At 64.4% G+C, this 57236-nt stretch carries 50 protein-coding genes and 1 pseudogene; 22 read left to right on the plus strand and 29 right to left on the minus strand.

Going from position 1 to position 57236, the window contains the following annotated elements; all coding sequences use genetic code 11:
* Window positions 1-6: 6 nt before the first annotated feature.
* Window positions 7-417, minus strand: coding sequence for a YkvA family protein (locus AC1DSZ_RS17305; RefSeq protein ID WP_476839592.1), 411 nt, complete (start codon window positions 415-417; stop codon window positions 7-9).
* A 184-nt stretch (window positions 418-601) separates the two neighbouring features.
* On the opposite strand from AC1DSZ_RS17305, the gene AC1DSZ_RS17310 reads away from it, so the two are divergent.
* Window positions 602-2218: a SulP family inorganic anion transporter gene (locus tag AC1DSZ_RS17310; RefSeq protein WP_476839649.1), complete on the plus strand. Its 1617-nt coding sequence runs from the start codon at window positions 602-604 to the stop codon at window positions 2216-2218.
* A 182-nt stretch (window positions 2219-2400) separates the two neighbouring features.
* On the opposite strand, the gene AC1DSZ_RS17315 is transcribed toward AC1DSZ_RS17310, so the two are convergent.
* Together AC1DSZ_RS17315 and AC1DSZ_RS17320 are read right to left on the minus strand one after the other, a co-directional pair.
* Window positions 2401-3348, minus strand: coding sequence for a hypothetical protein (locus tag AC1DSZ_RS17315; RefSeq protein ID WP_476839593.1), 948 nt, complete (start codon window positions 3346-3348; stop codon window positions 2401-2403).
* Between the two features lie 150 nt (window positions 3349-3498).
* The gene (locus AC1DSZ_RS17320; protein WP_476839594.1) at window positions 3499-4515 is read right to left on the minus strand and encodes an alpha/beta fold hydrolase; all 1017 of its coding nucleotides are present in this window, start codon (window positions 4513-4515) and stop codon (window positions 3499-3501) included.
* Between the two features lie 375 nt (window positions 4516-4890).
* Between AC1DSZ_RS17320 and AC1DSZ_RS17325 the strand changes: the two genes are divergently transcribed.
* Together AC1DSZ_RS17325 and AC1DSZ_RS17330 are read left to right on the plus strand one after the other, a co-directional pair.
* The gene (locus AC1DSZ_RS17325) at window positions 4891-5460 is read left to right on the plus strand and encodes a hypothetical protein (protein ID WP_476839595.1); all 570 of its coding nucleotides are present in this window, start codon (window positions 4891-4893) and stop codon (window positions 5458-5460) included.
* 46 nt (window positions 5461-5506) lie between these two features.
* Complete coding sequence (locus AC1DSZ_RS17330) at window positions 5507-6538, plus strand: CorA family divalent cation transporter (protein ID WP_476839596.1); 1032 nt, start codon at window positions 5507-5509, stop codon at window positions 6536-6538.
* A gap of 18 nt (window positions 6539-6556) precedes the next feature.
* Here the strand turns inward: AC1DSZ_RS17330 and AC1DSZ_RS17335 are convergent, their stop codons facing one another.
* On the minus strand, window positions 6557-7477 hold the full coding sequence (locus AC1DSZ_RS17335) for a lysophospholipid acyltransferase family protein (RefSeq protein WP_476839597.1): 921 nt from the start codon (window positions 7475-7477) through the stop codon (window positions 6557-6559).
* A gap of 147 nt (window positions 7478-7624) precedes the next feature.
* On the opposite strand from AC1DSZ_RS17335, the gene AC1DSZ_RS17340 reads away from it, so the two are divergent.
* Window positions 7625-8602, plus strand: coding sequence for a hypothetical protein (locus AC1DSZ_RS17340; protein WP_476839598.1), 978 nt, complete (start codon window positions 7625-7627; stop codon window positions 8600-8602).
* Window positions 8603-8621: 19 nt separating this feature from the next.
* Here AC1DSZ_RS17340 and AC1DSZ_RS17345 read toward each other — a convergent pair.
* The 3 genes and pseudogenes from AC1DSZ_RS17345 to AC1DSZ_RS17355 all read right to left on the minus strand — a co-directional run.
* Window positions 8622-8783, minus strand: a pseudogene (locus tag AC1DSZ_RS17345) (alpha/beta hydrolase); the annotation flags it as partial.
* 79 nt (window positions 8784-8862) lie between these two features.
* Window positions 8863-9642, minus strand: a complete 780-nt coding sequence (locus AC1DSZ_RS17350; protein WP_476839599.1) for an SDR family oxidoreductase — start codon at window positions 9640-9642, stop codon at window positions 8863-8865.
* The gene (locus AC1DSZ_RS17355) at window positions 9642-9959 is read right to left on the minus strand and encodes a nuclear transport factor 2 family protein (RefSeq protein WP_476839600.1); all 318 of its coding nucleotides are present in this window, start codon (window positions 9957-9959) and stop codon (window positions 9642-9644) included. The genes AC1DSZ_RS17350 and AC1DSZ_RS17355 overlap by 1 nt, the downstream gene beginning before the upstream one ends.
* A 99-nt stretch (window positions 9960-10058) precedes the next feature.
* On the opposite strand from AC1DSZ_RS17355, the gene AC1DSZ_RS17360 reads away from it, so the two are divergent.
* On the plus strand, window positions 10059-10967 hold the full coding sequence (locus tag AC1DSZ_RS17360) for a LysR family transcriptional regulator (RefSeq protein WP_476839601.1): 909 nt from the start codon (window positions 10059-10061) through the stop codon (window positions 10965-10967).
* A gap of 52 nt (window positions 10968-11019) precedes the next feature.
* Here the strand turns inward: AC1DSZ_RS17360 and AC1DSZ_RS17365 are convergent, their stop codons facing one another.
* Window positions 11020-11628 carry an FMN-dependent NADH-azoreductase gene (locus AC1DSZ_RS17365; RefSeq protein ID WP_476839602.1) on the minus strand — a complete coding sequence of 203 codons (609 nt, stop codon included), beginning with the start codon at window positions 11626-11628 and terminating at the stop codon, window positions 11020-11022.
* Between the two features lie 117 nt (window positions 11629-11745).
* Here AC1DSZ_RS17365 and AC1DSZ_RS17370 point away from each other — a divergent pair, with 117 nt between their 5' ends.
* Complete coding sequence (locus AC1DSZ_RS17370) at window positions 11746-12684, plus strand: LysR family transcriptional regulator (protein WP_476839603.1); 939 nt, start codon at window positions 11746-11748, stop codon at window positions 12682-12684.
* A 761-nt stretch (window positions 12685-13445) separates the two neighbouring features.
* Here AC1DSZ_RS17370 and AC1DSZ_RS17375 read toward each other — a convergent pair.
* The 18 genes from AC1DSZ_RS17375 to AC1DSZ_RS17460 all read right to left on the minus strand — a co-directional run bounded on the left by AC1DSZ_RS17375 (window position 13446) and on the right by AC1DSZ_RS17460 (window position 39982).
* A complete protein-coding gene (locus AC1DSZ_RS17375; protein ID WP_476839604.1) occupies window positions 13446-14204 on the minus strand; it encodes a tetratricopeptide repeat protein in 759 nt (252 codons plus the stop codon).
* Window positions 14201-15259, minus strand: a complete 1059-nt coding sequence (locus tag AC1DSZ_RS17380; RefSeq protein ID WP_476839605.1) for a polysaccharide deacetylase family protein — start codon at window positions 15257-15259, stop codon at window positions 14201-14203. Before AC1DSZ_RS17380 ends, AC1DSZ_RS17375 begins: the two co-directional genes overlap by 4 nt.
* On the minus strand, window positions 15256-17013 hold the full coding sequence (locus AC1DSZ_RS17385) for an MAP7 domain-containing protein (RefSeq protein WP_476839606.1): 1758 nt from the start codon (window positions 17011-17013) through the stop codon (window positions 15256-15258). The genes AC1DSZ_RS17380 and AC1DSZ_RS17385 overlap by 4 nt, the downstream gene beginning before the upstream one ends.
* A 2-nt stretch (window positions 17014-17015) precedes the next feature.
* On the minus strand, window positions 17016-18014 hold the full coding sequence (locus AC1DSZ_RS17390) for a hypothetical protein (RefSeq protein ID WP_476839607.1): 999 nt from the start codon (window positions 18012-18014) through the stop codon (window positions 17016-17018).
* Window positions 18015-18040: 26 nt separating this feature from the next.
* Window positions 18041-20650, minus strand: coding sequence for a virulence factor SrfC family protein (locus tag AC1DSZ_RS17395; protein WP_476839608.1), 2610 nt, complete (start codon window positions 20648-20650; stop codon window positions 18041-18043).
* A 4-nt stretch (window positions 20651-20654) separates the two neighbouring features.
* Window positions 20655-23750 carry a virulence factor SrfB gene (locus tag AC1DSZ_RS17400; protein ID WP_476839609.1) on the minus strand — a complete coding sequence of 1032 codons (3096 nt, stop codon included), beginning with the start codon at window positions 23748-23750 and terminating at the stop codon, window positions 20655-20657.
* Window positions 23751-23757: 7 nt separating this feature from the next.
* Complete coding sequence (locus AC1DSZ_RS17405; RefSeq protein ID WP_476839610.1) at window positions 23758-25170, minus strand: hypothetical protein; 1413 nt, start codon at window positions 25168-25170, stop codon at window positions 23758-23760.
* On the minus strand, window positions 25088-26695 hold the full coding sequence (locus AC1DSZ_RS17410; protein WP_476839611.1) for a trypsin-like peptidase domain-containing protein: 1608 nt from the start codon (window positions 26693-26695) through the stop codon (window positions 25088-25090). Before AC1DSZ_RS17410 ends, AC1DSZ_RS17405 begins: the two co-directional genes overlap by 83 nt.
* A gap of 565 nt (window positions 26696-27260) precedes the next feature.
* Complete coding sequence (locus tag AC1DSZ_RS17415) at window positions 27261-28103, minus strand: carbohydrate ABC transporter permease (protein WP_476839612.1); 843 nt, start codon at window positions 28101-28103, stop codon at window positions 27261-27263.
* A complete protein-coding gene (locus AC1DSZ_RS17420) occupies window positions 28100-29017 on the minus strand; it encodes a carbohydrate ABC transporter permease (RefSeq protein WP_476839613.1) in 918 nt (305 codons plus the stop codon). The genes AC1DSZ_RS17415 and AC1DSZ_RS17420 overlap by 4 nt, the downstream gene beginning before the upstream one ends.
* An 85-nt stretch (window positions 29018-29102) precedes the next feature.
* Entirely contained in the window at window positions 29103-30383 is a 1281-nt protein-coding gene (locus tag AC1DSZ_RS17425) for an ABC transporter substrate-binding protein (RefSeq protein ID WP_476839614.1), read from the minus strand.
* A gap of 96 nt (window positions 30384-30479) precedes the next feature.
* Window positions 30480-31910: an FAD-dependent oxidoreductase gene (locus AC1DSZ_RS17430; RefSeq protein WP_476839615.1), complete on the minus strand. Its 1431-nt coding sequence runs from the start codon at window positions 31908-31910 to the stop codon at window positions 30480-30482.
* A 118-nt stretch (window positions 31911-32028) separates the two neighbouring features.
* Window positions 32029-33024: a GlxA family transcriptional regulator gene (locus tag AC1DSZ_RS17435; protein WP_476839616.1), complete on the minus strand. Its 996-nt coding sequence runs from the start codon at window positions 33022-33024 to the stop codon at window positions 32029-32031.
* A 646-nt stretch (window positions 33025-33670) separates the two neighbouring features.
* Window positions 33671-34819 (minus strand): methyl-accepting chemotaxis protein, encoded by a 1149-nt coding sequence (locus AC1DSZ_RS17440; protein WP_476839617.1) that lies wholly within the window; start codon window positions 34817-34819, stop codon window positions 33671-33673.
* Between the two features lie 30 nt (window positions 34820-34849).
* On the minus strand, window positions 34850-36316 hold the full coding sequence (locus AC1DSZ_RS17445; protein ID WP_476839618.1) for a HAMP domain-containing protein: 1467 nt from the start codon (window positions 36314-36316) through the stop codon (window positions 34850-34852).
* A gap of 903 nt (window positions 36317-37219) precedes the next feature.
* Window positions 37220-38242, minus strand: a complete 1023-nt coding sequence (locus tag AC1DSZ_RS17450) for an ABC transporter substrate-binding protein (RefSeq protein WP_476839619.1) — start codon at window positions 38240-38242, stop codon at window positions 37220-37222.
* Window positions 38243-38273: 31 nt separating this feature from the next.
* The gene (locus tag AC1DSZ_RS17455) at window positions 38274-39137 is read right to left on the minus strand and encodes an ABC transporter permease (RefSeq protein ID WP_476839650.1); all 864 of its coding nucleotides are present in this window, start codon (window positions 39135-39137) and stop codon (window positions 38274-38276) included.
* Window positions 39138-39196: 59 nt separating this feature from the next.
* The gene (locus AC1DSZ_RS17460) at window positions 39197-39982 is read right to left on the minus strand and encodes an ABC transporter ATP-binding protein (protein WP_476839620.1); all 786 of its coding nucleotides are present in this window, start codon (window positions 39980-39982) and stop codon (window positions 39197-39199) included.
* Between the two features lie 99 nt (window positions 39983-40081).
* Between AC1DSZ_RS17460 and AC1DSZ_RS17465 the strand changes: the two genes are divergently transcribed.
* The 3 genes from AC1DSZ_RS17465 (at window position 40082) to AC1DSZ_RS17475 (ending at window position 44883) form a co-directional block, all read left to right on the plus strand.
* Entirely contained in the window at window positions 40082-40747 is a 666-nt protein-coding gene (locus AC1DSZ_RS17465; protein WP_476839621.1) for a response regulator transcription factor, read from the plus strand.
* Window positions 40734-42119, plus strand: coding sequence for a sensor histidine kinase (locus AC1DSZ_RS17470; protein WP_476839622.1), 1386 nt, complete (start codon window positions 40734-40736; stop codon window positions 42117-42119). The genes AC1DSZ_RS17465 and AC1DSZ_RS17470 overlap by 14 nt, the downstream gene beginning before the upstream one ends.
* Window positions 42120-42747: 628 nt before the next feature.
* A complete protein-coding gene (locus AC1DSZ_RS17475) occupies window positions 42748-44883 on the plus strand; it encodes a hypothetical protein (protein ID WP_476839623.1) in 2136 nt (711 codons plus the stop codon).
* 311 nt (window positions 44884-45194) lie between these two features.
* On the opposite strand, the gene AC1DSZ_RS17480 is transcribed toward AC1DSZ_RS17475, so the two are convergent.
* Window positions 45195-45557, minus strand: coding sequence for a DUF6538 domain-containing protein (locus AC1DSZ_RS17480; RefSeq protein ID WP_476839624.1), 363 nt, complete (start codon window positions 45555-45557; stop codon window positions 45195-45197).
* 257 nt (window positions 45558-45814) lie between these two features.
* Here AC1DSZ_RS17480 and AC1DSZ_RS17485 point away from each other — a divergent pair, with 257 nt between their 5' ends.
* The 12 genes from AC1DSZ_RS17485 to AC1DSZ_RS17540 all read left to right on the plus strand — a co-directional run bounded on the left by AC1DSZ_RS17485 (window position 45815) and on the right by AC1DSZ_RS17540 (window position 54392).
* On the plus strand, window positions 45815-47014 hold the full coding sequence (locus tag AC1DSZ_RS17485) for a tyrosine-type recombinase/integrase (RefSeq protein ID WP_476839625.1): 1200 nt from the start codon (window positions 45815-45817) through the stop codon (window positions 47012-47014).
* Window positions 47011-47679 (plus strand): hypothetical protein, encoded by a 669-nt coding sequence (locus AC1DSZ_RS17490; RefSeq protein ID WP_476839626.1) that lies wholly within the window; start codon window positions 47011-47013, stop codon window positions 47677-47679. Before AC1DSZ_RS17485 ends, AC1DSZ_RS17490 begins: the two co-directional genes overlap by 4 nt.
* Before the next feature lie 347 nt (window positions 47680-48026).
* The gene (locus AC1DSZ_RS17495; protein ID WP_476839627.1) at window positions 48027-48317 is read left to right on the plus strand and encodes a helix-turn-helix transcriptional regulator; all 291 of its coding nucleotides are present in this window, start codon (window positions 48027-48029) and stop codon (window positions 48315-48317) included.
* A 396-nt stretch (window positions 48318-48713) separates the two neighbouring features.
* On the plus strand, window positions 48714-50105 hold the full coding sequence (locus AC1DSZ_RS17500) for a replicative DNA helicase (protein WP_476839628.1): 1392 nt from the start codon (window positions 48714-48716) through the stop codon (window positions 50103-50105).
* Window positions 50102-50998 carry a helix-turn-helix domain-containing protein gene (locus AC1DSZ_RS17505; protein WP_476839629.1) on the plus strand — a complete coding sequence of 299 codons (897 nt, stop codon included), beginning with the start codon at window positions 50102-50104 and terminating at the stop codon, window positions 50996-50998. The genes AC1DSZ_RS17500 and AC1DSZ_RS17505 overlap by 4 nt, the downstream gene beginning before the upstream one ends.
* Window positions 50995-51240, plus strand: coding sequence for a hypothetical protein (locus AC1DSZ_RS17510; RefSeq protein ID WP_476839630.1), 246 nt, complete (start codon window positions 50995-50997; stop codon window positions 51238-51240). Before AC1DSZ_RS17505 ends, AC1DSZ_RS17510 begins: the two co-directional genes overlap by 4 nt.
* Before the next feature lie 102 nt (window positions 51241-51342).
* Entirely contained in the window at window positions 51343-51546 is a 204-nt protein-coding gene (locus AC1DSZ_RS17515) for a hypothetical protein (RefSeq protein WP_476839631.1), read from the plus strand.
* The gene (locus AC1DSZ_RS17520) at window positions 51543-51749 is read left to right on the plus strand and encodes a hypothetical protein (RefSeq protein WP_476839632.1); all 207 of its coding nucleotides are present in this window, start codon (window positions 51543-51545) and stop codon (window positions 51747-51749) included. The genes AC1DSZ_RS17515 and AC1DSZ_RS17520 overlap by 4 nt, the downstream gene beginning before the upstream one ends.
* 78 nt (window positions 51750-51827) lie before the next feature.
* A complete protein-coding gene (locus AC1DSZ_RS17525; RefSeq protein ID WP_476839633.1) occupies window positions 51828-52352 on the plus strand; it encodes a hypothetical protein in 525 nt (174 codons plus the stop codon).
* Window positions 52349-52771 carry a DUF5681 domain-containing protein gene (locus AC1DSZ_RS17530; protein WP_476839634.1) on the plus strand — a complete coding sequence of 141 codons (423 nt, stop codon included), beginning with the start codon at window positions 52349-52351 and terminating at the stop codon, window positions 52769-52771. The genes AC1DSZ_RS17525 and AC1DSZ_RS17530 overlap by 4 nt, the downstream gene beginning before the upstream one ends.
* A gap of 238 nt (window positions 52772-53009) precedes the next feature.
* Entirely contained in the window at window positions 53010-53282 is a 273-nt protein-coding gene (locus AC1DSZ_RS17535) for a hypothetical protein (RefSeq protein WP_476839635.1), read from the plus strand.
* A gap of 171 nt (window positions 53283-53453) precedes the next feature.
* On the plus strand, window positions 53454-54392 hold the full coding sequence (locus AC1DSZ_RS17540; protein WP_476839636.1) for a hypothetical protein: 939 nt from the start codon (window positions 53454-53456) through the stop codon (window positions 54390-54392).
* Window positions 54393-54421: 29 nt separating this feature from the next.
* Here the strand turns inward: AC1DSZ_RS17540 and AC1DSZ_RS17545 are convergent, their stop codons facing one another.
* Window positions 54422-55081, minus strand: a complete 660-nt coding sequence (locus tag AC1DSZ_RS17545) for a recombinase family protein (protein WP_476839637.1) — start codon at window positions 55079-55081, stop codon at window positions 54422-54424.
* Between the two features lie 630 nt (window positions 55082-55711).
* Here AC1DSZ_RS17545 and AC1DSZ_RS17550 point away from each other — a divergent pair.
* A complete protein-coding gene (locus AC1DSZ_RS17550) occupies window positions 55712-56080 on the plus strand; it encodes a hypothetical protein (RefSeq protein WP_476839638.1) in 369 nt (122 codons plus the stop codon).
* Between the two features lie 160 nt (window positions 56081-56240).
* Here AC1DSZ_RS17550 and AC1DSZ_RS17555 read toward each other — a convergent pair whose 3' ends face one another.
* Window positions 56241-56702 carry a cupin domain-containing protein gene (locus AC1DSZ_RS17555; RefSeq protein WP_476839639.1) on the minus strand — a complete coding sequence of 154 codons (462 nt, stop codon included), beginning with the start codon at window positions 56700-56702 and terminating at the stop codon, window positions 56241-56243.
* Window positions 56703-57236: the final 534 nt, after the last annotated feature.

Consider the following 57236-nt stretch of genomic DNA (forward strand, 5'->3'; position numbering starts at 1 on the left):
GCGGCCTCAACGGAATGGGCGTGTCGCCAGACCCCACCCCGCGAAGGGCCAGAACATCCATGCCAAGTAGGCCGCAGCGGTGATCCAGATCGCGGCGACAAGTCCGCCTCCGACCCAGCTGACCGGCCGATCATGCCTTGCCGCCGCTGCAGCCCGCAGTTCCGCGATCAACTCCAGGGGGATGAGCCGCACCATCAGGAGGATCCCGAGCGGCACGATGATGAGATCATCCAGGTAGCCGATCACGGGTATGAAATCGGGGATGAGATCGATCGGGCTCAAGGCGTAGGCGGCCACCAGGGCGGCGACCAGTTTGGCGTACCAGGGCGTCAACGGATGCCGGGCGGCGAGCCAGAGGGCGACCACGTCCCTTTTTACGGCTCTTGCCCACTCCCGAGCCTTATCGAAGAGTCCCACCCGCCGCGCCTCCGAAGCCTGATTGCTGGCTAGACCACCTTTGCTGATTGGCGACCTTGAAAGGAAACTGATCTCGCTCAGCCGAATGACAGCCGCGTTCGCCTAAACTTCGCAGGTGAAGCACTCCCTACAAGCAGAGAATAATTCCGAAAATACGGCGCCTGCCGACGCGCGGCGCGGCTTCATTCAAGACCTCACGGGGGGTCTTACCGCCGCTGCTGTCGTGCTGCCGAAGGCCATGGCCTACGCCTCGGTGGCGGGCCTACCGGTAGCGGTGGGCCTCTATACGGCGTTTGCGCCGATGGCGATCTACGCCCTCCTGGGATCGTCGCGCGTGCTGAGCGTCAGCTCGACGACCACGCTCGGCATCCTGACAGGCGCGGAGCTCGAAAGTCTGGCTGTTGATGGCGAAGACGCGGGCCGGGCCGTCGCAACCCTTGTGGCGCTTGTCGGGATCGTCCTTATCCTGGCGCGAGTTCTCAAGCTCGGCTTCGTCGCCAACTTCATCTCGGTCCCTGTACTGACCGGGTTCAAGGCCGGAATTGGCCTTGTGATCGTGCTGGACCAAACCCCCAAGCTGCTGGGGCTGCATGTTCCAAAGCAATCCTTCTTCACTGATGCGTTGAGCGTCGCACGATCTCTGCCGGAAACGTCGATGTACACCGTCGCGATCGCCGCCGTGAGCCTTGGCGCCCTCGTGGCGTTGAAGAGACTGAAGCCCGGCGCCCCGGCTCCGCTCGTGATCGTCGCCGGAGCCATTCTCGCCTCGTGGGCCTTAGGGCTTAGCGCCTCGGGAGTCAGCACGGTCGGCTTCATCCCAAAGGGACTACCGTCACTGACAATGCCGGACCTCACTCTGGTCCGAGACCTGTTGCCCGGCGCGTTCGGAATCGCCTTGATGAGCTTTACTGAGACTGTCGCGGCTGGGCGCGCTTTCGCCGATCAGGACGACCCACCGATCGACGCCAACCGCGAACTGATCGCGACCGGGGCGGCCAACCTCGGCGGTGCGCTGCTTGGCGCAATGCCGGCAGGCGGCGGCGCCTCGCAAACGGGAGTAGCCCGCGCCGCGGGCGCCCACTCGCAACGGGCCTCGCTGGTCACCGCCGCGGCCGCGCTTGCCACGATGCTGGTTCTCGCTCCGCTGCTTGGCTTCCTGCCCCAAGCAACGCTGGCCTCCATCGTCATCTTCTACTCAGTGGTCCTGATTCAGCCGGCGGAGTTCTTGTCGATTTACCGCGTGCGGCGCATGGAATTTCACTGGGCCGTGGTCGCCGCTATCGGCGTCCTGGTCTTCGGCACCCTGCAAGGCATTGTCGTGGCGATCATTCTGTCCGTGGTGGGTCTCGCAAGACAGACGGCGCAGCCCCGTATCTCCATCATCGGCCGCAAGCGGGGGGCCGACGTGCTTCGGCCAGTCTCGCCCGAGCACCCCGACGATGAGACTTTCGAAGGGCTCCTCATCCTGCGCCCCGCAGGCCGCCTGTATTTCGGAAACGCCCAGGTCGTAGCCGATCGCATTGCGACATTCGTGGCGGACGCTCGGCCACGGGTTCTCGTGCTCGATTTGAGCCGGGTTCCGGATCTGGAATACAGCGCACTGGAAATGCTGCGCGGTGGCCTGCGCCGCGCAGAAAAGGCCGGCATAGAAGCCTGGCTCGTCGGACTGAACCCCGATGTGCTGTCCGTCGTGCGCAACGCCCGACTTGACCAGGAGCTTGGACCAGGCCGCCTTCTCTTCAACGCCCGAGCCGCCATCGATCGTTACGCTGGCGAGGCAAGTCGGGCTCATCGGCCTTGAACCAAAACCGGGAACAGCCCGTCGTTGGCCAAGGTCGATGCTATCGTCGGCGCGGTCCGCCGGGCTGGGCCAATTGCGTGGGCGACCCGCTCGATCTTGTCGTCGTTTACCAGCCCATGCCGGACCTGCGGCCAACGTAATCCGCGTAGCAGAAGGCCAAACGGCATCGATGGCCTGTTCACTCAGTGAGAGAGGGCCTGCAATCCTTCCGCGATGGCTGCTTCGATGCGCAGCGCCGCCTCCTCTGTGACGTGCGAGCCGTCCCAGAATGATCTCGGATTGCGGGTCAGCGCGGTATCGCCTCGGAAATCGATGACTTTCACGTTTGCGCGGGCCGCAACCCTCGAAATGGCTGCTTTGCAAGCGATCTCGGCCGCAGCGGCCGGGCTCTCGCTGCTCGGCCGCCACGGGGCGTAAACTGGCGTAAGCACGAGGATAACGGGCGTGAGCGGAGGGATCTCGTCGAGCATCTCCCCCAGAACCCCAAGACCAAGGAATGGTCCTGGGCTCTCCGCCAGCGACATGGTCCGGACCGCCACTGCCGCCTCCGGTTCACGCCATGTCCGACCGAGTTCGTAGTTCCAGTATCCGTCTCGGCCGGCCAGCACGTTTGCGCCCCCCACACCAAGCACGAGGGAGACGGCGTCCCCGAATACGGCGGACCGGAATGCGCCTTTGGCGTAGGTCCAGAAATCAGGCGCATACAGCCAGAATGGAAAGGGGCCGCCTTGCAATTGCTCCTGGCTGGCTGCGCCGGCGCGGCAGGTGTATTCGTCGATCCCAATCACAACCGCTTTGGCGGGCTGTGGATGTCGGCGCAGGAAAAAATCCAGCAAGGCTTTTTGTTCCGGCGCTCCCGAGCCTGGAACCGCAAGCGATACGAAGTGGGCGCCCGTCGCCTGCCCGAGGCGGACCGGGCTCAGCAGTTGCACGTGCGAATTCCCGATGATTGCGGCGTCGAACGCGGGATCTCGGGCCCTGCTTGCATGCGCGGTGCGCGGGGCTTGCGCCCGCGTGTAGCCCAGCCCGAGATGCGATACCTGACCTGCATCATAAGGGTCGACTGCGACGATAAAGACGAGCGCGCCGAGGCCCATCCCGATGGCCGCCAAGGCCCAGTTGCGCAGCACGCCCCGCCATGAGTTCGCCATCCGGCGGGACGTAGGCGCATGTCGCGGCATTTTCAATACGGCAACCGATCCAAGCCGGGTTCGCTCGCAAGCCTCGGCGCGCAGGACACCCCGCCAGCGCTACCGGCGACCGCCTTCCCGGGCGCCCGCCTACCGGCCCATGAACGCGTCGAACGCGCCCCAGAAGCGGGCGCGGACAGGGTCAGTTTCGAGCAGCACCTCGTGCGCGCAGTCGGCCAGCGCCACCGTGCGGGCGTTCGGCAGCGTCCCGCAGTGCGCCAGGGCGGCGGCCGTGGAGGTGACGCGGTCGCGGTCGCCGGCCGTTATCAGCAACGGCGTAGTGACGGGCGGCGCCTCGCGCAACGCCCGCATGGCCTGCGCGGCGGCGTTGACCCAGCCGACCGTGGGACGACCGACGGTGAGGTGCTGCGCCTGGAACGCCATGGCGGCGGCGCGTCCATACCGGACCGGGCACGCGGTCAGCAGATTGTCAGGGCGGAACGGCGCCGCCACCTCGGCGCCTCGCCCCCCGCCCGGGATCGCCGCCTGGCCGAAGCCCGAGGCGGTGAGCGCCGCCGCGACCATCTTGGCCGCGTTCGGGCGAAGGTTCGCGGCCAGTTCGATCATGGGCGCGGTCAACACGGCGCTCGCGAACAGGCCGTGATTGCGCGCGAGGGCCTGGAGGAGAACATTGGCGCCCATGGAGTGCGCCAGGGCGTGAAACGGCCGGGGCAGGCCCGCGAACCACCGACGCGTCACGATCTCCTGCAAGTCCAAGACATAAGGATCGAAGCTTTCGACGTGGTTCATGCGCGGATCGGCGACGAGGCGCTGCGAACCGCCCTGCCCGCGCCAGTCGAAGGTTGCGACCGCGAAACCCCGGTTCAGCAGGTCGCGCACGGTCTCGTAATATTTCTCGATGAAGTCGGCGCGGCCCTGCAAGACCCACATCGTGCCGCGCGCCGGACCGCGCGGCCGCCAGGACGCGAAGCGCACCTGCACGCCGTCGCGCATGCGCAGCACGCCGGTCTCGGCGCCGGGCGGCGCGGGATCGCCCGCAGGCGACGCCAATCGCCCGGTGGCCCACGCCGGCTCCACGCGCCGCGGCGCGCGAATGCTCTCGCGGCGGAGCGGCTGGATGGCGATCAGAGATTGGGCGGAGAACATTCTTGCGAGCGTCCACGGACACCGGTCGACCGGAACCTTGCTTTGTGCGTGCGCCGTGCTTGTCATGCAACTGTAATGAGCGTCATTAAGCATCTGTTTTGACTGCAAATCGCCCTTCTGCCGCGAGGAGTCCCGGTTCGGAGGGCGGCCGTTTAATCGCTGGAGCAAACGAGATGAGGCGCCGATCGCGCGCTCGCACCCGCCACGGCGCGTCATGGGCGCGTCACGGCGTCGTGCGACCGAGCGGCGCGAAACGATGCGGGCGGAGATTCGGCGTGGCTTTGAGATCGGTTTGCGATCCGTCGGTTCATCCGGCCGCGCACGTGCTGGGGCCCGCACGCGGCCGCTGCACGCCGGCCACCGGGTGAACCGCCGATGTGGTTCAGCCTGCCTCCGAGATCCAGGCGCGAAGCGGAAGCTTCGCCGCTCGATTGTGACAATCGGGCTCATCATAGTGCCGACGAATGGAGGCGTGGTCGCATGACTGACAAACAAGCTCGGAAATTCGAAAAGCTGCTCGAAGCCCATAAGGACGCCAAGCAGGCCCGCAAGGTGGCGGCGTCGGCGCGTGGCGAGGTGAAAGGCATCGACGGGCGCGGCGGCCTGATGTCCGCCCTGGCGAGCTCGGCCGGTACGAAGGCTGTTGAGGCCGAACTCGACGCCCTCAAGGCTGAGCGCCGCGCGCTCAAGAAACTGCACGCGTTCGCGGTGAAGCACATCGAAAGCGCAATCGGCAAGCTCAAGGGAAAGTCGACCAAGCCGAAGAAACACAAAGGCAAGGTGAAGACCGCAAAGGCGAAGCCAGCCGAGACGGACGCTACGGTTGCGGCAGTGCCGACCGCCGCCAACGACAAGACAGGCGACCTTGCGAGCGTCCCGGCGTCGGGCCCCAAATCCTCCAGGCGCAAGGGCGAAGCCGCATCGTCGGAAGCTACGAAAGCCTGATGCGGCTCGGATCAACTGACGCCACGCGTCTTCGGCGGCCGCCGGCATGAAGGCCCGCGCCGCGGCGCTACCCCTGGCTGACGAGCATACCCGGCCGGGCATCGTGTTTGCCTACAGGTTCGACGAGAACGGCCGCGGCGCGGCGCTGGCCCAGAACGCCGCGCCCGTGTTGCCCGACCCCGACGGGCGCTTCTGGTGGGTTCACGTCAACCTCGTGGACAAGCGCGGCCGCGATTGGGTGTCGCGCCAGACCTTCATACCCGACGAGGCCCGGGAGGTGCTGCTCGCCTCAACGCAGCACGACCAGGTCGACATCGAGGGCGACGTGCTGGCGGGCGTGTTCGTGGATCTGAAGCTCGACTTCGCGCACGAAACCGAGGAACTGGCGCAACTGCGCTTTATCCTCGCCGAACGCCTGTTGATCACCGGGCGGCGCCAATCCCTGCGCTCCATCGAGGCGACGCGCACCGCCGTCGAGACGGGACGGCCGATCGAGTCCGCGCTGGACCTCCTGGAAGCCATCGTGGACCGCGAGGCGGATGTCGTGGCCGCCGCCGCCGCCGCCGAGCTCGGCCACGCAGTGGACAGCATCGAAGACAAGATCCTCGAGGGCTACGGCGCGGAGGCCGGTTCTTCCATTGGCGCCATGCGCCGGCGCGCCGTACGGCTGAACCGCCAGCTGTCGCGCCTCATGGGCCTGTTCCGCCGCGTCGAGCTCGCGCCCGCGCTGCGGCTGCCCGCCGATGTGCGCGAAGCCGCCGGCCGCATCGCGCAGCGGCTGGAGTCCATCCATCAGGAGGTGCATTCGACGCAGGAGCGCGCCCGCCTGCTGCAGGACGAGATCTCGGCGCGTCTCGCGGCCGAGACGAACCGCCAGCTCTACGCCCTGTCAATGCTGACAGCCGTCTTCCTGCCCGCCACCCTGGTGACCGGCCTGTTCGGGATGAACACCAAGGGGCTGCCTTTCGCGGAGGACGACCGCGGTTTCTGGTTGGCCTGCGTGGTCGCCGTGCTGGCGGCGTCGCTGGTCTATTTCGGACTCACGGCGGCGCTGCGTCGCGGCGGCGGGCGCCGCTGAGCCGGCAGGCAGGCTGGACTAGTTCGTCGCTTCGGCGCGGTGCAAGCGCCGGCTGATCCGGTTCTTCACCCGGGCGAGCCCTTCCACGGCCAGGCTGCGCCGTTCGGGCGACGACCTCGGCGGCAGCTCCAACGCCAGCGCTTCGGTACGGCGGCGCAGCTCCGCCATCACGGCCTTTCGGTCGCCGACGCGGGCGAGCTCGCTCCAGCCGACCGGCGCGCCAATGGCGACGGTAAGCTCCGCGCCGATCCGGCTGCGCACCTCGTGAAAGATCAGCGCCAGCCGCAGCGTCAGGCTGAGATGGCTCGCGATCTGGAAGACGCGGCTGTTCTGCCCCTCGAAATAGACCGCCGCGACCGTCGCGCCGGACTTTTCGATCAATTGGGCGGTGAAAGGCTGCCATGGCGCATCCAGCGCCGGTTTGCGGCCGAGCCGGTCCGGCGAGGTCGAGACGCCGCCCGCCGGAAACACCACAATGCAGCCGCCCTTGGCCAGATGGTCGCGGGCGGCGGCGCGGGACGCCAAATTCGTCGCCATGGCGGCGGGCGTACCGGAAAAATCGACCGGCAGAAGCTGCGGCGCCGCCTCGGGCGCGCGCAGCAGAACGGCGTGCGTCAGGATCTTGAAATCCGCCCGGACCCGCTCGGCCAGCCAGGCGATCACGAGACCGTCGAGCACGCCGTAAGGATGGTTGGCCACGATCACGAGAGGCCCGGTCTTCGGCAGCGCCGCGAGCCGCCCGGCGTCATGGCGCACGTCGAGCCGCAGGCGCCGCACGGCAGCCGACCAGAAGCTCTCCCCGTGCTGCGGGCGGCGCTGGTTGTCCACATAGATGCGCTTCAGCTCGGGCTGCCCCGTCAGGCGCTCCACCGCGCGGATCACCTTGCGCCTGAAGGGCGGCGTGGTTTCGTCCGCGTAGCTGAACAGAAGGTCGTCCATGAGCGAATCCCGTGCCGTGCAGGACAACAGCCCTAGCCCGAGGGGATGACGCGCCGGTGACTGCCCCAACGTGAACCGACGGGAGCGTCACCGAGCTGTTGCGAAACCACGGTACCAGCCAAGCCGACGCTATTTGGGGACTGTTCCATGTTTTGCAGGCTGGCATTCGCAACTCTGGCGTTCTTCGCCACGCAAGGCGCCCAGGCCCAGACGCCTGGCCCCGCCGCCTTCACGTTCGTTGCGCTGGGCGACATGCCCTACACGATCCCGGCCGACTACGAGAAATTCGATCGCCTGATCGCCCGGATCAACGCCCAAAAGCCGGCCTTCAGCATCCATGTCGGCGATATCAAATCGGGCTCCAGCCCTTGTACCGACGAGAATTTCAAGAAGGTGTCGGATCAGTTCGCAACCTTCGAGCAGCCGCTCGTCTACACGATCGGCGACAACGAGTGGACCGACTGCCACCGCGAGAAGGCCGGGCGCATCGATCCGCTGGAGCGGCTCGCCAAGGTGCGCTCCATGTTCTTCGCCACGCCGGGTCAATCGCTCGGCAAGAACCCCATGCCGGTCGAGAACCAGCCGCAGGTCATGGATCGCTTCAAGGCGACGGTCGAGAACGCTCGTTTCGAAAAGAACGGCGTCGTGTTCGCGACGGTCCATGTCGTCGGCTCCAACAACAACCTGGAAGCCGGCGATGCGAAGACCGCCATGGAGTTCTTCGAGCGTGATCCCGCGAACGTGGCCTGGATCGACGCTGCGTTCCGCAGGGCCATGGAGACGAACGCCAAGGCCGTCGTGCTCGCCTGGCAGGCCGACGTGATGGACATCGCCCAGCGTGAAAACGACGTCCCCCGCAGCTCGGGCTTCGCCAACACCATCAAGGCGGTGGAACGCGGCTCAAAGGCGTTCGGCCGTCCCGTGCTGGTGATCCACGGCGACGTTCACACTTTCGAGGTCGGCTCGTTCCTCGACACGTCCCGCAAGCCGATCCCGAACGTGACCCGGCTGGAGGTGATGGGTGAAACGAAGGTCCACGCCGTCACGGTCACGGTCGATCCGGACAGCCCCGGCGTCGTCTTCGGCTTCACGCCACTGATCGTGCCTGGAACCCCCCTCAACTGAGCCCGTTTCCGCGGGACCAGTCATAGACGCCGCGCCATCCCGAACCGTCGGCAAACGCGCCGTGGACGAGCACCACGTTCCGGATGTCCTGGTGGTCGGGGATCCGCTCTGCGGGGTGGGCGAGCGTCGCCGCCGAGATGCCGATGGCAGTGGTGGCGGCCAATAGAGGGTTCCTGGTCATGGGATGTGCTCCATCGTCGGCGCGACGTGTTTCGCCGCGCGTGGTTCGGGAGAGAGGTTGATGAGTATGAGGTGCTTGTTCAGGTCGTCGGCACGGTGCCGCCGTCGATGACGACCTCGGTTCCGGTGATCGTCGCCGCCCGGTCTGACGCCAGGAAGGCGATGAGGTTGGCGATTTCATCGGGCCGCGTGGGTCGGCCGATCGGAATGCCGCCGATCGAATCCATGATGATCTTCTTGCCGCCTTCCAGATCCGTGCCGGCCTCCTGGGCAAGGCGCTCCGCGAGGTGGTTCGACGACTCCGTGAGGATCCAGCCCGGCGCGACGCGGACGACCCGCACGCCCCTGGGCGAGACCTCCTTGGAGAGGCTCTTGCTGTAAGTTGACAGCGCCGCCTTGGCGGCCGCGTATGCCGTGGTCGCCTCGGGCAGGGGCAGCAGGCGCTGGATCGACGTGACGTGGATCACGACCCCGCTGCCCTGCCCCACCATGCCGGGCACGAGCAGCCTGTCCAGCCGCACGGCCGGGTAGAAGTTCAGGTCGAATTCCCGGCGCCACTCGGCCTCGCCCAGCGCCGCGAACCCGCCCGCGGGCGCCGCCGAGCCGCCGAGCATGTGCACGACGACGTCGACGCCGCCGAGACGTTCGCGGGCGGCCTTGGCAACGATCAGACAACCCTCCTCCGTCATGAGGTCGGCGGCCACGAAGGCCTCGGCCGGAAGGCCTTCCGGCCTGGAACGGGCGGCCGTGAGCACCTGCGCGCCGAGCTCGCGGAAGAGCGCGACGGTCGCGGCCCCTGCCCCTTTCGTTCCGCCGGAGACGAGGACGCGCTTGCCTTGCAGCTTCAGAAAATCGACCATCATCCAATCTCCAGTTCGGCGATCTTCTGGTCGCGCAGGGTGAAGGTGTAGGTGAGCGTCGCCGGGCTGCCGGGAAAACGGCCCGTCACGACGGCGCAGACGGAAACCGCATCGCCGGCGCCCGTCATCTCGATGGGCATCGCCGAGTGCTGGTATTTCTCCCTGGCGGCCGTCCACCAGTCGCGGATGGCCGCCAAGCCCTCGCGGCGCGTGCGTTCGTCCTTTACGACGGCGTCGTCCTGGAACGCGGCCGCCAAGGCCTCGGGGCCAATGCGCTGGGCGTCGAAAAACGCCTTTACGCTGTCGGGCATGGTCATTGTGGTCTCCTCTGGATGAACCGGTGAGCCCAATCTAAGGTGCTCGGTTGTTGCGATCATCGGCACAAAGCGGGATGTGAGATTGCGAGAAACAGGACAATGAGCAGGCCAGGGCTGATCGAGCTGGAAGCGGTCCTGGCCATCGCGCGGAAGGGCTCGTTCCGCGCGGCGGCCCTGGAACTCGGGCTCTCGACGACGGCGCTGAGCAACGCCATCGCCAAGCTGGAGCGGGATCTCGGCGTCCGGCTGTTCAATCGGACGACGCGCAGCGTTTCGCTGACCGACGCCGGGCGGACCTTTGTGGCCCAGGTCGGCCCTGCGCTGCAGGACATCCACGCCGCCATCGACGGGGCGCGCTCGCACCAGGCGACGCCCTCCGGCACGCTACGCATCAACGCCTTCGCGGCGGCGGCGCGGGAGATCTTTGCACCGCTGCTGCTCGCCTTCCTGCGGCGCTACCCGCAGGTCCACGTGGATCTCGTCACCGAGGGGCGGCTCGTCGACATCGTCGCCGACGGCTTCGACCTCGGCGTCCGCGGGCTGGACCTCGTTCCCACCGACATGATCGCGGTTCCGCTCGGGCTGCCCCGGCGCAACGCGGTCGTCGCCTCCCCGGCCTATCTGCGGGCGCATGGCGAGCCGAAGGTCCCACCGGACCTGGCGGGCCACGCCTGCATCCGCGTGCGACTGCCCGACGGCAGCCTCTACCGCTGGCGGTTCGAGAAGGACGGACAGCCGCTGCACATGGACGTCGCCGGCCCTCTCACGCTGGACGAGGTGAGCCTGGTGCGCGGCGCCGTCCTCGCCGACTTCGGCATCGGCTACGTCATCGAATCCGATGTGCGCGAGGACATCGCGGCGGGGCGGCTCGTCCGCGTGCTGGAGGCCTGGACGCCGCCGATGCCTCCCTTGTGCCTCTACTATCCGTCCAGGAAGAATCCCTCGGCCGCATTCAAGGCCCTGGTAGGCATGGCTCGTGAGCTCGGCTCACCTGCGCCGGGCCGCTGAAACGGCAGGGATCCCGAGAACGGCGACTTCGCGCGGTTGAGGCCGCAGTCGGTCAAGCCGCCAATTCCTCGATCGCCCTCTCGGCGTCACGCAGGGACCGCTCCTTCTGGTCCTCGCCCAGCGCGATGCCCTCGGCGCGGACGAAGCGGATGTCGGTCACGCCCAGGAACGCGAAGACCGCGCGGAGGTAGCTCTCCTGGTGCTCGAGGGCGGCGTTCGGCGTGCCGGGGCCATAGAAGCCGCCGCGTGTCGAGGCGACGACCACGGTCTTGCCGCCGGCCAGGCCCACCGGTCCCGCCTCGCCGTAGCGGAAGGTGCGGCCGGCGACGGCGATGCGGTCGATCCAGGCCTTGAGCTGGCTTGGGACGGAGAAATTATACATGGGGGCGCCGACCACGACGATGTCGGCCGCCAGGAACTCCTCCAGGGCGTCCTCGCTCGCGGCCACGTCGGCCCGGATCTCAGCTCCCTCCGGCACGGCGCCTTGCCGGGCGGCCAGATGTTCCGCGGTGAGATGCGAGATCGGAGCGGCGCCGAGATCGCGGCGGATCACCTGGATGCCGGGGTGAAGAGCCTCTTCGGCCGCGACGATGCGCGCCGTGAGCGCGCGGCTGACGGAGTTGCTGCCGAGGATGCTGGAATCGAGATGGAGGAGTTTCATGGGGGCGATCCGTTGCTGCCTGTCGGAGTGACGCCGGGAAGCTAGGAAGTCGCGGCCGATCGCAGTAGCCTCTATCTCTCGATGCTATCCATCTGCCGAACCGATGGGAGACCATCCTTGCTCGATGCCTTGTCCCTCGACCAGCTGCTCACATTCCTCGCCGCGGCGGACGAGGGCAGCTTCTCGGCGGCGGGTCGGAAGCTCGGCCGCTCCCAGTCCGTGGTCAGCCAGACCCTCGCTAACCTGGAGGGGCAGCTCGGCGTACGGCTGTTCGATCGCGCCGGACGCTATCCGGTGCTCACCAAGGCCGGAACGGCCCTGCTGGCCGACGCCCGTTCGATCACGCGGCAGGTCGGGTCGCTCAAGGCAAAGGCCCGCGCCATGGGCGGAGGGCTGGAGCCCGAACTCGCGGTGGCGATCGACGTGATGTTCCCGATCGCCGTCTTCGCCCGCGCAGTCCAGGATTTCCGGAGTGTCTTTCCCGAAACGCCCCTGCGGGTGGACGTCGAGGGCCTCGGCGCCGTGCTGCAGCCCGTCCTCGACGGCCGGTGCTCGTTTGCGGTCACAGGCTTCCTGCCGGATGTGCCGCCCCAGCTCGTCGAGGAGCATCTCCTCGCGATCCGGCTGGTGACGGTCGCTGCGCCGGAGCACCCTCTCGCCCGCGAGACCGCGCCAATCCCGCGCGAGGTCCTCGCCGAACACGTCCAGCTGGTGCTGACCGACCGCTCGGACCTGACCAAGGGCCGGGAGTTCGGCGTGGTCGGCCGCAAGCCGTGGCGCCTGGCGGACCTCGGCGCCAAGCGCGTCTTCCTGCTGGCGGGCCTGGGTTGGGGCAACATGCCTCTCCACCTTGTGCAGGAGGACCTCGCCGCTGGCCGGCTCGTGCAGCTGCGTCAGGAAGAGGCCCCGAACGACGTGTCGGCCCCGATGCGCGCCGTCCACCGGGCGGACCGCCCCCCGGGGCCGGCCGGCCGCTGGCTCATCGAGCGCCTCACCGAAACCGTGGGGGAATGCATGAGCCAGGGGCACGCGGAACAAATCGGACCTTTGGGTTGAACCGTGGCGCTGGAACCCGGGTGGGCACGCAAGCACCCATGCTGGCTGACTGGGTCGGCTCCAGCACGCACAGGATTATCCGGCTGCCCGGTAGCAGACCTCGCCTTGGTCCGCTTTGGGTCGACAGCAGTCCGTTGGTTACGAGATGCCGCTCCAGGTGAGCGCGGCAGGAAATTGAGAGATAGCACCGAATAGGAGGCAATATCAGAGCGCTTCACCAACGGATTCCAGCTTAGCGTTGCTAACCTTTTGTTGGTTGAAAACCGCCATAACTCCAACCTGAATCGTCGATAGGCTGGAAGCGAATGATCAGGTATGTGATTGCTTTAACCGGAGCTACGTTGCTGGCCGCTCTTGAAGTTCAAGCAGCAGAACGCCAGCCTATTATGATTGGCGGAAATTCCATTCGTGACGCATGCGGGGTGCAAGGTCGCGTAGCTCACCTTGGCCCGAAGCGGCTCGAGGATCCGAAGAGCGGCTTCCTTTCCGTAAGGGACGGACCTGGAGGGCGATTTCCGGAGATCAACCGGCTCTACAATGATCATACGATCTACGTTTGCGGCGCCGAGGGACCTTGGCTCGGGATCGTTTACTCCCCGAGCCGGCTCTCCCCGATCAATTGCAACGTCTCCAGTCCAATTCCGGCCGTTCGGGCGTACGCAGGACCTTGCTGGAGTGGGTGGGTTCACCGCAACTACGTGATACTGGAAGCTGGATGACTTTGCTTCGGGCGTTATTTCGTCTAGCGGGTGCACTGACCGTCAGTTTGATCCGATGACAGCCAGAGCAGCCGCCGCGTCAGAGTCCGCAGGTTCGAATTGCAGGTATAGTCGCAGGTCGGCCTTTGCTCGTCCCGTGTCGCCCAAGGCGACATAGGCCAAACCACGTTCTTTGAGAGCTTGCGTCCACTTAGCGTCGATATTGAGCGCGTCGGTGTAGTCGCGTATTGCGCCGTTCACGTCACCGAGCTTGGCGAGCAGTCGCCCCCGGTCGACATGAAGGCCAGCATTGCCGGGCTCGATCTGCAGGCCCGCACTGAAATCGCGAATGCTGTCGGGATAACGGCCGAGATCCTCGTGAACGATTCCGCGGCTGCGGTAAACAAAGGCGTGGCCCGGGGCGAGCCGTACGGCGGCGTCGGCGTCAATGAGCGCACGAGCAAAATCGCCTTTCTGCCGATAGGCGTTCATGCGGTTGTCGAAGTACCCGGCGACCTGGCCGTTCAGCTGGATCAGTGCATCGAAATCGCGGATCGCCTGGTCATACTGCCGCAATTCCACAAAGGCCAAACCACGCCCAAGATAAGCTCGTTCGGACAGCTTGGCGTTCCGTATCGCCGGAAGAGCGCGCGTGCAGGCTTCGACTTTCTGCGGCGCGGTTCGCGCGTCTCGGCAGGACGGCCAGCCCACATCCTGAGCAAGCGAAGAACCGCTCGCGCCAATGCAAAACAGCAGCGCAAGACCGCATGCCGGGGCCATGCAGATCGCAAAGGTTCGCGGAATGGTCAGGGTCCTGGTCATCGTGGCGGCTCCGCGACCGTCGGGCGGCCTTCCAGGTCCAGAAGCGGGGCCGGCCGCCGTTGTGGCGATGGGTGGACCGGTCGGGCGGGCGCCGCCGAGGTGCGAACAGCATCAGGCGCGTGCATCCGCGACAGCACGCGCCGAACAATCGGCTCCGTTTCCGATGTCCAGGGCTCGGGCGCACTCCGCAATGCTGGCGTGGCTTCGCCGTTCGTGAGGTGCACAACCTTGTAATGGCGTCTGCGCAATTCCTCCAGAAACGCAGGCAGCATGTCGGCCGTCTGGGCGCGTGCGTCGTGCAGCAGAATGATGCCGCGCCCTGCCTCGTCCAGCCGTTGAAGCAGCAGCCGCAACTGCGTCTCCGGGGCCATCGGGCGCCAATCGGATGCCCAGAGGTCCGTGCCGAACACGACGAAGTTTCGCTGCGCCAACATCGCATTCAGCAATTCCGTGTCCGCAAAACCCGGGAACCGGAAAAACGGAAACCTCGGCGCGCGGCTGTTGAGGCCGCCCCAGCCGGCCGCCTTGTCGACGGCGGTTATTCCCTTCTCGATGTCGAGAACCGCGTCAGCGTCGGACATCCCCCGCAACGTCTGGACGGGGTGGGACCAGGAATGGTGGCCCACGCTATGCCCGTCCTGAGCCTCCCGTCGAACGAGCGCCGGGTGCTTCTCGGCGTTCCGTCCGATCAGGAAAAACGTCGCCTTCACGCAGGCGCTTTTCAGAGCGTCAAGGACGCGAGCAGTGGTTTCGGGGTTCGGCCCATCGTCGAACGTGAGTACGACTTCGCCTTCATCCAGATCGAGCGTTTGTTGGTAGGTCTTGAGCCCAATCTGCAGGCCGCCCTTGCCGCCGACCCGGATGGTGCGGCCGGCGAGCGCGTGTGGGCCACCACATGCGCCCTCGCGCGGGTCGGCGTTGGACGGCTCGGCCTGGTCCGGCTCGGCGCTTGGGATACCGGCCACAGGCTCCTGAGACCAGGCCGGCGCACAGCCGGCAAGGAAAAGCGCCAGATACAACGCAGCGTTCACCGGACGGGACGCGAGCGTCGTCAAAACCGCTGCTCCACCTTGGACTGCTCGCCCACCACCCTGGGCGACGACATCATGTTGCCGACCACGAATTCGAACGATGACAAACCGCGGGAGCGAACGTTGCGGGCGGCGCTTTCGAAGTCGAACTCCACCATCCCGGTCACCCGGCACCCGCCGGACGACGCGTCGCAAACTGCCGCGACAGAGCCTGGTCTGATCAGAAAGCGTCTGACGGGCCAACGCGCGTTGTAGGCCAGTTTCTCCGCCATGATGTCCGGTGCGGTTCGCTGCCGGCCATAGAAGCTGACGACCGGCGCGTAGAGGTCAGCGAGGCGCGCGCCTGCGCTCTCCCCGTCCGAACTCGACGTCCAATAATAGCGAGATACGAAGGTCTGCGCGATCTGCTGGATCACGCGCTGGGCGGATTGGGTTTCTTGCGCCGCGCGTTCCTGGGCCTCGCGTTGCGCGCGGTCGCGCTCCTGGGCTTCGCGCAACGCGCGCTCGCGATCCTGCGCCTCGCGCTGCAGGCGCTCGCGATCCTGCGCCTCGCGTTGCAGGCGGTCGCGCTCCTGGGCGTCGCGCAGGGCGCGGTCGCGATCCTGCGCCTCGCGCTGCAGGCGCGCGTCGTCTCGCTCGCGCGCGCACGCGAGCGAGAAATCCTCCACCACCCTCCTGAACCGGCTGGCCGGGTAGGCGGTGGCGAAGCCGGAGATCGCGACCGTGTCGGCGCAGGACGCCACGGCGCGCTGGAACGCACGCTGCTCCTTCACGGCCGACTGGCGGTCGACGAAGTGGCGCGCATACGGGTACTGCGCCGCTGCGGCGTCGCAGCTGCGCTGCAATCCGTCGAGGCTGGCGGCCTTGAGGGCGACCGGATCGGCGTTGAGGTCGACCTTGTTGCACTCAGTCGCCAGCCCGGCGAAGAACCCGCCCGGGACCAGCGCGAAGGCGCCCGTCAGGGTCGAGGTCGCGTCGATGGTCAGGTTGGTCGGCCCAAGCTTCTGGACGAGCGCCGAGTGGAGGTCCGCGAAGGTGAGGCCCTCCTGCGACAAGAGCGGCAGCAGGTCGTCCCTGAGGGACGCCCGCGCAATCAGCGGACTGGTTCCGGGCCGCGCCGTTTTCCGTCGAGCCGCGATAACGCTCGCCTCCCGCGGCGACGCGGCGCTCTCGACCGCGCAGGCCCGGTCCCCCTCCCCCAGCCTGCGGCATTCGTCCACGATGGCGACAAGATTCCGCGGCGACCGGCCGGCGATGCGCCGCAGAACTTCGCTGAGCCGGACGGTCTCGGCTTCAAGTTGATCCGGCCGGTCGATCAGGTCAGCGGGCGCGTCGGTTGGAACGAGCCGGACGTCGTCATCGCTCGAGAGAGCTGCCCCGAGGACGAGAACCGCCACGTCGCTGCCGCTCGCGATCCGGGACGCATTGTCCCGAAGCAGGCGATCAAGCTCGAGACGGTCGCTCGGACCAATCACCGATACATCGAAGCCGAGATCGAGGAGCCGTTTGCGGTAAGCCTCTTCGTCCGCATGCGCGATCGCCCAGCGCGGCGCGCGGCTAGCCGCGTCCGGCACGATGATGAGCGCCACTTTCGGGGCCGAAGCATTCTGGCGCAGTGGAGAGGCATAGGTGGACAGGCCAGGCGGGGTTGCGCCGGCTGCATCGATCATGGATGCGCCGCCGATGAGGGCCGCGATCGCGAGAGCGACGGGCGCTCGAAGGCGAACGCCGCCGAGGACGGGCCGCGGGTTGAAGAACTGGAACATGACGCCACCCATCATCAATCGCGGCATGCCGCAGCGAGCCGGTCATTGCCCGCGACCAGACTGGCTGAAGCCGAACAAAGCGCTTTCAATTCAGTCGTGTGAGCTGCGGAACGGTTTTTCCAGAGCGCGTAATAGGAGATCGCTCGCGGAGCGTTCGGAGCCGCGGCGCGGCGGCCATCGTCCGAGATCCGCGGGTCATAGATCCTGGCGAGCTGCAGCGCCGCGTCCGGGTTGGCGTAGGGGTCGGCCGCTTCGAAAGCCCTGAACGCGACGGCGGGCTGGCCGGCCGCAAGCGCCTCCGAGCCGATCCCCATCAGGGCGGCCGGAGGGGCGGCGCGTTGAAGCAGGGCTTCGAGCTTCTGCGTCAGCTCGCCCGCGCTCACGGGAGACCTCGGCGTCTCGGGTTCTGGCCGCGGCCGCGGATGCGGCGTTTGTTGGACGAACCAGAACGCCGCGCCGGCGGCGCCAACCAACACGATGGCGGCGGCCGCCCAGAGCGGCGCGCGCCGGGGCGGCGCTACCGCCGTGGGTTGAACTGCGTTGTCCAGAACGGCCGGCGGACGCGCGGCGACGATCGGCTCCGAAGGCTCCTGCTCGGCAGGCCTGGATTCCGCTGAAGGGGCCTCCCCTTCGGCGACCAGGGATGGGGTGGGCTTGCCGGTCCCCTGCAGCGACAGTGAACCGTCGATGCCGGGGGACGGCGTTATGGCCGGCCAGGTCACCACCCCGAGGGAGTGATCGCCTTCGGCCACGATCTCGATCTGCACGAGCTCCTCGATCCGGTCGACGATCTCAGGACCGATACGGATGACGGTCGACAGGGCGCGGCGCTCGATCGATCGCGGCTCCAGCCAGGCGACCTCCGGCTGCCAGTCCTCGACGCCAAGGTGACGTGGTTCGGCATCCAGGCGGCGGATCGAGATCTTCTCGAAAGGCCGGTCGCTGTGTCGCCCGAGATCAATGAAGGCGTAGCCGCCGGCCTGGTCCAGGTCTTCGCTGACGTCGATAGCCATAGGTATTTCCGTCGGGTTCGGGCGATCTAGGCTGCCCGCAACGTGTTGAGGATCGCGCCGAGGCGCTCATTCTGCTTGAGGTCGACCCGAAGACCGCTCGTGCTCACCGCATTGTCTTCCACCACTTGGTAGAAGCCGTGGAACCAGTCCGAGATGTACATCTGGGCGAAAGGCTTGGGCGGCGTGCCGATCGCAGACGCGTCATAAGTGATCGGCCGCTCGTCGAAGATCGGATGTTCGCCACCCTCGGCCGGAGCCTTCGGCCTCTTGGGCGGAGGCAGTTGACCAAAGCCAAGATCGCCGATCAGCCGGTTGAGCCTCAGCGCCGCCACGAGCGCGATCTTGGCGCTCGATTGCTCGGCGAGTTCCACGGTGGTCAGCGCCTTCAGGTCCTCGGCCAGCGCGGCTTCCAGGTCCGATCGCCGCAAGAGCGTGAGGATCTCATCCGAAAGGGTCTTGAGGGCTTCGCGGGTTATGCCGAGCCTGCGCGGGGCGGTGTCATTCGACGCCAGGTCGCGTAGATGCCCGATCCAGGCCTCCACGGCCGCACGCGCATAGAGCTGCTCGCGGTCCGCCCCGCTTGCGGGACCGGTCCGCGCGCCCGCGCCGACCTGGTCGGGACGCGAGATCCTGAAGCTCATCGAGGCCGCCGCCCGCGGCTTGTCGCCTCCAACGCCGCGCAGCACGCCGTAAATGATGTCGTTGAGTTGGCCGGGGTCGATCGCGAGCGCCCGCAGCAAGGCGCCGAACCCGCCCGCCTGAATAACGGGTTCGAGATCGTCGAAGGCCTTTCCGGCCGCCGCCCTGCGCTCCACGAGCCGCTGCTCGACGTCCAGCGAGACGTAGTAGCGGTCGAGCTTGGCCGCTATCTCTCGGCGCAGGTCGCCCAGGCGAAGGCGCAACTGGTCCAGCTTCATGTCGAGCCGGCACACCTTTGCGAGGTTCTCGATGATGTACGAGATGCCGCCGTCGTTGAGCTTCAGGGCTTCGTCAAACGCGCGGCCGGGATCCCGGAAGTGGGTCGCGGCTTCGGGCAATTCCATGAAGCCGCTTCGCAGTTCAGCGATACGCCCGCGCTTCTCCGCAATGGTTTCGATCTCGACCCGGCCATCGTAACGGATGATTGTTTCAGCCGGAAAATTTGGATTGCGGAACCAATAGCAGTTCTGGAACGCCTTCCCGGGCGTCCACTGTCGGGGCCAGGTGTGAGCCTTTCCGAAATAGCCGAGGAGCGACGCTTCGAGGCGGTTGCGGAACCGGAGCCCGCCCTCCTGCCCAATGTCTCCGGCCTTGTCGATGAAGTGCGAGTCGAACCAGGTCAGCACGAGGAACAGGAGGTTCGCCTGGGCGGCCCGCGCCTCCGGCGTCGCCCCGTGGGTCGACGAGATCCAGGCGTCGATCATGTCGGGGAGCGTTGCGACCTCCTGGATGGAGGGCCGCACGCAAAGCAGCATGCTGGTCAATTCCTGTTCGGCCACGTAGCGGTCGAACAGATAGGCCACCTTGCCGCGCAGGAAGGTCTCCTTCAGCGCGTCCGGGCGCTCTGACAGAAAGTGGGCGAGATGAACCTTCTGGCGGCTGCGCGCCCCCGGGAAGTCGAGCAGGTCCGTGGTGGCGAAGAAAGAGCGCGGCTCGTCTGCGAGCGAAATTCGCAGTTCCGCCGTCAGCGCCGCCACAAGCGCGCGTGGCAGAACACGTGAGCCCGAAGGCGAGCGCACCTCCAGGTCATCTTTCCCCTGCCCGCCGAGCCCGGCGAGCGTGGCGACATCCAGGATGCTGCCCTCCCGCGGAACGAGGGCGCCGAGCGGGCAGAACACCTCGTCTGGCCGCTCGAGCTGATCGATCGCGGTGGCGAGATCGAGGTATAGCCTGGTGAACTGCGCGTGCCCTCCCCACAGCAACGCGAACAATTCGGACTTGCCCTGCAGGTCCAGGTTGGGCGCCAGGGCGCGCGCCTGCTCCCAATAACGGCCGAGCGCATCGACGTAGCGCGATGATCCGAACTGGCGCTGGAAGTAGTCCTGCAGGTCGAGCACGTCCTCGTCTGTCAGCCCCCCGCCAGCCTGCCCGGCGCGGGTCGAAAGATTGGCGATGGTCTGGGCGATGAATTCGGGCGACGGGACCGTCTCTTTCGATTGGTCGCCGTCGAGGAAGAACGTGTTTCCCAGAACCTTGATGACGTCGAGCTCGGTGAGCCAACGCAGCCGCACCGGGAATCCGGCCGGCGACGGCCCGACGGGAAGCGCCGAGAAACGGGTCACCAGCCCGGTCGACTCCTTGTCGCCGATCGGGTTGATCTGGCTGATGAAGTCCAGCGGCTCCGATCCGTCGAACGCCGCTCGCAGCGGCCCCGTCTCGGGACGGGCGAGCACCTCCACAAGGTAGGATTTCCCCGCCTGGCTGGGGCCGAAGACGCCGACGCACATTGGCCGCACGGCCGCCTTTTCGATCCGCCTGGCCCGCAGAGCCGCGAGTTTCATCTCGCGAACGATCGCGTCCTTCTCCCGACCGACGGCATCCGCGTTCGCCTCGTCCGCAATCCATCGCGCCGCATCGCCGGCCAGCGTCGCGGTTTGGCCGCAGAGGGCCGCAAGCTCTTTCTGGGCCGGCTCTATCATCGCTGTGTCTACGCTCATGATGTCAGTCCAGGGACAGGATGCCGGTGTCGAGCCAATAGCCCTGCTCCGACGCCAAGGTGTCCAGAACGAGCTCCATCCGGTTCGATAGCTCGAGCCCGTTCTGGTCGACCGCCGAAATGATCTTGAAGTCTTCCTTGATGGCTTCGCTCAGCATCAGCGAGTCCGGGCCCTCGTCGTCGGCGGACGTCTCGGCGCTGCGCTCCAGTGTGACCTCGATGGGCAGGCGCACCGCATTGAGGTCGATGCCCGGCCGAAGACGCAGCCGGTAAAGCGGCGTCGCGATCCAGCGCTCTATCGGCAACTGCCGATAGCCCAGCCGCATCGGCGCGTAATATTTCAGGGTGGCGACTTCGTCACTGGCCGAGCGCTTCTGGTCCAGGTCGATATTGCGGAAGCAGAGCCGATCGTTTCTGAGCCGCCCGTCACTTTCGAGTTCACCGATGTATTTGGCGGTTGACCGCAGACCGAGCCTGTTGGTGAACATGGTGAAGTTGGTCAGCTGGCTCTCCGCCAGCGCGCAAAGCATGCCGCCCACCGCCGTGGTCGTCTTGGGATCGCCGATGCGACGGTTGTCGCGATCACGGAAGGGGTACCACGCGCCCGCCTGATACTGATGCAACGGGATGATGCGCTCGGGCGAGACGCCCAGCTTGCCGACAAGCAGGTCGACGACGCCCGCCAGCCGCGAGGGCCGGCCGGACAGCAGCACGACGTCGCAATCCAGCGCATGGATCGCTTCGGAGAGGTTGTCGAACACGGTGTCCAGCACGGCGACGACACAACTGCGAATGACGTCCGGATCGGACTGGAAGATGCACGGTTCCAGCGCAAAGGAAGGAGCGCCGGAGGCCTGAGCCGGCCCTTCCAGGAAGCGGAGCAGTCGCTGCCGTCCTTCGCTGTGAACCGGCCCGTGGGCCGCGTTGGCGAAAACCTCGCCGAACGAACGCACCGGAGCTGCGTCTGACACAGCCACGTCTGCGTCTTCCGCATCGGCCAGCAGCCTCAGCGCGATGGGTTCAAGCACCCTGACGACGAACTGGCGTCGAAGGTGCTTTTCCTGCTCGGCCATGTTGGCCCGGTCGCCGCCGAAGCGCTCGAGCAGGAAAGCCCTGGGATCGGGATGCCCGGCCTCGCGCAGCGCGCGTTCAATGGGCGGGATCACCAGGCGCTCGATGACGCCCTTCAGAATGTCGTCGCCGGCCAGACGGAAGCCCTCACGGACATTCTGGACCGGCTTTATGGCCCGGTTGCCCTCGGCGTAGTAGGTCGTGATCATCAGGTCGGTGGTGCCGCCGCCGACGTCGATGCTGGCGACCCGCAGCGACGGCTCAGGCTGGGCGCCGCTGGCCGGCTGGGCGCCCGGCTCGGCGAACGGACGCGGCCGACCCGCAAGGCGCAGGAAAGCGTCGACCGAGCCGCCCAGCTTCTGGGTGATCTCGCCATAGAGGTAGACGAACTGCACGCAGCTTGCCTCGTCCCATGCGACGTGGACCTCGGGCGGATCGATGCCGATGCCGGTGTTCTTGGACCAGCCCAGCAGTTGCCAGACGAGCTTCACCGCGCCTTCGGCGCGGCTGCGCAACAGGCGCTGCTCCTGCACGGGCATTGCGGGCGGCAGGGTGAGGATGACCCGGCGCAGAAACCGCGGCGCATCCTTGGTCCGCCGGCGCTCGCGGACGCCGGCGTTGTTCACCATGCTGATCGCGTGAGCGATGATCTCGGCGACCATGAACGAGTAATAGGACGATCGCGAAAACGTCAGCCGCCCGGCGCCGATCCGGTCGTCGGACCGGACCTGGAGGCCATAGCGCTTCTTGTCGGCGTCGAGCTGCGCGATGACGTCGCCACGCGCGTTCACGAACTGCCTGATGGCGCGATCGATCAGCGGCGGCGTGCCGTCGGCGCCGTAGTCCCGGTCCGGAAAGCGCCACTCCTGGTTCACCGGACGAACGTCGCACAGATAGCGTTTTGGGCTCGACAGGCCGCTCACCGCCTCCGTGCCCTGGGCCATCTCGCGGAAGCGCGCCGCCTCCGGGCCTACGCGCACCGGGCTCGGCCAGAAGAACGCACGCGAGCGCGACGACAGCCGAGACAGATGGTCCCGGCCAAAGCGCGCATGCGCGAGCTCGACATGGCTTTCGAACGGGTCGGAATAGGCTTTCTCGGGCTCCGAGAGGTCGCGCAGCTGCAGCACGAGCGAATTGTTGAGGTCGACGCGGTCCTCGTTCGGATGGGACTCGATCAGGATGCCGCAGGTCCGGCTGTTGCCGATGTCGAGGATAAGATCGACCATCACGGGCTTGATGGCCGGCGCAGACGAAACCGTGTCGGTGAGCCGTATGACTCGCGGAGCCGCCGTGGCCTGGAGGTATTCCAGCAGCACGAGATAGCGGGCGTAGTGTTCGAGCGCGTTGGGCAAGTCGGAGTCGCGAAGCGGCCTGTCCGGACGCTGGGCCTGCTTGAATTCGCGCAGCATCTCCTTGAGCCAGGCAGGCACCCAATCCTGGAAGCCCGCCGGACCGCCGCCGGCCTGCGTTGCGCCGAGAAACCAGCCGATGTCCGAGAACCGATGCGCAAACCGGAACTCGTGCTCGTTGCCCGCATCCTCCCGGCTTGGCGCCGTGTAGGGCCGATTTGGGCGTCGCTCGATGAGGTCGGTGTCGAAGGCGAAGACTGCGAGGTGCGTGAACGGACCCGTCGCGCGATCGGGGGCCTCGACGATGCGCACGCGGGCCCAGTTGGTCGGCCCCATATCGAGCTCTTCGGCGCCTTCCACGTTGGCGGTGATGCGCAGCATGGGGACGGGCAGCCACTTGCCCAGCGCAAATTCCAGCGCGCCGCGTTCGGTGACGGTGTATTCGCGATCGTCGTCGCCAGCCGTGGCGTCGGCGCCCTCGTCCGAGGCTCCGTCCCAGGCGGGGATCAGCCGGTAGGTCGGGCGTCCGTCAATCCACGCCGCACGGTCGATCGCGCGCTCGATGAAACGGCGCGACAGGCGCCCGGCCTTGTCGACGTTCATGCCGTATTCGACGAACTGGACGCCGCTGAACGGAACCAGGCGGATGGTGGGCCCGAAAGCCACAGGTTCAATGATCATGAGGGGCTCATTCGAGCGGAGACGTGAGTGTAAGGACGGGCTCTATCACATCGTTCGCCGAGATCTCACGACGTTCCTCCCGGACAACCCGGCCATTTCGCCAGATCGCGACGTGATAAGGGATGCTGGCGCGAGCGTCGCCATAACGATTGAACATCGCGACGCCGACCCGATAGGCGCCGGGCGCGGGCGGCCCGTCGGCCCAGATGATGTGCTCCACGGCGCGGCTCTGCGGGGTGCCGCCGTCGCGGTTGAGGTCGGCCACGAGCTTTCCGCCGCAGGCTTCGTGGTTGCGATAGTTGATGATCGCTCCGCCCGGGCAACTCACGTAGAGGTCCAGGTCCGAGCTTCCCTCCCAGGTCAGGGTGATCTCGAGATGCTTGCCGCGCTCCACCGTGCTGGGCAGGCGGCGAGTGATTTCCTCCTGGATCGGGAGAAGCGACGGCGGCGCTGCGGCGCGCTGCGGCGGCGCGGGACAACTCACCTCGCACGCCGCGATCTTGCGGGCGAGCGCCAGTTCGGCCGCCCTCGCCTGCGCCTCCAGGCTGGCGATGGCGTCATTCGTCACGGGATCAACCTTGCCGCCGGCCGTGCAGTACTGCGGGAACAGGTTGCGCAGGGAGGCAGGCCACCCCGGCCCGCCAACCCCGCAGGCTTGCAGAAGCCGGCCGGCGAGCATGGCCAGCAGCACGGCAAACAGCAACCAGAGCGCCAGGCCCGCCATGTTGCGTGCCCCCGCCGCGCCGGGACTTCCCCCGGCGCCGGCCGATGCCGCCGGGCCCGAAGGCGGCGCACGTCCACCGCCGCTTGGCGCCGCAGGTGCGGCCCGCACCGGGTCCGCTTGCTCGCGGGCCGCGATGATCGCCCCGGCGGCGGGCGCGACGACGTCGTCCGCCACCGCCGCTCTCCGCCCCCAATCGACCAGGATCGGTTGCTCGCCCGCGACCCAGACCGCGCTGTCGCCAGCCGCGACGACCGCCGCTCTCAAAAGGCTCGCCAGATCCTGCGAAGCCTCGCCCTGCTTTCCGAGCGTCTCCGCGAGAGAGACGATGTCGGCTTTCAAGCGTTCGAGGCGTTGCCGGACACGCGCCGCGACATCTTCCGGAAGCGAAAGCAGCGGCTTCGGTTCGACGTCCCCTTCCGCGTACCAGGCGATGTCGCTGCCCGAGCCGGCTCCCATGCGGGTCGGCTCGGCGAACAGCGCCGCATGCTCCGGCCCGAGGCGCTGCCGAACGACCGCGACCATCTGGCCGTGACGGTCGAGCAACCGGCTGTGATTGGGCTCGAGGCCGCGTCCGCTCGTGCGCGTGATCAGAGTGTTGGTCGACATGGCGCGATCACGGTGCAGGAGTGCGCGGAGCAGGCGCAGACGGCGGGGCCACTGGCGCGGCGGCGGGCTCGACACCCGGCTGCCGTTCATTTGGTTGCGAAGCGATGGTCGGCGCTGTCGCGCACGGGCCCTGCTCTGGACGGACATCCAGGCCTGCCGAAGCCAGGAATGCCGCGAGCCCGTCCGATCCGAGCGCGTAACGCGCCCGGATGCCGGCGCGATCGCTCGCGCTGCGGTCGAACGTGTTAACCCCCACGACCCTGCCGCAGCTGTCGACGAGCGGACCTCCGCTATTGCCGGGCGAAATTTCGGCGCTGTGCACCACCAACGTGACGCCATCCTGCGCGTAACGCTGGAGGTGGTTCACCACGCCTGCCTGCAAGACCGGCGAGAGATCGGCGGCCGCGGCGTCGTCTCCGCCCTTGAGCCGCTGGAAGCTGGGATCCGTGGTCATGTAGAGGCCCGGAAAACCAGCTGAAACCACCGGCTCCATGGGTCTTGCGGGAGATGCGAGCGCGAAAGCCTCAGCTCTGGATTGCGGCGCGACGCGCAGCAAGGCGAAGTCCCTGAGCGGGTCGGCATCCCCCGCGGCCGCCAGGGCGGCATGGATGACCCCCACCTGCTTGCCGGCGATCAGGATGTCTCCGCCACCGCCGGCCACATGCCTGTTCGTGACGATGAGTTCGGGGCTGACGAAGAAGCCCGACCCAAGCTTATCTCCCGCAATCACAAGAACCACGCCCCGTTCGAGGCGCGCGACAAGACTGGTCGGATCAGCGGTAACCGTCGGGGCGCTCGCAGCCGCGCCGGTCGCCCGGTCGCCAGCGCCCTGCCCCGGCGCGCGTGATCGAACGCTCGCGGGGTCGATCGGCATCAGCAGCGGCGCCTGGCTCTTCAGGCCGATGCAGTCCAGACCCATGGCCGCCCCGAGACGGTCGATCCGGGCGCGCAGGCCCGCCATGAGCCCGTCTCGCACGGCCGGGTCATCGCCGAGGACGGTGGCGCCCTGAAAGGCGAGCACGCCCGGCGTGAACGACAGGAGAAGCGCCGCGGCCGCGAGACTGCAGGCCATAGCCGGAGCCCTGAGCGATGACTGCCTCAGGCTTTTGGTCTGGCCTGCCGTGGCGCCAAAGGCCGGACGCGCCGCGGCCTGCGTTGCCCCGTAGCGGGCCGCCCAATCCTCATCATTTGTCGCCGGGCGGACGCCATCGAAGGCGCCCAAGATCGATTGATTGTGGGTCGCAGCCGCTGCAGCGTCCTGCACGCCCAAGGGCAGCAGCCCCCAGTCGAGCAGTAGCGGCTTGCCTCCCAAAGACGCCAGCGACTCGGACGACGCAACATTGAGGCAGGCGGCCAGCAAAGGCCCAATTTCTGCGTCGTAGAGCAGCGGCCGGATGGTTGCGAGAACGGCCGCAAATTGCGACTTGAGAAGCGTTTGCCTCTCTCGATCAAGCTGCGACCAGCGCTCCAGAGATCCTTCTGATTGTACGTACCAATCGACGCGTGCGCTCGTTTGACCGTTGCCGCGCTGAAGAACTGGCTCAGCAAACAGCAGCGCCGCCGCCCCTCCACAACGCTCCGTCAGTACCGCTTGGATGTCGGGGAAACGCTCCAAGGCAGGGGCGCCATGAGACGACACCAGGCCGAATTTTTCGAGATCAATACTTGATACAAATCGGCGCACGACAAGCGGTCTCAGCTGGAGAACCCGTAGTTGAACGTAAAGCTAGAGCGCGAGAATTAAAAATTCACCGCTATTCTACAGGGAATTATCTTCTCGGATGAGGCTGTCGGTCTTCCTAGCAGCACCCATCAGAGCAAGCGTTTGGGCGCAGCCTTATACTGCTGGAAACCTGTCGTCTTGATGAGACCACTCGGTTGCGATGATGATGCGGAATGGGTCAGCGTCGCGCAAGCAACGGATCATAGGCGCCAATCAGAACCGGACCTTGGCTCCACAACTCGCCGGGAGCCGCCCTCGCCGATGGTCCGGATCACCGCGCCGGGCCAGTCACTGCAAGGCGAAGCCCCGGGCGGCTAACGCTCCGCGGAGACGGTGGCTGCCACTGAGGGGCTCCGGGCCACGAACGCGCTGCAAGCAGGCGTCTGACCATCCGCTTTCTGCCCTGCCCTGTTCGACCTGGAAGCGGCGCAGGGCCGCATCAACACGACGGGCGCGCCTAAAGTCCGGTCGTCGCCCCAGCCGTGAGGCCGCGGACAAAATGACGCTGCAGCAGAATGAAAAGCAGCAGCACTGGCAGGATCGAGATAATTCCCGCAGCCGTGATGCTTCCCCAGTCGACGCCGTAATCCGTCATGAACAGGTGTATCCCGACCGGCGCGGTTCGCATGTCGCTGGACGACGTCAGCACCAGGGCGAGGATGAACTCGTTCCAGGCCTGCACGAAGCTGATCAAACTGACGGTGACGAGCCCCGGCATGGCGGCGGGCAGAACGACCCGGTACAGCGCGCCGATACGGGACGTGCCGTCGATCATGGCCGCCTCCTCGATCTGGCGGGGGATCGACCGGAAGTAGCCCTGCATGAACCAGATCGCCAGGGGCGCGATGAATGCGCTATTGGCCAGGATCAGCACCACATAGGTGTCAAGCAGGCCGAGCTTGCTGCCGAAGAAATAGAGCGGGACGACGGTCGCCAGTTCGCCCATCGCCATTCCGACCAGGATCAGGAACAGCATCACCGACTTGCCGCGGAATTCGTACCGAGCCACCGCGTAGCCTGCGTGAATGGACACGAAAACCACCACGACCACAGTCGAGAGCGACACGATCGCGCTGTTCATCAGATAGCGAGGAAACCCTGACCGCAGCACGCTGATGTAGTTGTCGAGGGTCGCCGACGACGGCAGGAGCGTCGGCGGGAACTGGAGGATGTCCTGTTTCGATTTCAGCGAAGTGCTGAGCGACCACAGGAACGGGATGAGGATGATCGAGCCCGTGGCGACCATCCCAAGCCAACGAAGCGTCAGCGTTACCGTGTCGAGGCGCAAGGCGTTTCTCATTTGGCGTCCGCCTCGGAGCGGATCATCCGGAAGTAAATCCAGGACAAGAACAGGTCGAGGCTGACCAGGACGACCGTGATCGTCGATGCCGTGGCGATGTTGTAGTACTGGAATCCCTCCCGATAGAGGCGCAGGCTGATTACCTCCGTGGCGTCGAGGGGCCCGCCCCCGGTGAGGTCCAGCGGCAGCACCACGATGTTGAAGAAGCTGATCGTCAACGTGATGATGCACGACAGGGAGATCGGCTTCAGCAGCGGCACGATGATGTAGCGGATCTTCTGGAAGTAGGTGGCGCCGTCGATCTCTGCGGCTTCTTCCAGCTCGACCGGGATCGCCGACAGACCGGCCAGCATCAGCAGAAGCGCAAAGCCCGTCGCCCGCCAGGCGTTCACGAAAGTCAGCGCCGGCAGCGCCTGCGACATCGAGATGAGCGGATCGAAGGCCGGGAGGCCGAACAGATCCAGCACGTTGTTGATGGGGCTCATGTCGCCGTTCAGCAGCCATTTCCACATCAGCGCGAGCACCACCTGATTGGTGACCCACGGGATCAGGATGATGGTGCGCAGCACCGCCGTGCCCCAGGTCTGGCGGCGCAGAAACAGCGCCAACATGAGTCCGAACACCCAGGTCAGCGCCACGCTGGCCAGCACGAACACCATCGAGTTGATGAAGTTCTTCTGGAAGCGCGGGTCGGAGAACAGTTTTCCGTAATTGGCCAGGCCGACATACTCGAGCTGTTGAAAGACCTGCGTCTTGGCCAGGCTGTAATCGATAGCGAAAAAGAGCGGGTAGAGGGTGACGAACGCGACCAGCAGCAGACCGGGGGCCATCAGCAGATAGGGGAAGTAATCGGTCTTTTCCCGCCGGGGAGCCTGAACGGCTCTCTTTGCGGGCGCCGCTTTCGGCAGTGTCATTACATTGGTCATCGGCTACGGGTGTCCAGCCATCCGGAGATATGTGGGCGCGGCGGGAAGACCGCGCCCGGATCCTTGGCGAGCGTCAGAGCCCGGCGATCTGGTTGTAGGTCTTGGCTGCCTCGTCGAGCAGCGGTTTGATCTGGCTCGACGGATCGACCAGTACGCGGTGCAGCACGTCCACCATGGTTTCGTTGAGCTGGGCGAAAGTGGACACGTTGATGACCGTCTCGCTGCGCTCGGCCATGTAATCGACCCACCAGCGCAGGTGAGCCGCTTCCGGGCTTTGGAAGAACGGCCTCTGCATGACGCTTTTGCGCGAGGGCAGCGTGCCGGCGACGCGTGCGTTGATCTCCTGCGCATCGGCGGAGATGTAATGCTTCAGGTGCTCCCAGGCGGCCTCGGGCTGCTTTGAGCCCCGCGGGATGCCCATTCCCCAGCCGGTCACGATCGTCGGCGAAGGCTTGTTAGGATCGTCGGACGGGACCTTGGCGAGCACAAGGTTGTCGGGCCCGACGGCCTTCAGGATGTCCTGATAGCGATGCGCGCCCTCCTGGATCATGCCCACACGTCCAGCCTTGAACGCGTCGGTGACGTCGTCATACGTCATGCCGATCACCTGCGGCGGCGTAATCTTGTGCTTGAGAACGCAGTCGGCCAGGAACTGATAGGCCTTGACGCCGATGTCGTCGTTGAAAACCGCGCGGTCGTTCTCATCCAGGATCTTGCCGTTGCGGCCCTGGATCTGCGGCTGGAACACCGTCTCCAGCTGGTTGAGCTGTGTTTTCGACGCCCCGTACATGTAGCCCCAGCGCCCGCGGCTGGTCATCTTCTTGCCGACCTCGACGAACTCGTCCCAGGTCTTGGGAGACTGCATCCCGGCTTGGGCCAGCCAATCCTTGCGGATGAACAGCGCCTTCGGGATGGCTTCGATCTGCATGCTCCACTTCTTGCCCTTGACCACCATGGCGGGCGAGAAATCGACGAGGAAGTCCTTCCTGTCCTCGGCGCTGAAGCTCTTCTCCAGATAGGGGTCGAGTTCCTCCAGCCCGTTCGCGAGGAGGATCATCTTGAGGTGAAAGAGGTTCACCCGCGACCCGTCTGGAGGATTGCCGGCCTGCACGGCCGCGATGAGCTTGGTGCCCATCTCCTGCCAGGGCAGGATCTGGTAGTTCACCTCCACGCCGGTCTGCTCGCGGAACTTGGCCTCGATTTCCTTGATGGCGACTTCGCGGGCGCTTTTGCCATCCGGGCTGAGGAAGTCCCAATGCGACATCTTCCGCCCCTTGAGATCGGGCTTGGCTTGCGCCAGGGCCGAGGCCCCGAAGCCGCCGCCCAGGGCTGCCGCGCCAGAGCGCGCAAGCATCAACCCTGCTCCGGCTGTTCCCAAAAACCTGCGCCGAGACACATCGCTCATGGTTTCCTCCTCCGATCCGGCGGCCCTTGAGGGCCGTCTCAGGCTTTATTCGGCCGCAACATCGTCCCGACGGGCGTCCGCCGACATCGCGACTGCCTCGCCCAGATACGCTCCCTGACGCAGCAGCTCCCGCTGCAGGGTCCCGACGTCGAGCGCCTTTGGCGAGATGCTCTCCCTCACGGCAAGACCCGCAGCCGTCCCCACCGCCTGCCCCATGGCCGAACACGGCCCCATGCCGCGCGTTCCGGCCTGGGCTTCGAAGCTTGCCGAGATGCAGCGGCCGGCTACGAGCAGGTTCTGATGGGTGGACGACACGAGGCTGCGATAGGGGATCTGGTAGCCGGGGTTATAGGGCAGCGAATTGCTGCGCTGGATCTCGTCTTCCGTGACGGCGTTTCCGAAGCCCTCGCCGGCGATCAGGATGTCGCCCCGCTTGGCGTCGTGCAGATCCGGCGGGTAAGCTCCCATGGCGACGACGTCGTCGAACTCCCGCTCCGACTTCATGTCCTCGACAGACAGCATGTAGTCGCCGATCACGCGGCGGCTCTCGCGGACCCCAAGGTCGTACACATGCGTCAGGTAGGCGTTCTCGAAGCCCCAGATGTGGGTCCTGAAGAACTCCATGAACTCCATCGCCTGTTTGCGTAGCCGGATCACGCCCGCCGTGATGTCGTCAGGCTCGAGCGTGTCGATCGCCGTGTGGGTGCAGTTGACGAAGATGTCGCCCGGTGTCCCATGGTAGTACATCCCGAACTGCTTGGGCCACGAGGCGGGCACGTCGGTCATGTTCTTCCACGGCGTCCAGTAACGATGGCTCGCCCGCAGCGCACAATTCTCGAAGGTCCACGGTGTCTTGTGGTCGACGTTGACCTTTTCCTCCATGAAGCGCTCGACGGCCGGCAGATCGACGTTGCCGACTCGGAACATGCAGGTGACGGCCTGCTGCCGCGTGCCGCCGCCGCGCTCGAAGGGCGCGCCGACCGAGGCGGCGAAGTCCGCGTCCCCGGTGGCGTCGATGAACACCTTCGCCTCCAGGCGGGCGACACCCATCTTGGTGCTGACCTCGGCGTAGCGGACCGCGCCATCCTCGCCGTAGCCTTTCACGAACGCGGTATAGAGCCAGAGGCTGCAGCCGGATTCCTGCACCATCTCGAAGGCGACGTGCTTGAACACCTCCGGGTCGAGCGACGCCGAGCCCGAGATCCAGCGGTCGATGTCGTGGAAGAAGATGTGCCCGCGGCCGCCGTTCTTGTGCGCCACCACGCGTTGCACGAGTTCCTCCGGAATGCCCCGCACGACCTGCCGGTCCTTGCCGTCGAAGAAGCCGCCGAGATTCATCCCCGTGGCGATGTTGCCGCCGAGATGCCCGCCGCGCTCAATGATCAGGGTTTTGGCGCCGAGACGCGCAGCCGCGATGCCGGCGAAGAGCCCGGCCGTGCCGCCACCCATGACGACCACGTCCCACTTGGTGTCCATCGTTTCCGTCCCATGTCGATGTCAGGGGGAACGCTTGCATGGCGGCGCTCCCGTTCATCGGAAAAATAGTCCCGTCCGCAATCACGGCATGGTAGATTCACGACAACCGAGGGTAGGTTCACGCCATCGATGTACCGCTATCCGGGTGTCGACGCGTCGCAGCGGGCGTGAGGCCGAACAACGCGCGGTAGCGCTTCGTGAAGTGCGACGCGTCCACGAAGCCGCATCGGATGGCGATGTCGGTCACGGACAGCGTCGACTGCTGCAGAAGCTGCCTCGCCACACGCAGGCGAACGGTCGCGTAGACCTGATGCGGCGTCTGGCCCAAGGCGGACACGAAAAGCCGCTGCAACTGGCGTGGCGACAATCCCGCGCATTCGGCGAGTTCAGCCAGGCCTAGCGGCTGCTCGATGGCGCTTTCCATGGCGGCGATCGCAGTCGCGATCCGCTCGTCCGTCACCCCGTAACGCAAGGGCAACGCCATGCGGGGGCTTTCCGCCGGTTGTCGAATGCGCGCGTGGAGCATCTGGTCGGCAATCTCCGCGGCGGCTGTCATCCCCAACTCGCCGGCCACGATCGCCAGGGCGAGATCGTACGTGGCGAGACCGCCGCCGGACGTCATGCGGTCCCGGTCTATGACGTACAGCCCGGTCTGCACGCGCACCCGGGGAAAGCGTTCCTTGAACTCATCCTGCAGCCGCCAATGCGTCACGCAGGCATAGCCGTCGAGAAGTCCCGCCTTCGCGGCCAGCACCGTGCCCGAACCCGGCGCCGCGATGACGGTTCCCGCGTAGGCGCGGCGACGCAACCAGCGCGCGACGTCCGTCGTAAAGAACTCCGCTGCCTGCAGGCTGGCGATGATGAAAATCATCCGCACCTGCGGGCAGTCACCCATCAGCCAATCGGCTGTAAGACGCAGCCCATCCCAGGATCGGACGGACGCATCGTTGTTGGCCGCGACCGTCATGTAGTCGAAGCGCGCGACGCCAGTATGTTCGTTGGCGACCCGGAAAGCCTCGATCGCGCAACTCAGCGTGAAAAAGCTGAACCCGGGAACGAGCAGAAATGCGACTCTGACGGGTTCAACACGTAGATCGATATCGCTGCCGGTCATTGAAACAGTCACAGGAAAGCCGCAGGGCGGGTGGTTTCTCTGGGCTTGAACGCAGCTTAGGTGGTTTGGTCGTGCATTTGAACAGTTGAAGCTTAGCTGGCCGGCGGGAAGCTCACCTGCGTGCAACGCCACTTTGGCCGCTCGACAGTAGAGCCAGGCAACCAGCTTCGTTTGCTCCCTATGCGCCAACAACAGCCGGACTCACATCGTCGTTTCGGCGGGCGGCAGCATCACCGCCGAGCACGGCGTCGGCACGAGCTGCCGAAAGCGCCTCAGACCACCCACGATACATCCGATGCGCCGCATATCCATCGCGGGACGCTTGATGCAGATCATTTTTCGGCGGAGTGATCCGGGTCGAGATCAGGGTCAATCCCTCGGCCTGATCGACCCGCCGTTGGAAGCATGAGGGATCGCGCCGCGCGAGCGGCGCGGTCCTTGCCAGGATTGAGCGTCGCCGGAGTGCATGGCGATGCGGGCGCTGCCTGCATGCAGGATGCGAACATGGCTCGGTTACGGCTGTTCGTTTGATCGCCCCGCTGGAGCCAGCACCGGCCAGGAAACGACGTCGCTCATCAAGGATCCCTCCACAATGGTCAGCGCCTCGCGATGTTGGAAGGAGCGCTAGCGACTGCGCCAGCCCGGATCAGAACTCCTCCCAGCCGGCCTGGGCCCTCGCGGCGGATTGGACGAGAGCGCCTTTGGGCGCCCGACCCATGAACGCTGCGGGCTTGGGCGCAGGGTCCTTGGGCGCTGCATTCTTGGCGGGCGCCGCTCCGAACGCTTCGGCGGCGAGTCGACGAAGGCGCTCGGGCTCGGACGTCTTCGAAGCAGAAGCCTGTTCGCCCTGCAGCTTCACGGCCGCCAGCGGTGGACGCGTTGGCGCCGCCGATCGGGCGAAGGGCGGAGCGGCGCGGGGCGCCGAGGAAGCCTGCGAGTGCGGCGCGGAAGAAACCTGCTTGGCCCCATCCGCGGCGTAGCGGACCGTCGTGTGTCCCACGGTCTGGCTGGTGCGGAACGAGGCGACCAGCTTATTGAGCTGCTGGATCTGCGATGTCAGCGAACTCGCCGAAGCGGCGCTCTCTTCCGCCAGCGCGGCGTTCTGCTGGGTCATCTCGTCCATGTGGGCGACGGCCTGGCTCATCTCGTCGATGCCGTTGGCCTGCTCGGTCGCCGCGCTGGTGATCTCACCCACGGTGCCGGCGACCTTCTGCGACGCGCTCACGATCTTGCTGAGCGCTTCTCCGGCCGAGCGCACCAGCTTGACGCCCTGCGCAACCTCCTGGCCGGACGAGCTGATCAGTTCGGCAATGTCCTTCGCGGCGTCGCTGGAGCGCTGCGCCAGCGTGCGCACTTCGGACGCCACCACGGCGAAGCCCTTGCCGGCGTCGCCCGCCCGGGCGGCCTCGACGGCGGCGTTCAGGGCCAGCAGGTTGGTCTGGAAGGCGATGTCGTCGATCACCGAAGTGATTTCGGAGATCTTCCTGGAGGCCGCCTCGATGCGCGCCATCGCTTCCACAGCCTCGCTGGCGATCTTGCCGCCGTCCTCGGCGATCTTGGTCGCGTCCTGGGCCATGCCGAGCGCCTGCCGGGACGACTGCGCCGACGCCTTCACGGACGCGGCGAGCTCCTCGGTGGTGGCGGCGGTCTCCTCCAGCGAGGAGGCCTGCTCCTCGGTGCGGCGGGAGAGGTCGTCGGCGCCCGAGTTGATCTCGCGCGCGGCGTCGCCGACATCGATGGCGGTGGTCTGGATGGTCGCCACCGTGTCGGCCAGCCGCTTGACGGTCTCGTTCAACGCATCCTTCAGCTCGCCGAAGCGGCCCTGCTAGGCGGTGCTGACGTTGCGGGTCAGGTCGCCCTGCGCCAGCGACTGCAGAACGTCGACGAACTCGCCGGTGGCCGAGTTCACCAGGGCGTTGATCTCGTTCACGCCCTCTGCCAGCTCACGCATCGGACCGGTCACCTGCCCGGTGTCGGCCCGACCCGAGAAGTCGCGGTGGCGCGCAGCGGCCACGATCACGGCCACGTCGCGCACCAGCGCCTGCATCGTCGCGGACTGCTCGGCCTCGGCCGACATCGCGAATTCGCGCTCCTGACGGGCGTCGTCGAGCGACCGGGCGTTCTGGCGATAACGCTCCAACGCTGAGCTCAGCGCTCCGACCTCGTCCGGGCAAGGCGTGCGGGGAGCCTCCTGGGTGAGGTCTCCGCCTTGCATGCGGTCGAGCGCGTCCTTCATCTGGGTCAGCGGCAGGGCGATGCGGCTGCGCATGCCGCGCCAGCTCATGAGGCCGACGATCGCGAGCAGAGCCAGCAATCCGGCGAGCACGCCAAGCTTGATCCACGCCTGCCTCAGGCGCGTCGTCATGGTGGCGTCCATATCGTCGAAAGCTTGGCTCACGGTCGCCAGTATGGGGTCGAACGGCGCGTTGCACATGCGCGTCCACTCGTCAGCCGCCATCACCGGCCCGGAGCCCGCTCCCAGCTTGCCGATGAGTTCGTCGGCGCGCTTGGTGGCGCCCTCGACCGCCAGGACCGACGTGTCGACTTTCTGCACGAGCACCGGCGCGACGCCGGGGCGCGACGCCAGCTGCTTCAGTTGGGCCAGGCCGGCGGAGGTGGCGCCGCGCGTTTCCGCAAAGTTGCGCACCTGCGCGGTCGTCATTGCCACGCCGGAGTTGATGATCGGGCGCAGCGTCGAGCATTGCGAGCCGTAGTGCGACCGCACGGACCATGCGGCGGACTTGAAGGCCTGCAGGTCGGCCAGAGCCGGCTCCGAGAGGCGCACGGCGTTTGACGTCGCCGTGGAGGCGGCCAGCACCGCGGCCTCCGTCTCGCTCACCGCGTTGTACCAGGGCAGGGTGACAGCGAGGCTGCGCTGCGCCTTCGGCTTGTCGGCCTCGGCGAAGTTCGCGGTCGTGAAGCTTTCGGCGCCGGCGGCCTTGGCCTGGATGGCGGCCGCAAGCGCCGCTCGATCGGGAAGCGAGGTCGCCTGCAGGGCGTCGATCGCCGTCGCGATCTGCGTTTTCGCGTCGCCCAGCAGCTTCTCCAGCAACTTGCGAGGGGCGTCGTCGACCTGAAGAGCCGTTTGAAACTGCCCGCGTTGCGACCGGGTTGCGATTCCAGCCGCCAGCAGCGCACGGTCAGCCTTGACGAGCGTCGCAAACATTTGGTCGGTCGAAACCTCGTTCGCCGCGTCGTGCATCATGACCCCGATGGCGCCCACGCCGGGAACGATGAGGCACGCCATAGCGGCGAGGAGGTATTTCCGGATCGAACGGGAGAAAACCGGCACGGCGTTATCCTTGATCGGGTCGATGGCTGGTCCTGCGACCAGGATGGGTTCGGTCGCGTGGCGCGCCGATCAAAGGCGCACTGCAGTGTTGACTCGATCAGCGCCAGGGTAGCGCGGACCTGCCCTGTCGATGCAGGCTGGAATTCTTCCCAGCCTCTCTCCAGCCGCAGCGCGTCCGCAACGGCAGCCTTGCGAGCTGGGCCTGGTGCGGCTGGTTCGACGCGGGCGCGGCAGTTGCGTTCGGCGTCATCGGTCGATCTTCGCCGCCACGTCCGACATTCTGTTTCGGTTGCATCGCGTCATTGATCAACTTGCACGATTAACGCGCGGATTTGTAAAATACCCGTAAATAAAATGATTTATATCAAAATCTAAGCAGGAAGTTCTCTACCGCCTGCCCGATAAGCCGCGCGAGGGGCTGTAGGCCCCCACAGCCGTCGATGGATGAGAGCCACGCTGGAATGGTGTTGTTAGAGTAGAACAGGATTGCTGATGCCAGCCGACGAATGCTTGGTCAATGAACGGGGTGCAGGGAACGGGCGCGCCCGCGGGCGGCGGCGTCAGCGGGCGTTGCCTCCGAGGTAAGCCGATGCGGGGTGCGGCTCTTCCAATCAGGCCCAGGCCAACCGCAAACTGCTCCAGCTTGGCGATGGAGACGTTCGGCTCACCTCTCTCGAGGCCACCTAGTTAAGTCCGGTCTATGTTGATGCTCAGATGCCAGATCTTGCTGGCTCACGCCGCGCTGATCGCGGACCCTATGAAAGTGTGCCGCCGCGACGTCACGAGATGGCAACAGTCGCGGCGAGCATGGTCAGCTGTGAAAAGAGCGCCGGTCGGACGCGGGCGCACGACGATAAGGGCTACTGTTGATCAATATACGCATGACGGGTGGCACGCCATTTCTTAGCTGCCCTGACGCGATCTGATCCCCGGGATGAACATGTCCGACCACACCGCCGGCTTGGTCTTGATGGAGCCGGCGAGATGCATGAAGTCGGCGAACTGCATGACGCCGTTCGGCGTGCTGGAGAACTGCGTATCCGGGTCCTCCAGCATCTGCAGCACCTCGTCGGCGTCGACCTTCACCTTTGAGCTGCGCACGAAGATCTCGGCAGCCTTCCTCTTGTCGGCCGCGATCAGCGCATTGGCGTCGTCGAGCGCGTCCAGGAAGGCCTGCGTCATCTTGGGGTTCTGGTCGACGAACTTCTTGGGCGAGAAGGTTACGTCCAGGGTGATGCGGCCGACATAGTCCACCGAGTTGGCGACGCGGTGGATGTTCGGGTTCTTCAGCTCCAGGTACTGGAACGGCGGCGAGGTGAAGTGGCAGGTGATCTCGGTCTTGCCGCCCGTCAGCGCGACGAGGCCGTCCGGATGGGCGAGGCCCACCGTCATGGGGTCGAGCTTGGCGAAGTTCTCGCGACCGAACTCCTTGGCGACCATCATCTGCAGCACCACGGCGGCCAGCGAGGTCTTGATGCCGGGAAGCGCGATCTTGTCGGCCGAGGTGATGTCCTTCAGCGACTTGATGCCGGGCTTGTTGGTGTTGAGGTAGAGCGAAGTCGCACTCATGCCCGAGATGCCGACCACTTCGGCGCTCGGAATGCCCTTGGCCTTGGACCAGAGCGTGATGAAGCCCGGCGCGCCGATGCCGGCGAAATCCAGCGAGCCCGTCATCATGGCGTCGTTGATGACGTTGCCGCCGTCGAGCGTCAGCCACTCCACCTTCACGGCCCCGAGGCCGGCCTTCTCGGCGCGCGCCTCGAGCAGCTTCTGGTCCTGCATGACGGTCAGCGGCAGGTACAAGATGCCGAAGCCCTTGGAAACGCGGACCTGGCTGACTTCGGCCCTGAGGGGCGTCATGCTCCCCAGCGTGGCGGCCCCGATCGCGAGTGCGGCCATCACGCCGTATCTGTTGAACTTTATCATTGCTTCCTCCTTGGTGCGGCGCTTGGCGCGCTCAGTTCTGCATGCCCCACTTCAGCACCGTCCGGCGCTCCAGCGTGCGGAAGATGAGGTTCTCGACCACGAGGCCGATCACGATCACGGTCAGCAGGCCGGCGAACACGGCCGGGATGTCGAGCAGGTTGCGGTTTTCGAAGATGTACCAGCCGAGCCCGCCCTGGCCGGAGGACACGCCGAACACCAGCTCGGCGGCGATCAGCGTGCGCCACGCGAAGGCCCAGCCGATCTTGAGGCCCGTGAGGATGGACGGGAACGCGGCCGGGATCAGGATGCGGTACACATAGGCCAGGCCACGCAGGCCGTAGTTTCGGCCCACCATGCGCATGGTCTGCGACACCGAGCGGAAGCCCGAATGGGTGTTCAGCGCCACGGCCCACAGCACCGAGTGGATGAGAATGAACACGAGGCTGCCATTGCCGAGCCCGAACCAGATCAACGCCAGCGGCAGCAGCGCGATGGCGGGCAGCGGGCTGAACATCGCCGTCATGGTCTCGAGAAAGTCGGTGCCCAGGCGCGTGTTGATGGCCGCGATCGTGAGGATGGCGGCGAGCAGGACGCCCGCCACGTAGCCCATCAACAGCACCTTGATGGACGACCAGGCGCGCATTGGCAGCACGCCGCTCACGACGCCGTCGCGCATGGATTCAAAAGCTTCGGACAGGGTGGGAAACAGCAGCGGATTCTGCAACGCGCGGCCATAGATCTCCCAGATGACGCCGAGCAGCACCAGAAGCATCGCCTTGCGGACGAAGCCGCTGTCCCACAGCGTCTCCAGCAAGCCGAGCTTGCGCTCGACCTCGCCGAGATGGTCGCCGGCGCCGGACTGGTCGCGCATGGTGATGCGGGCGGCGCCGATCATGCTGTCGGGGGCGGCAGAGGGAATGGTCGCGGGTGTTGTCGCGGTGGTGGTCATGGGGGTCACTCCGCGTGGGCCGGTTCGTCGGCGAACAGCAATTCGTGGATCTTCTTTTCCAGCTGGCCGGCGGTGCCGTCCGTGGGCGACACCTTGTCGACGTCGACGACCTCGGCCTTCACCCGGCCGGGATGCGGCGACAGCAGCAGGATGCGGTTACCGATCTTGATGGCCTCGGCGATCGAGTGGGTGACGAACAGCACCGTGAACTTGGTGTCTTCCCACAGCTGCAGCAGCTCGTCCTGGCAGGTGCGGCGCGTGAGCGCGTCGAGCGCCGCGAAGGGCTCGTCCATCAGCAGGATGTCGGGTTCCATCGCCATGCCACGCGCGATGGCGACGCGCTGCTTCATGCCGCCCGAAAGCGTGTGCGGGTAGCTGTCCACCGCGCGGGTGAGGTTCACCTTCTCGAGCGCGTGCCGGGCCTTCTCCTCCGCCTCCTTGCGGCCAAGGCGGCGCGCGACCTGGAGCGGGAACATGACGTTCTCCAGCACGGTGCGCCACGGCAGCAGCTGGTCGAACTCCTGGAACACCATCATGCGGTCGGCGCCCGGCTCGGTGACCTTGCGCCCCTTGATGGTGATCGAGCCTTCGCTGGGCGTGAGATATCCGCCCACCGCTTTCAGAAGCGTGGACTTGCCGCAGCCGGACGGGCCCAGCAGCACGAAGCGATCGGAGCGGTTTACCGAGAAGCTGACGCGCTCGGTGGCGGTGACGAGGACGCCGGGCGTCTTGTAGCGCAGCGTCACGCCGCTCACGTCGAGCAGCGGCTGCGCTGGGGTGGGCGCGTTCATGGTTCCTCCCGGAGATCTTATTTTGCGTTGCGCGAATTCAGCGCTTGGGATTTGTCTAAAGAACGAAGCTGACTCCAACCTGACTGAGGCTACGACGGCGTGAGAATTCTCGTGATCGAAGACACGGTTGAAATCGCTCGGGCCATGACCGCACGGCTTGAGAAGATGGGCCATGCCGTCGATTGCGAAACCGATGGCCAAGCGGGATTGGATCTTGCGTCGGTGCAGGCTTACGACCTGATTGTGCTTGACCTCACTCTACCGGGCGAGGACGGCATCAACATCCTCAAAAGCATTCGCAAAAGACGTGATCCCACGCCCGTGCTGGTGGTCACTGCACGCTCCGCTGTCGATGAGCGCATCGGCACGCTCGACCTCGGGGCTGACGATTTTCTGATCAAGCCCTTCGACTATGGGGAGTTTGAGGCGCGGGCGCGCGCGCTTTTACGCCGCGCGGCGGGGGCATCAGACAACATCCTGACTGTCGGGCCATTGGTGATCGACCGAGGCGGTCGCATCGCATCGCTGCACGGTCAGCCCCTGCAACTCACGCGCCGGGAGCTCACCGTCCTGGAAATCCTGTCGGCCCGCCCTGGTCGAATTGTGCCCAAGGAGGAACTGATCGACCAGTTGTTCAACTTCGATCAGAACCCTAGCCAGAATGCTGTCGAACAATTCGTAGCGCGCCTTCGGCGCAAGCTTGGCCCCGGTTCGCTGGAAATCCGCACACTCCGGGGCCTGGGTTATCAGCTTGTTCGCCCCTGATCTGCAGCGCTCCATTCGCGCGCGTATCACGGCGTTCATCGCGATCATACTTGCGTTAGGCGCTGTTATTCTCGGAGCAGCGGCCTATCAGACTGCCCGCCTCGCCGCCGAAGATGCGTATGACCGGCTTTTGACCGGCGGCGCCATTCAAATAGCGGAAAACATCTACGTACAAGGCAACGTGGTATCGCTCGAACCTCCTGCTGCGACCCTCACGAGTCTCTCAGCCTATGACATGGTCTATTACAAGATCGTAGACCCGCGGGGCGTTGTCGTGGCGGGCTTCGATGATCTTCTTGGAGGCTCGCCAGAGGCAGCGCGAACGGGCGTCCACGTCGAGAATGGGATGTATCAGGGCCGGCTCATCCGGATTGCAACTGCAGCCAAACGGCTCGATGAGCTTGGTGCGGATCAATGGGCGACAATCGTGCTCGCCCAAACCACCGATGCGCGGATTTCGTTGACCTGGGCGTTGGCTCTGAAAGCTTTCGCTTTGATCGCGGCTTTGAGCATCGTGGCCCTTGCGGCGGCGTCCTACGCGATCCCGCTCGCACTCGCGCCGCTGGCGCGGATCGAAAGCGAGATTGCGGGGCGACGGCCTGACGCTTTGGGCAGGATCCAGGCCACGCCGCCGCTGGAGGTGCGCGCCCTCGTCGGGGCGATAGACGGGCTGATGGCTCGCTTCTCGCAACGCATGGAGGTGATGCAACGCTTCATAGGAGACGCCGCCCATCAAATCCGAACGCCTTTGGCGGCGCTGGACGCCCGGCTAGAGGTGATGGAAGGGGGAGCGGAGTTGAGCAGCGCCTTGCCGGAATTACGGTCCCGCGTCTCTGACCTGTCCCGCCTCACTGCGCAGCTGCTCGACCACGCCATGGTGATCCATAGGTCCCAAGCCGTGTCCATGGTCGAGACCGAGCTAAATGCATTCGCCCGCGCAGTATTGGCCCGAGCGATCCCGCTCTCTTTCGCTCGCGAGGTGGAGATTTCCTTTGAGGGAACGACCACCCCGACTTTTGCCCGCATTGATCCCGTTAGCCTGAGGGAGGCGCTCGTCAACCTGATCGACAATGCCCTCACGCACGGCGCACCATCTGCGTTGGACGTGCGTGTGCGATCCGAAACGAATTTCGTAACGATCGAGGTTGGCGACGATGGCCCCGGCATCGACCTGCACGATCACGAACGGATGATCCAACCGTTCGAGCGTGGTGAAGCCGGCCGAGGTTCCGGGCTGGGTCTCGCCATCGCGGCCGAGGTCGCTCGCGCCCACCAAGGCCGTGTGACTTTTCGTTCTGCCGAAGGTCGTTTCTGGGTCGGATGTTCGGTCGCCAGAGACGGTTTTGATGACGTTGATCCGACACAAGACTGAGCCTGCCTATCCGTCATCATAATTCCATCATGATGAGGACTACACGCATCCTCTGTCGGTCCATGTTTTCGGCCACGCTCGAGACTGGGCGTTGGCCGGGCAAAACAGAGTAATTCTGGTTCGCGGCTTTTCGGATCCTTGTTTGTAAGCAGCACAGGTACGACCTACGGGGCGGAGCTGTCTTGATGCACCGAGGCGTTGCTCGCAGGCGGAAACCATCGTCTCGCAACCGATAGGATCCACCTCCCCCAAGGATCACGAGCTGATCGCTCGGATGCATGAAGCGTTGGGCAATCAACTTCTGGTTGCTTTGCGCGTCGGCGCATCCGCCGGGACCGCGGCTTCATCGTCAATTCCTCGGCAGGCGAGCGCCTCAAAAAAGTCCGGTGCTAAGTATCGAAAATAGCAAACAGATCGCGTGGACGCTTGTCAAAAGCATCGGCGAGTTCACGCCGTCGCGCGGGACGCGAGATCCGGCTGGCCGTCAATCAGCGCCTTACAATTCTAACGTAGCCAGCCCCTAAAATGAATCCTAACTCTTAATAAAGGTTAATAGGGAGGGCGTCATGGCTACGATTTCAGCAGCACCGGTGGTCGGCCACAAAGTTCAGCGGCTGGTCGTGAAGGATTGGAATGGACACATAATCGCATCAGCGATTCCCAACGCTCGGGGCGTTGCAACGGTCACAGTTCCAACCGACAGGGCAGCGTTGAGGCGACCTGGAAGACATTCCTTCCAAATGGAGCCATCGCCCACAACAGCTACGTCAGTCTCTATACCTTAGACGTGAAGCCGGGCCAATTTGTCAGATATACAAAAATTGCGCCGAATGGTGCTCATCTCCCCCCGAAGATCGTCAGGGACGGAGTTGGCGCAGCGGCGACTGGAGACTTTCATCCTCTAGCCGGAAAAATCCAGGTTCCGATTGCGCGCGGAGAAAACGGGGTATTTGAAGTTCTCGATGCTGCAGGTCGGCTGGTCAAAAAGTACAAGGTCGATCCGATCCACTCAACGCTCATCCAGACGTTTCCTGTAATCAGCCTCCCTCCATCGAAACTCCCAAATATTCTTGAGCAGCGGCGTCAATTGGCGCTCAGGAATGCGCAGACGCAGACAGCCGTCGCTTGGGAGGCGCTGTCGGTCGGCCCCAACACATTGCAGGCGACACAGGCCAAGATCCATACAGCTGCCGCCGCGATCGAGGCAGCGCGACGGCTTGGCCTGAACGTTGCCCAGACTGCGAGCATGGACGGCCTCTACCGGCAACTCGCCGACATCAACTCGCGAGTGAAGACGGGAGGCGGGGACGGCAGTGCGCCCGGCGCCTCGGCGCGAAATCAGGATCTCGCGAGCCTTGCCACGCAATGGAACAACGCGCAGTTTGTCTCATCAACGTTTCTCCAGACCAATGTTATTGGCACTGCGACACAAGGGTTCAACTCAGTACAAATTATGAGTAAAGTAGCTGATGATGCATTGAGGGCTGTCGCAGCATTGAAGTCGCGTGTCGTCAGCATGAACAGTGTTTTGGCAAAACTTCTGGACCTGACCAATCCCGCAAAGACTGCGCAGAACCGGGTATCCTGGATGGAAATTGGTCATCAACTATACGGCGCGCGCGCGTTATCTTGGACACCAGACCAGATTTCTAACAAGGTGCTAAATGATGTCAAAGCAATGCGCGTTGAGAGTGAGCGCTGGCTAACCGGGAACGCAGCAAACATCAGGACTGTCGTAGCTGCGTATCGCACGGCGGCTCGTGAAGAGAAGCACATGAACGACAACGGGCTTTTCGACAAGATGACCACAGTGCTTACGCTGCTCGGCGCCGGGCTCTCTCTCGCGGGCACGGCGGGCAGCGCAGCGGCTTCTGTTTTCTCGATGCTAGCTCGAAAAAAGGCAGTCGCTGAACGACTGGGGCAGGTCGGAGCCACCGAAGCAAAACTGCTCAACCAAAAAGCTGCGTTGTCGGCAGCAACGGCAGAAGAGGAAAAATTCCAGAATATGATAAGGACTGGCGTGTATCCTCCGAACATGCCTCCAGCCGTAGCACGCCAGAAATATGATGCGGCTGTTGCGAGCAGGACCAGCGCAGAAAAAACTATCGCAGCCACGGACGGAAGTCTTGCGGTCAATCGTGATAGTTATGCGCTCTCGAATGCGCTTTATACTATCGGTAGGGCACAGCTCTACGGTTGGATTGCTGCTCTGACCGGAAGCACGACCACCTTTGGTAGGAATGTGTTAGCCGCACAACAGCCTGGCATTCCGGCGGAAGCGTGGAAGACCTACGCCGCTCGGGCCGTGGCGAATGCCCGGGCGGTTCAGACGGGAAGCTCGGGCGCAAACATTAAAAACGACAGCCAGTTGGCCGCACTGTTGACGACCCATAATCTCCTCTCCTCAGGGGCGTGGCAGACCTTTGCGAAAGCGCTGCGGAACATGTACGAAGTGATTGTACAGCGTCAACCGGAGCTATTCAGGATTCCGCCCGCAAGAACTGGCTGGACCAGCGCAGGAGGCCCGATCCCGAGCCGCATCTCGGGTGACGTGAACGTCTGGTACAAACGACAGCTTCAAACCTTCATCAACAACGCGACGATTGACAAAAATCACGGCGGATTTGTCTACGGATATGTTGGATATGCGGAAAAATTTTCTTATTTGTTCAAAGATTACCATCGCAATCCGCAGATTGCGATCTACCGCATACCTGTGCCAATACTTGCGGCATTCCCATATGCGGATAACTGGAACGGCTAAATAGAGTCACGAGCGGTAAAACATTTCCAATGTCTCGCGTCATCTGGTGATGTTCGATCCGTGGACCCTGGACACGAGACGCTCCCGCCATGAAGTGGGGGCGTCTGATCATCGTTAAGCCGGGGCGGACCCAATGTCGCCGCGGTTGCACGAATGGGGCTTGAAGCCGAAGCAAGCCGACTTGGGCGATGTCGAGGCGACCGTCTTCCAAGAAACCGCTTTTCGACATCCCGCAGGCCCACGCTATCGTCAGAGGCTTCGAACTGCGTGCTCGTGAGCGGGTTGGCGTCGAGCCATTCCTTCTTGATCAGTCACGTGAACAGCGTCCGGATGGGCGACAGGTACCTGTCGTCGATCGTCCCATTCGTGATGGTGGCGATCGGCTCCTTGCGACGGCCATTCGAATCGAAATCGTCCATCACGTGATCGATCACCGCATCCAACGCCGAGCGGGCCTGAGGCGGCAGCCCCATGCTCCTCAACGTCTCGAATGCCTCCTCGACCACCGACACCAGAGTCCGCGCACTTCGCTTGGACATCCGCGTGTCGCTCGTGAAGAGCGAGCGGCGGATGTCCGTTGTCCCGAGGCTGGCGGCGAATTCGGCCGGGATGGATTTCCGGATCCAGAAGACGTGGCCGCGCCTTGCGACCGAAGGTGCAATCGACCCATGCATAGAACAAACGCCCTGCCGGATGTGACGGGACGCTATGACGGAACGTGCGGCGAGTCAGGAAGCTTCGCCTAAGCGATTTCAACGACTTAGGGATGGCGGAGACGGAGTCCGCCAAACCATAGCTCGCAGGAGCCCGGGGCGGTTCGCCAGTATCTTAGGATCACATACGAATTCGGACTGGGCAGCTTTCACAGTTCGCCTGAGTTCGCTATAATCCGCGTTGAGCATTAGGGTGGATGTTGGGGCGACGCGACTGGATGGCGAGGGCGATTAACAAACTTTCGGCTCGGACCGCGGCGACGCTTATGAAGCCCGGTCGCCACTCTGATGGTGGCGGATTGTACCTAGTCGTCGATGCCAGCGGGGCGAAGCGCTGGGTTTTCCTCTTCCGTTGGGAAGGCAAGCTCAAGGAATTGGGGCTGGGCGGGATCAATATGGTTAGCTTGGCCGAGGCGCGTGAGAAGGCCAGCGACGCCCGCCGCCTCGTCGCTTCTGGTGCTAACCCCATCGAGTTGAAGCGAACAGCATCAGCAGCTGCGAAGCATCCGACTACGTTCGGCGGCTTTGCCGACCAGCTGATTGCCGACATCACACCGGGTTTCAGAAATCCGAAGCACCGGCAGCAGTGGAAGAACACGCTGCAGACGTACGCGGCCCCCCTCCGTGACAAGCGCCTCGACGCTATTCAGACCGACCATGTACTTGAAGTGCTCAAGCCGATTTGGTTGACGAAGCACGAGACTGCCTCGCGACTCCGAGGCCGTATCGAGCGGGTGCTCGACGCTGCTCGAGCAAAAGGGCTGAGGTCGGGTGAGAACCCGGCCAGGTGGCGAGGTCATCTTGAGAACCTTCTGCCCAAACGCCAGCGGCTCACCAGGGGCCATCACGCAGCGCTGCCGTATACCGATGTGCCTGCGTTCATGGTCGAACTTCGGGCACGAGACGGAACGGCCGCGCGAGCGCTCGAACTCTGCATCCTGTGCGCCAGTCGGTCAGGAGAGGTGCTTGGAGCCCAATGGTCCGAGATAGATCTAGAGGGAAAAGTTTGGACGATCCCGGGCGCTCGAATGAAAGCTGGCCGGGAGCACAGGGTGCCTCTCACCGACGCGGCGCTGGTAGTTCTGGCCACTGTTAGCCAAGCGCGAACTAACGCCACTGCAGATTTCGTTTTCCCTGGCCTACGCATCGGTCGGCCGCTCTCGGTAATGGCTATGGAGATGGTCCTTCGGCGCATGAAGCGGGACGAGATCACCGTTCATGGCTTTCGGTCCAGCTTTCGGGATTGGTGCGGCGAGGCAACGAGCTTCCCGCGCGAGATTGCTGAAGCAGCATTGGCTCATCAGGTCGGCGACGCCACCGAGCGGGCATACAGACGAGGAGACGCTTTGGAGAAACGTCGAGCTTTGCTGGAGGACTGGTCGGCATTTGCTACAGGCGAACGGAGGGCAGCGGCGTGAGCGGCGAAAAATCTGAAGAGGTCGCTTTCAGGTATGTAGATAAGGATCGGCTCTCTCGTGCCCTTCAAGACACCTCCGACCAACTACAAACCGCAGCTTACCTTCACCACGTAGGCCAACACCGCGACGGTATGCGGTGGAGCTTGCTGACGGTCATAACTATGCTCAGAAATCTTGGTTTTGAGTATCAGGAGATCGAACCCTTAAGCCACTTGCAAACAGCACTGGCGGATCTGGATGCTGGCAAAACGCATCCAAGTCTCGAGGCTTTGAAGGTCCAAAATGCACGCGGAAAAACCACGTCCGAATGGTCCGCGCGCGCAGCACTGGCCGGCGCATTGGAAGCACGCGTCGCTTCGGGCGAGCGCCGTGAAGTAGCTGCGGCACAGATCAGCAGCCGGTTCGACGTTCTTGGCGACGGCTCGAAACACCACAAAGAAGGTGCGCGACGGCTAATCAGGTGGCGAGAAGAGTTTTCGACGGGTAAGGCGAATTTCGACAGCTCCCATCTCGTTATATTTGAGCAAGCGAAAGCCAAGGCAGCGGAACTCAAGTCTAATGCGGATCACGTCGTGGCTGTGAAGCACCTGCACGACTTGGCAGATCGACTACTAGAGATTGCTGCTGGGTATCGCGCCCGGTTCCCTATTAACTCCCGCCCTTAAAGGGAAGCCCGGCTCGGTTTTCTCCCCTCTCTTAGCTGTGAAAGAGAAGAGCCATTCTTCGAGACGAACCAAGGCAACATCGCCGAGGTTCGCAGAAGAAGGGCATACGCAATGGGCTCTATCCCGGTAATCACGACCGAGGGAAGCACAGGCACGCCTCTAGCTTATAATGCAGAGGGGTTTCTGCGTGCGGCAGGCATTGGCAAAACCAAGCTCCATGAGGAAATTAACGCTGGGCGTTTGAAAGCGCTCAAGGTTGGCCGCCGCCTAATCATCACACATGACGACGCAAAGGCTTGGCTGGACAGCTTGCCGGCCCGTCCCGCCTCCAAGAAGGAGGTGGTGTGATGCAGTTCACCAACGAATTCGAAGCTCCTGAACTGCTCCAGCAGATACCCGCCGCCGAGTCCGAACAGCTTCTCAGTCGTGCGGACGCCGCCGCCTACGTGCAGTCGCGCTGGGGGGCTAAGTGCAGCCGATCCTTCCTAGCGAAAATGGCATGCCTAGGGGGCGGCCCGCGGTTCGTGAAGATTGGCCGCAGCGCCGTGTACTCCCGGCCGGATCTCGATGCTTGGTGCCGCTCCAGAATGAGCGCGCCAGCATCGAAAGCTTCCTCTGAACAGGAGGCCATTGCCTGATGGGTAAAATGGTGAAGCCGGCGCGTCTCGGGAACGCGCCAGCTCCTGGGTATCGCTTCACGGCTGAAGGATACCCCACTAAATATGCAAATTCCGGCAACAAGTCCAGCCTGCCGCTTGCTGATCTGCAAGCATTTTGGCTTGCGAGTCGCGCTCGCATTTCCCTCGATCATGCGCGCGCCGTACGCGAGCTGGCCTTCCCAGCGAGGCCGGCATGAGCGTGATCTTGTTTCCTCGCCGGCAGCCTCAACGCCGATACCCAAGTGCTTTAGCCAATCCTCTGGAAGGCCAAGAACCTGCGACACCCGAACAATTTGCCAGGGTGACGGAATGGATGAAGCGCCGGGCTGCTGAAAAGTGGCGGCGGGAGTGCGCGGAACGCCGGGGGACGAGCCGGTGATCGCTCATTTCCCAAGTTCAGACGGCCTACAAGCTGAGCAGGCGCTGCTAGGCGCAGCTCTCCACCACCCGGCCGTTATCGACCAAGTGCGCGGCATCATCGCGGTCGACGACATCGGGGAGCCCGTGCACAGGCTCCTTTTCGAAGCAATGGCCAGCAAACGAGACGAAGGCGGGACGTTCGATGCCCCGCTGCTTCGCATGCTCGTCGAGGACCTGGATCTCGGCGGGCTGACTGTCGGGCAGTACATCGGTCGCCTACACGCCTCAGCCACCACGATCGGCCACGCAGTCGAATATGCCAAGGAGATCCGCAGGCAGGCGGATCGGCGCCGACTGTGGGGCGTCGCCCAGGCCATCAAAGGGGCTCTAGACACGCCGGTTGGAAGGCCGGCTGATGTGGCCGCCTCGGCGATTGAAATGCTGGACGAGATCGTCGCCAGCGCTCCTGGCGCGGGGCCCCAGTGTGTGAACGTCGGCGAGGCGGCCGACCAAGTGTTGGCCGAGATCGGCCGCATTCGCGGCGGCGGCAAGCGTGCCGGCGCTTCTTATGGCCTTCCCTCGCTCGATCACATGACCCTCGGAATGAAGCCGGGCGAACTCATCATCGCCGCAGGCCGGCCTGGTATGGGTAAAAGCACATTCGGTGTCGCGGTATCCCTTAAAGCGGCTCAGCGCGAAACCGGTGTCTACTTCGTCAGTCTTGAGATGGAAGCCCAGCAGCTGAGCGAGCGCGCCCTTGCGGCTTTAGCATTCGACGACCCAGGCAACGTGCTCAGCTATCGAACAATCGGCGAGGCGGCAAACCTCACCGACAAGGACCTTTGGCGGCTCCAGAAGGCTCGTGACAGGCTCAAGGGCGTGCCGCTCAGCATCGAGCAGCAACCCGGCCTGACTTTGTCGCAAATCGGTGCGCGTGCACGCCAGCGACAGGCGCGGATGGAGCGCGAGGGAAAGCCGCTGCGGCTGATTATCGTGGATCACCTCGGGCTCGTGCGACCGTCGACGCGCTACTCTGGCAACCGCGTCCAGGAAGTCAGCGAGATCACGTCCGGGCTCAAGGTGCTTGCGAAGGAGCTTGGCGTGGCCGTGATGGCCCTGTGTCAGCTAAGCCGAGGGATCGAAAGCCGCGAAGACAAACGCCCCACGCTTTCGGACCTGCGCGATTCCGGCTCCATTGAGCAAGACGCTGACCTGGTGCTCGGCCTCTACCGCGAAAGCTATTACCTCGAGCGCAAACAGAACCGCACCGACGAGGAGGACGAGCGCCTGCTGAATGTGCAGCAAGAGCTGGTCGTGGAGGTCCTGAAGCAGCGGCAAGGCCCGACCGGAAGCGTGCGGCTTTTCTGCTCCGTCCCGTGCAACGTTGTGGCGGAGAAGCGCGCATGAGCATCTCGGCGCTTCGTTGGGCCAGAAATCAGACGGCTGGGAACCTGATCAGCAAGGCCGTCCTGATGGCAATCGCCGGCTACGCCGACGACAACGGGACTGCTTGGCCATCTGTTGGCCAGCTTTCGCTAGAAACAGAAATGAGCGAGCGCGCCGTTCAGAAAGCCATTGCGGGCTTGGTCTCGGCCGGCTTGCTTACCCGCGAAAAACGGATTCGGTCAGACCTTTCGCAATCTTCGAATCGGCTGACGCTGAACATTACGGTGGAGGGAGAACAACGTGCACCCAGGGGTGAACGATATGCACCCCCTCCCCCGGTGAATAATGTGCACCCAGGGGTGAATGATATGCGGGGCGGGGGTGAACAATGTGCACCCCTCGTTATACTTGAACCACCAGATGAACCTCTCTCGTCCGCTACCGCGGACAAGCATGGATGCACGCCGAGGAAAGCACGGCCCGGAAGCCCTTCAGCCGAAGAGCCCTTCAATCGGTTCTGGCAGGAGTACCCGCGGCGGGATGGGCCCAACCCAAAGAAGCCTGCGCGAGCGAAGTTCGAGGCGGCCGTGAAACGGGGAGCCAATCCCGAGGAAATCATCCGCGGGGTTAGGCAGATGGCACAGCGGAACGCCGACAAACCCGAGGCCGACCGCCGGTTCATCCCGCATGCCGTCACCTGGCTCAGTCAGGAACGCTGGCAAGACGTTGAGCCGGCCCAGGACGTCGCGCCCGCGGCGGCAACGGTCCCCGATGAGAAGTGGCGTAGGTGGGTCACAAATTGGCAGAAGACCGGCAGCTGGTCGGCGGCAATGGGCCCTGCGCCAAACGAGCCAGACACCCTCGTCCCGGCTCACATATGGCCGGGCCGCAACGATGCTGAGGCAGCGGCATGATCGCCGGCGTTCTCATCCGCGGAGCGCTGCGCGACCAGCGCCGGGCTTTACTCGCCGGCGAGGTCAACACCTGCTGCCCAACATGCGGGTTTGTCTCGACCCACCACCTTTACAGCCGCCGCTCCGCAAATGGCTCACTGGTGATCTCGGCGAATGCCGTTACGGGCGACGGGCCTGGTGAGATGATGCGGTTCGCTCAAAGCGGCACTTGGCTTCAAGTGAAATTTGAAATTCCATTCTAGTTTCGGCGGGAAGTAAGCGAGATACACTCAAGGTAAACGAAGTAGCATTTTCCTGCATCCCCGATCTGATCTATTGTTTCCATAGATCGATCGGAGGCGAATATGAGCAACAGGACTTTGACGCAGGAGAAGTTTCTTCTTTGCGCGCCTGCCGGGTTCTCAGCCGCGATGAAGAAGGCGGCGCAACGGCAGATGACGACCAGCTCGGGTTTCGCCCGTCTCGCTATTGTCGAGAAGATCCGCAGCTTGGGGATCGAGATCGATGACGTTCCGCCCGCGCCGGAGCCCAAGGCGCCGCGTCAATGACTGCGCCGATCGCGAGCGACCAGACCAGAGACGATCTCGCAGCGAACTTCGCGAGCATCCAAGCGCTGCTGGCGGACCCTCAGGCTAAACCCCGCGACGCGAACAAGGCGCGAGTCCGGGCCAGATCTCGAGCGCTTTCTGAAGCCGCGGCGCTCGCTGCCTTGGTATTCATCGGCATGATCATAGCCGGGTTTGCCACATGATTTCGGAAATAGAGCGGGAAATGAGAGAGAGTGGGCATGTCTAGGCCAGGAGGAGGCGGCAGGCCGAAGACTACCGGCATGTTCGAGCTGGATATTCGCTGGCTCGGCCGGAATGGCTATCTGGAGCGGGGGGCAGCTCGCCGGCTGCGTCAAACGATCAACGGCCACCTGATCGCGGACGCCCGCATAGAGGCAAAGACTGACGCGCTGCGGGTGACGATCGGCGAGCGCTGCGACTGGGTGGGCATCGCGCGCACTGAGCAGCGCCTAGGCGGCGAGCGCCGCTGGTTTATGTGCGATGAGTGCGGCAAGCGCGCCGCGGTCCTGTACGGCTTCCCACTGGCCTGCAGGACGTGCCAGGGCCTCGCCTACCCTTCCCAGCGTGAAACGGAGCGCGATAGGGGCCTCAGGAGGGCCAGGAAGGCCCGCGAGCGCATAGGCGGCTCCGGCAATCTCTTGGATCCCTTCCCTGCCCGCCCCAAGGGCATGCACGAGAGAACCTACAGCCGGCTGTGGGCAGCATCGATTCAGGCGGAGCAAGCGACCCTATCTCTGACGGCCAGGCTCATCGCTAACAGCGCAACAGTGGGGCAAGGGCGATGACCGGACGCTTTCAAAAAGGCCAGAGCGGCAACCCCCGCGGAAAGCAGCCCGGGCTCCGCAGCGAACTCGCGCGCAAGATCGACGAGCTTTTGGAGAATGAAGCCGAGGCCATCATCCAAAAGGCAATCAATCTCGCAAAGTCGGGCGACCCATCTGCGCTGCGCCTCTGCCTGGAGCGCCTCGCCCCGGTACGGAAGGACCGGCCCGTTGTGTTCGCCCTGCCCGAGATCAACACCACGGCCGATGTCGTGCGGGCCTCCGCGGCGCTCCTGCAGGCTGTGGCTTCAGGCGAGCTGACGCCATCCGAGGCGGCCGAGCTGGGCAAGCTTGTCGAGGCGCACGTGCGGGCGATCGAGGCAACCGAAATTCAGGACAGGTTGGCGCGGCTTGAGGACATGGGCATGGGGAGCAAGCGATGAGGCGGGACGTAGTTGTGCGGCTGGAGCGTCTGGAGGCCCGCCGGGAGTCCTATGTGGCGATCGTGCCGAAGGCGACGCGGGACGCCGCTGTGTCGGACTCCCTGGCGAGCTATCGCACTGCCGGCGGCTTCCTCGCCTCTGTGGGGCCTCTGGGCGGCTCTCGCCACGTGACCGTCCAGCAGCAGCGCGCCGCGATTGAAGCGGCATTCCGAGCAGATCAATAAGGCTGGAGGGCCCCATGCGTGCTTTTGAAGGGCGTTTACGCAAAATCGAGACGGCGCAACGCCAACGTTTCGGGACACCCCTGGAGAGGATGACTGACGCGCAGCTAGAGGCCGCGATGTTCGCATCTTGCGCACAGCTGGAGCGATCAGAAGGGCCCGGGTGGAAGGATCAGGTCAGAGCCGAATTCCTAGCTGCCAGCAAATACCCCAAAGGGCACCCGGCCTATCCCGGAGAGGGCGAATTCATCGACGAGTTGCTGGCCTCATACGAAGCCTTAAAAGGCTGAGGTGCACCTTGCGGCCCGCGTGGCTCCTGCTTTTGCAGGAGGATGCAGGCGACTATCCAATATGTGGGCTTGGCTGTTCCTGCCTACCGGTCGGGCAGCCTACCCTCAGCTTTGCTTTCTGCGCAGATACCGCGACAATACCCTCGGATGTGCGCGCCGTCGGATTTGTAAATGGAACAGCTCCTTAAATATGCGTTGAAGCTTGATACTAATCCTGAGTATAAATCTCTCTACAGCTGGTCGATTCAAGAACATGATCAGAGTGGACGCAAAATCGGTCGCGATTTTATACCATGGCCGTGGTCTCTGTATTTTCGTTTAGAAGACATAACTTACGCTATCGCGGTCAATTCTATCGGTAGTAAATACGCGCCTGAATCTGAACTGGCGCATCGAAACAATACGATCAAGCTTGCTGAGACGTACATCGGTGACGCAATCCCGACGGAGTATGAAGGGCAGGACACGACCTATTCCCTTATGGGAAGCGACACCAAAATAAAAAAGTTCGGTTTCAGAATCATCAAGATTGCCGACGCCGGGATCGAAGAGCAGTGCCGTTTTTGGGCATTCTCAGGGTACACAACAGACTGGGATTTTCAAAAACAGACTGTCCCAGACTCGGCGGGGCTCGAAATTTACCTCACGGCCGAAAAATTCGACCAGCTTCGGGCGAGACTACACGTTGCTGAGCCAAGCGAGATCATAGTTCGACTGTCAGAGGTCGATGGATTCTATTCCGATTGGTCACCATCGATTCGAACGGACATGATTAAGATCCTCGTGGAGCAAAAAGTTGAGATGCCGGAAGGCTGCGAGATCACGCCACCCTCGACTGGACACGTCGGAGAGGTAGACGTGTTTTTCAAACGCAACCAAACGTTCGCGTCTTCAAAAGGCGAAGAAGATCTCGACGAGGCCGACGAAGACACCCCGAGCGAGCAGCAACGCTTGCAGCGGCGGGCAGATAGATTAGCGCAGGTTCTCCCGATTGAGGGCATGTTAGCCGCGCAGGCGAACCGTATCGAAAACGCCGTAAACAGAGCCGTTCGGCCGCTCTGGATCTTAGTGCTTCTTGGTCTACTGCTGGTGCTTCACCGCTGGGCCTGACAAGCCGCATGCCCTCGCAGCGTTGCATGTCATCTCCGAGCCGCCAGCACCTCCTTGACGGCCATATGGCTGATCGTGATTCCTGTCGCCGCCATCTCCGTCGAGATTGCCCGGAGGGACTTGCCCGCTGCCCGGGCGACCGCCATGGCCTTAATGGCATCCTGTTCGGCCTGGTGCTCGACAAGTCCGCCTTCAGCGTCGACCCGGTAGCCGAATGGAATGGAGCCGCCGAGATAGCGGCCGCGCGCTTTTTGGTCTGCCTTCACTGTGGCGACACGCTCGCGGATGCGGTCGCGCTCTGCCTCGGCGACGGCGCTGAGGATCGTGAACACCAGCTTGGCTATCCCGTTGGCGGTGACGTCGCCGCCCAGGTCGATCATGTGAAGGTGCACGCCGAGGCGCTTCAGGTGCTCCAGGTTGGCAAGGGCGTCGCTGGCGCTGCGGAACATGCGATCGAGCTTCGGCGTGATCACCACATCGCCGGCCTTGAGGACCGACAGCAGCTCGCCACCGGCAGGACGCTCGATGAGGGGCTTGGAGCCGGACACGCCGCGTTCAACAAAGGTGCGGTCTAGCTGCAGGCCCTGCATCAGGGCGTAGCCGGCAACGGTGCGCTCCTGAACATCGAGGCTCTCGCCTTCGCTGGCCTGCCGATCGGTCGAGACTCTCGTGTAAGCGAAGGTGGCCATCGGCTTGCCTCTGTAATCCTGTAAACCTGCAAAATCACTGTCTCACAGGAGAGGCGATCTGTAAACCTCCTTTAGCAAGTTGCCGTCACCAAAGTAAGCGAACGAAACAGGACTTCATCGTGGCTACGCGAGAGTGTCGGACCGGTTATTTCGAGATCGTGCGAGATGCGATCCGGGACGCAGGCAAGCAGGCTGATGGTATCTGGCTGGACGAACACGGCTTCCGCACCGATGAGTATCAGGTCATCTCAGCATCCCTGCAGGCAATGGCAGAGGCTCTGGCTGACGACGGGTTTGCCAAAGCCCGTCGATCAAAGCGCGAGGTGGACCTGCGGCACGCCATTGAGAATTCTATACGGGAGCATGAACGCAGATCGCGTGAAAACGGCTGGAGCTACACGGCCCACCTTACGCGCGATCTAGGCCCATGGCCGCCAGTGAGAGTTAAGGCTGCAGTGGCACCCACCCGAAAGGCCACTGTCCCCAGAAAGCGAAAGCTGCCTGAGGATTAGCGGATCGCCAATCGCGCTGACCCGGCACAAGGACACCCGCACCGTCCGCGGCTACATCCGCAGGGCGAACATGTTCAAGGGCCACGCCGGCTCGTCGTTCCTCTAGATCGAGAAGACTATGTCGGACGATGTTAGCGCTGCCGTTCACGCCTTCCTCGCCGGCGAGAGGCTGGAGCAAACCAGAGACTATCTCACGCGAGGTCGAGCCCTTGAGGGGCAAGACTCGACGATGGTCGCTGCGCGCTGGATCTTCGAAATGCAGCGTTACGCGGCGCGACCGAGGGGCTTCAACCGCACGATGATGGAAGACGCTGAAAGCGAGCTCGGATTGCGCGGGATGGAGGTGCCGTACCATCTCGTTGAGAAGGATGTCGATGAACTCGTGCGCGTAGGCGACGAGATATTGGCCGAGGCGACAGACGAGCAGAAAGCGAACCTGAACGCCGAGATCCTGGAGAAGGGTAACTTCAAGCGCCCAGGCCATTGACGGCGGGCTGATCGGCCAGCCGCTGCGGCGGCCGTTCACGATCGTCCCGCAGCGTGAACGAAGCCGGGTCGAATCGGCGGAAACGCTTGTGGCAAGTGCCGTTGCAGGCGCAGCGCCCCGCCCTCGTTCCGCGTCAGATCCCGTTTCCGAGGTTACCTATCTATGAGGTCTGCAGCGTGGAGAGCTGCTCTGTATCGAAGCGGCTTCGCAGTTGTGCGATTGCCTGAGGATCAGGCGGGCTTCCAGTCGACACCAACGCAGACAGCTCATCGAAATATCGTTCGTGGCCAGGCGGCGACACCGTCATGATCATGCGTGCGGGCTGGTCGGTTCGATTGGCGATGTTATGGGGGACGCCCGGCGGGATCAGCACATAGGCGCCGGGCTCGGCGGCGACAGTTCGATCGCCTATCTCCCAAGTGCATTCACCTTCGAGGACGAAGAACGTCTCTTCCTGGACGCGATGAACATGGCGCCCGGTACTGAACCCGGGAGCGACGGTCCATTCGAAAACACATGCGTATTTGGAGTTCTCGCTCGTAGCCAAGTACCGCAGTGGAGCCCCGGCCAACCGAACCTCTTTGCCTTCGCCAGGGAGATAGATGGTTGCACGTTCGGTCATCGGACGCCCCCAGTGCAGGAGAACCGACATCCTGCCACCCAGACTGCCGCGGGTCTTTATGACCGGACGGCCTAAGTCTGCGAAGCCCGGATTGAAGCGCTCTCTGCTCAAGGCAATCGCACGAGCGGCATGCGGCAGAGATGGCCAGACGCGGCGCCTGAACAAGAAAGAGGGCCGCTCCGAAAAGCGACCCCAAGTGGAGGGAGGAGTGCCCAAAAGGGCAGGACGCCTCGCGGCGCCACTGGAAGCTAAGTACTGCAGTGCAGCACGGCAACCCTGACCTTCGGGGCATAGCGTCGTTGGGCTGCTACTGACGGGCCACGATCCAAAGGACGATTGCGAGCGAAGCCAAGCTGATCACGGCAACGCCCATGTTTGTTGTCGAGGTGAGAGTTGGACACGCCGCCGGCCCGACGAAGGCGTGCAGGATGGAGCAGCCAAAGCCTCCAGCCGATCTGACGACCTGATCCAGCGAACCGTCCCGCAAGGATCGGCCCCGCCGTTGCGCTGCGGCGGGGCCGTCTCCCGAGCCAG

This window comes from Alsobacter sp. P4_H11 (genome assembly GCF_056400925.1).

Excerpts from the sequence above, each read along its gene's own strand:
- AC1DSZ_RS17420 (WP_476839613.1), bottom strand. The coding sequence starts at position 29,017 with ATGACACTGCCGAAAGCGGCGCCCGCAAAGAGAGCCGTTCAGGCTCCC.
- AC1DSZ_RS17480 (WP_476839624.1), bottom strand. The coding sequence starts at position 45,557 with ATGCATGGGTCGATTGCACCTTCGGTCGCAAGGCGCGGCCACGTCTTC.
- AC1DSZ_RS17520 (WP_476839632.1), top strand. The coding sequence starts at position 51,543 with ATGACTGCGCCGATCGCGAGCGACCAGACCAGAGACGATCTCGCAGCG.
- AC1DSZ_RS17450 (WP_476839619.1), bottom strand. The coding sequence starts at position 38,242 with ATGATAAAGTTCAACAGATACGGCGTGATGGCCGCACTCGCGATCGGG.
- AC1DSZ_RS17425 (WP_476839614.1), bottom strand. The coding sequence starts at position 30,383 with ATGCTTGCGCGCTCTGGCGCGGCAGCCCTGGGCGGCGGCTTCGGGGCC.
- AC1DSZ_RS17510 (WP_476839630.1), top strand. The coding sequence starts at position 50,995 with ATGATCGCCGGCGTTCTCATCCGCGGAGCGCTGCGCGACCAGCGCCGG.
- AC1DSZ_RS17385 (WP_476839606.1), bottom strand. The coding sequence starts at position 17,013 with ATGGGTGGCGTCATGTTCCAGTTCTTCAACCCGCGGCCCGTCCTCGGC.
- AC1DSZ_RS17335 (WP_476839597.1), bottom strand. The coding sequence starts at position 7,477 with ATGGACGACCTTCTGTTCAGCTACGCGGACGAAACCACGCCGCCCTTC.
- AC1DSZ_RS17435 (WP_476839616.1), bottom strand. The coding sequence starts at position 33,024 with ATGACCGGCAGCGATATCGATCTACGTGTTGAACCCGTCAGAGTCGCA.
- AC1DSZ_RS17400 (WP_476839609.1), bottom strand. The coding sequence starts at position 23,750 with ATGATCATTGAACCTGTGGCTTTCGGGCCCACCATCCGCCTGGTTCCG.
- AC1DSZ_RS17365 (WP_476839602.1), bottom strand. The coding sequence starts at position 11,628 with ATGAAACTCCTCCATCTCGATTCCAGCATCCTCGGCAGCAACTCCGTC.
- AC1DSZ_RS17505 (WP_476839629.1), top strand. The coding sequence starts at position 50,102 with ATGAGCATCTCGGCGCTTCGTTGGGCCAGAAATCAGACGGCTGGGAAC.
- AC1DSZ_RS17495 (WP_476839627.1), top strand. The coding sequence starts at position 48,027 with ATGCAGTTCACCAACGAATTCGAAGCTCCTGAACTGCTCCAGCAGATA.
- AC1DSZ_RS17545 (WP_476839637.1), bottom strand. The coding sequence starts at position 55,081 with ATGGCCACCTTCGCTTACACGAGAGTCTCGACCGATCGGCAGGCCAGC.
- AC1DSZ_RS17525 (WP_476839633.1), top strand. The coding sequence starts at position 51,828 with ATGTTCGAGCTGGATATTCGCTGGCTCGGCCGGAATGGCTATCTGGAG.
- AC1DSZ_RS17530 (WP_476839634.1), top strand. The coding sequence starts at position 52,349 with ATGACCGGACGCTTTCAAAAAGGCCAGAGCGGCAACCCCCGCGGAAAG.
- AC1DSZ_RS17395 (WP_476839608.1), bottom strand. The coding sequence starts at position 20,650 with ATGAGCGTAGACACAGCGATGATAGAGCCGGCCCAGAAAGAGCTTGCG.
- AC1DSZ_RS17485 (WP_476839625.1), top strand. The coding sequence starts at position 45,815 with ATGGCGAGGGCGATTAACAAACTTTCGGCTCGGACCGCGGCGACGCTT.
- AC1DSZ_RS17515 (WP_476839631.1), top strand. The coding sequence starts at position 51,343 with ATGAGCAACAGGACTTTGACGCAGGAGAAGTTTCTTCTTTGCGCGCCT.
- AC1DSZ_RS17375 (WP_476839604.1), bottom strand. The coding sequence starts at position 14,204 with ATGACCAGGACCCTGACCATTCCGCGAACCTTTGCGATCTGCATGGCC.
- AC1DSZ_RS17340 (WP_476839598.1), top strand. The coding sequence starts at position 7,625 with ATGTTTTGCAGGCTGGCATTCGCAACTCTGGCGTTCTTCGCCACGCAA.
- AC1DSZ_RS17390 (WP_476839607.1), bottom strand. The coding sequence starts at position 18,014 with ATGGCTATCGACGTCAGCGAAGACCTGGACCAGGCCGGCGGCTACGCC.
- AC1DSZ_RS17555 (WP_476839639.1), bottom strand. The coding sequence starts at position 56,702 with ATGACCGAACGTGCAACCATCTATCTCCCTGGCGAAGGCAAAGAGGTT.
- AC1DSZ_RS17405 (WP_476839610.1), bottom strand. The coding sequence starts at position 25,170 with ATGAACGGCAGCCGGGTGTCGAGCCCGCCGCCGCGCCAGTGGCCCCGC.
- AC1DSZ_RS17355 (WP_476839600.1), bottom strand. The coding sequence starts at position 9,959 with ATGACCATGCCCGACAGCGTAAAGGCGTTTTTCGACGCCCAGCGCATT.
- AC1DSZ_RS17550 (WP_476839638.1), top strand. The coding sequence starts at position 55,712 with ATGTCGGACGATGTTAGCGCTGCCGTTCACGCCTTCCTCGCCGGCGAG.
- AC1DSZ_RS17360 (WP_476839601.1), top strand. The coding sequence starts at position 10,059 with ATGAGCAGGCCAGGGCTGATCGAGCTGGAAGCGGTCCTGGCCATCGCG.
- AC1DSZ_RS17430 (WP_476839615.1), bottom strand. The coding sequence starts at position 31,910 with ATGGACACCAAGTGGGACGTGGTCGTCATGGGTGGCGGCACGGCCGGG.
- AC1DSZ_RS17320 (WP_476839594.1), bottom strand. The coding sequence starts at position 4,515 with ATGTTCTCCGCCCAATCTCTGATCGCCATCCAGCCGCTCCGCCGCGAG.
- AC1DSZ_RS17415 (WP_476839612.1), bottom strand. The coding sequence starts at position 28,103 with ATGAGAAACGCCTTGCGCCTCGACACGGTAACGCTGACGCTTCGTTGG.
- AC1DSZ_RS17330 (WP_476839596.1), top strand. The coding sequence starts at position 5,507 with ATGAAGGCCCGCGCCGCGGCGCTACCCCTGGCTGACGAGCATACCCGG.
- AC1DSZ_RS17455 (WP_476839650.1), bottom strand. The coding sequence starts at position 39,137 with ATGATCGGCGCCGCCCGCATCACCATGCGCGACCAGTCCGGCGCCGGC.
- AC1DSZ_RS17460 (WP_476839620.1), bottom strand. The coding sequence starts at position 39,982 with ATGAACGCGCCCACCCCAGCGCAGCCGCTGCTCGACGTGAGCGGCGTG.
- AC1DSZ_RS17325 (WP_476839595.1), top strand. The coding sequence starts at position 4,891 with ATGTGGTTCAGCCTGCCTCCGAGATCCAGGCGCGAAGCGGAAGCTTCG.
- AC1DSZ_RS17540 (WP_476839636.1), top strand. The coding sequence starts at position 53,454 with ATGGAACAGCTCCTTAAATATGCGTTGAAGCTTGATACTAATCCTGAG.
- AC1DSZ_RS17535 (WP_476839635.1), top strand. The coding sequence starts at position 53,010 with ATGCGTGCTTTTGAAGGGCGTTTACGCAAAATCGAGACGGCGCAACGC.
- AC1DSZ_RS17350 (WP_476839599.1), bottom strand. The coding sequence starts at position 9,642 with ATGGTCGATTTTCTGAAGCTGCAAGGCAAGCGCGTCCTCGTCTCCGGC.